Genomic DNA, 57,671 nt, shown 5'->3' with positions numbered 1-57,671 from the left:
AGGAACAGGCCAAGGTGGTGTTATTTTAGAAAAAATAGATGCAGCGACAGCTGAAGTGCTGCAAGGCGCTATTTTCAAACTTGTGAATAAAAAAACACAACAAGTTGTTCAAGAGAATTTAAGAACCAATCAATCTGGACAAATCCGTTTAGCTGGTTTAGAACCTGGTCTATATGAACTGATTGAAACAAGAGCACCAACTGGCTATAAGTTAGATGCAACACCAGTTCCGTTTGAAATTAAAACAGGCCAAACTCAGACGATTCGTCTGAAAAAAGAAAATACACGTTTAGAAAATCAATTAAAAGTAGAAAAAGTAGATGAAAATAATGAGGCGAAACGTTTAGCAGGTGCTGAGTTTTCGTTGTACGACCAAAAAGATAATCTAATAGCAAAAGGTGTCACGAATGAAAACGGCGAGCTGTTATTTTCAAATTTATCACCTGATGGAGAATATTATTTAGTTGAAACGAAGGCGCCTAATGGCTATGAATTAGACGATACTAAACATCCTATTTCATTTGCTGGAAAAACCGACTACACTTTAACATATCGGGTGAAGAATAAGCAACAAGTACAAACTGGCTCCATCAAAATTGTCAAACAAGACAAAGACAGTAAAAAACGTTTAGCAGGCGCAGAATTTCAGTGGAAAGATACAGTGACAGGAAAGACAGGCATAGTAACAGTTGGGACCGATGGAACAGTCACGATTCCCAACTTATCCGTCAATCGCACGTATGAACTTACGGAAACAAAAGCACCCGTAGGCTATGTACTAGACAAAACCGTGCATAAAGTCACTCTAACAACTGCACAAGCCAATAAAGTAGTGACAGTAACTGTTGATAATGTAGCGCAAAAAGGTTCCATCAAAATTGTCAAACAAGACAAAGACAGTAAAAAACGTTTAACAGGCGCAGAATTTCAGTGGAAAGATACAGTGACAGGAAAAACAGGAACAGTGACAGTTGGGACCGATGGAACAGTCACGATTCCCAACTTATCCGTCAATCGCACGTATGAACTTACGGAAACAAAAGCACCCGCAGGCTATGTACTAGACAAAACCGTGCATAAAGTCACTCTAACAACTGCACAAGCCAATAAAATAGTGACAGTAACTGTTGATAATGTAGCGCAAAAAGGCTCCATTAAAATTGTCAAACAAGACAAAGAAAGCAAAAAACGTTTAACAGGCGCAGAATTCCAGTGGAAAGATACAGTGACAGGAAAAACAGGCATAGTAACAGTTGGGACCGATGGAACGGTCACAATTCCCAATTTAGCAGTCAATCGTACGTATGAAATCACAGAAACAAAAGCACCCACAGGTTATGTACTAGACAAAACCGTGCATAAAGTCACTCTAACAACTGCACAAGCTAATAAAGTAGTGACAGTAACTGTTGATAATGTAGCGCAAAAAGGCTCCATCAAAATTGTTAAACAAGACAAAGACAGTAAAAAACGTTTAACAGGCGCAGAATTCCAATGGAAGGATACAGTGACAGGAAAAACAGGAATAGTGACAGTTGGAACCGATGGAACGGTCACAATTCCCAACTTATCCGTCAATCGTACGTATGAACTTACGGAAACAAAAGCACCCGTAGGCTATGTACTAGACAAAATCGTGCATAAAGTCACTCTAACAACTGCACAAGCCAATAAAGTAGTGACAGTAACCATTGATAATATTGCGAAAAAAGGTAGTTTAGCAATAATCAAAGTAGACAAAGATTCAGGAAAACGCCTTGCAGGTGCGGAGTTCAAATGGCGTGATACGGTGACAGGAAAAGTAGGAACAGTCGTAGCCGACAAAAACGGACAAGCCCTGATAACGAATTTACCAGTCAATCGTGTATACGAAATTACAGAAGTTAAAGCACCAAACGGATATATCCTAAATAACAAGACTTACCGAGTTACACTAACGACTAATTATGCTGATAAGATTGGTTATTATACAATTGAAAATGTAGCACTACGTGGCAATTTAAAATTGGTAAAACAAGATGGTTACTCAAAACAACGTTTAGCAGGCGCACAATTTAGATGGCGTGACACAGTGAATGGGAATACAGGCGTAGTAACTGCTAATGCTAATGGTGAAGCAACTTTGTATAATTTTTCCGTCAACCGGATTTATGAAATTACAGAAATCAAAGCACCAAATGGTTATATACTTGACAAAACGGTGCATAGAGTTCTTTTACCCTCGAATTATGCTGGCAAAACCTACACGTTCACCAAAAATAATCAAGCTCAAAAAGGTGCCATCAAAATTATTAAGCAAGATGGATATACAAAACAACGTTTAGCAGGTGCACAATTTAAATTCCGAGATACCACCAACAATCACACAGCGACATTTACAGCGAATAGAAACGGTGAAGTACTGATTACTGGATTAGCAGGTGATCGTGTCTATGAAATCACAGAAATCAAAGCGCCGAATGGCTATATCATAGATAGGCGTGTTCACAAAGTTGATTTACGTGGACAAGGTGGAAAAACTTATACCTTGGTCTTAAATAATACACCACAACAGGGTGCCATCAAAATTGTTAAACAAGATGGATATACAAGACAACGTTTAGCAGGTGCACAATTTAAATTCCGAGATACCACCAATAACTATACTGCGACATTTATAGCGAATAGAAATGGTGAGGTTCTGATTCCAGGACTAGCGGGGAATCGTATCTATGAAATCACAGAAATCAAAGCGCCGAATGGCTATGTCATAGATAGACGTGTTCATAAAGTTGATTTACGTGGACAAGGTGGAAAAACTTATACCTTGGTCTTAAATAACACACCACAACAGGGTGCCATCAAAATTGTTAAGCAAGATGGATATACAAGACAACGTTTAGCAGGTGCACAATTTAAATTCCGAGATACCACCAATAACTATACTGCGACATTTACAGCGAATAGAAATGGTGAGGTTCTGATTCCAGGACTAGCGGGGAATCGTATCTATGAAATCACAGAAATCAAAGCGCCGAATGGCTATATCATAGATAGGCGTGTTCACAAAGTTGATTTACGTGGACAAGGTGGAAAAACTTATACCTTGGTCTTAAATAATACACCGCAACAGGGTGCCATCAAAATTGTTAAGCAAGATACGGATACAAGACAACGTTTAGCAGGAGCGAAATTTAGGTTCCGCGATACCACCAATAATTACACTGCGACATTCACAGCAAATGGTAATGGAGAGGTTCTGATTCCAGGATTATCGTCAAATCGTATTTACGAAATCACTGAGATTCAAGCACCAACTGGTTACTCGTTAGATAGTAGAGTTCATCGGATTGATCTAAGAGGTCAAGGAACAAAGACGCATACGTTAGTGTTAAATAACAAAGCGAATTATGGTGCTATCAAAATTATTAAACAAGACGTTGAAACAAAAGTACGCCTCTCAGGCGCTGTTTTTGAATGGAAAGATACAACTAATGGCTATACACAAAGAGTGACAACCGGGTGGGACGGCACAGTCACGATTAGCGGACTGTCCGTTAATCGCGTGTATGAAATTAGAGAAATTCAGGCACCAGCAGGTTATTCGAGGAACACGACACCAACACGTGTCAGTCTGACGCAAAATCATGCGGGTCAAACAATTGCAATTGTTCGAGAAAATCGCAGAATACCAGTTTATAATCCGCCGCCACCAACATATTGGCCTGAGTATGTGCCGCCAGTCACTAACTATAATCCACCTGTGTACTATAATCCGCCAAGATATTATTATGGGGGATGTGTGATAGTCATCGTGGTGGTGTGTTGGTAAAGAACAAATAGAGAGAAAGGAGTATCTAATGAGCCAATCAGCTTTACCGAAACTTGGGGTAATTTCAACAGGCGCCTTTTTTGTGACTGATTTAATTGGTGTTATTCTAGTTTCAATTGTCACTGCCTACATTTTATACCGTTATTTTTTGAAAAGAGGACAAATTACATGATTTATTTGTATCAGTTATACAAAGTAATTATGTTCATTTTCTTAACCTATTTATTTACAAGTTTATTTCTCAGTTTTCGAACAAGAAAAAAAACAAGAAGAGAAGTCGAAGTAGCAGAAGAATTTTTCTGCTACTTTCTTGTACCGTGTGTAAACGAGGAGAAAGTCATCGGAGAAACATTAAAAAAACTGGTTGCTTTACCAATTAAGAAAAAAATAATTGCGATTGATGATGGATCAACGGACCAAACCAAAGCAATGATGGACAGTATTGCTGGTCCAATCCAAGTTCTGTCTCGTCAATTTCCCAATGCGCAACAAGGCAAAGGCGCCGCTTTGAACCATGCTTTCCAAATTGTATTAGCAGATGCAGAAAAAAAAGACTACTCACGAAATCAAATATTGGTGGGAGTAGTGGATGCAGATGGTTTTTTTAGTGAGAATATTATCAATGAACTAATTGCTGTTTTCGCAGATACAACAGTCTGTGCTGCGCAAACCAGAATCAAAATGAAAGATGTCACAAATTTTATGTTTATTGCACAAGATGTTGAGTTTTTTACGATTAATAATTTTATTCAAAAGGCGCGTCGAGCAACAAAAACCATCGGACTTGGTGGCAACGGTCAGTTTTTTCGGTTATCCATGATTACCGAACACTTAGGCTATCAACCTTGGGGAAATGCTTTGTTGGATGACTATGAGTTAACCATTAAATTAATGCTGAAAGAGTTATCGATTGCTTATATTGACGAGGCCTTTATGGCTCAAGAAGCACTGAGAGATGTGAAACGTTTTATTCGTCAACGAAGTCGTTGGGTTCAAGGAAATTTAGATTGTTTAGCGTATTTACCCAGGGTGATTAAATCAAAGTCATTAACGCTAAGGCAGAAGTGCGGCATCTATTATTTTTTAGCGCAACCCTTTATTAATCTCGTCGCAGGAATGCTCGTTTTTATCTTAACTGGGCTTCAACTGCAACACTTGTATAGGTTAGGTTTTTCGTTATCACTCGTCATTAGTTTTGTTTTGGCCGTCAGTATTTCGTTAGTTTTCGGCATTTTTTTTACAATCAACTATTATCGCGAGTTGAAAAAGTTTCAACTAAAAGTACCTGCAAAACTGGGGCTAATTAGTTTACCTTTTACTATTTCCTACATGTACTTAATTTTATTCGTTAGTGTGGTAATGGCTTATTATCGGTTTATCAAAGGTAATAGCACGTGGATAAAAACGGAACGCAATTGATTTTTTATTGCACTTTCCAGAGTTGCGTGGTATTATTTTTAATAGTTTAATAGCAACATGGTGATGGTGTTCACCACGAACTATTTATTGGACGAATAAATTAATGACGCCTACCAAACGGGAGAAGTGTACCCTTTGGTAGGCTTTTTCTGTACGCTAGGATTGGCGATAAGAAAATTGTAAAGGAGCATGTAAAGTGAAAAAAGAAACAAAGCAACTACTATCAATTGGCGGGTATATGGCAAAATGGTTGCTCATTACCGCAATTATTGGTTTATTTATGGGGGCGTTATCCGCCTTTTTCTTAAAGAGTCTCACCTATGTAACAGATGTTCGTTTAGCAAATCCTTGGTTACTCTTTATCCTCCCCATTAGCGGTGTCGTTTTTACGTATTTCTATACGCGTTTTGGGAAAAATGCTAGCCGAGGAAATAACTTAGTGATTGAACAAGGCAATGGCGGGGAAGAAGATATTCCCTTGCGCTTAATTCCTTTAACGTTGTTTGGCACGATCACTACGCACTTATTTGGTGGTTCTGTTGGTCGTGAAGGGACGGCGGTGCAAATGGGGGGCGCAATCGCAAATGCTGTAGGAAAAGTCTTTAAACTGTCCGCTTTGGAACGACAAGTAATTATTATTAGCGGAATTAGTGCAGGTTTTAGTTCTGTTTTTGGCACACCATTAGCGGGAACGGTTTTCGGATTAGAAGTTTTGGCGATTGGAAAAGTTCGTGCAGAGGCACTTTTCCCAAGTTTTTTTGCAGGCTTATTTGCTAATTTTGTAACTGAAAGTTTTGGTGTAACACATACGCATTATCCGATGGGCAAAATTCCGACTTGGTCAGTTGATCTATTTGTAAAATTATTTTTGGCATCGATTTGTTTTGGCTTGGCAGGTTGGGTTTTTAGTCGTTCCATTGTCTTTTTAAAAAAGACCTACGCAAATTGGTTTGCTAATGTCTACCTTCGTGCGTTTCTTGGGGCGTCCATTGTCGTTCTGTTTGTGCTCGTCTTAAACAACCAACGTTATTTAGGCTTGAGTTTACCTTTACTAGAAGATGCGTTTGCAGGCAATGCGCAGCCTTTTGATTTTGTTGGGAAATTATTCTTTACGGTGTTATCCCTGGGTGCTGGGTTCCAAGGAGGGGAAGTAACGCCATTGTTTGAAATTGGGGCTACGTTAGGTAGTTCTTTGGCCCCTTTGTTACATCTGTCAATTCCTTTTTTAGCAGGTTTAGGATTTATTGGTGTTTTTTCTGGCGCCACGAATACGCCGATTGCTTGCTTCATTATGGGCATTGAACTATTTGGTAGTGAAGCGGCGGTCTATTTTTTCATGGTCTGCTTAATCAGTTTTATGTGTTCAGGAAATAGCGGTATTTATGCTTCGCAACAAAGTTTGTATCGCAAAGGAACAGCAGAATATCCTCTCTTTAACGCATTAAAAAATCGACGTAAATAAGATGTTTTTTTATGAAAATATGCTAAACTAGAGAAGATGAGGTGAAGACATGAAAGACTATCAATATCCATTAGATTTAGATTGGACGACAGAGGAAATGGTGATTGTCACTAATATGTGGACAGCAGTTGAGCAAGCCAACGAAACAGGCTTGCCTGTTGACAAATTTTTAACAACTTATCAACAATTTAAAACGGTCGTTAAAAGTATCGGCGAAGAAAAACGCTTAGGTCGTGAATTTGAAAATGCTTCAGGATATTCGTTATATCGTACGCTTCAACAAGCTAAAAAACAGGGAAGCGGTAAATTAAAGCTGGGGGATGATTAGATGACTGAAACGCAAAAATTTGTTCAAACAATTCAAAGTTGGCTTTTTGAAGCAGCCGATGTGATTCGAATGAACTTGGAATCAGAGTTAACCGTTCAACAGAAAAATGGCCGCACCGATTTAGTGACAAATATGGATGAACAAACCCAAGAATTTTTAATGAATAAAATTCAAACAAATTTTCCCGAAGATCAAATTTTAGGGGAAGAAAAAGGCTACAATACTTTAAAAAGTTTTGCTGGTCGCGTGTGGATCATCGATCCGATTGATGGCACAATGAATTTCGTGATGGAAAGAGAAAATTTTTGTATTATGTTAGCTGTTTATGAAGACGGCATTGGTAAATTAGGTTTTATCTATGATGTGATGCGAGAAGAACTTTATTGGGGTGGCAAAGGGCTTGGCGTTTATCGGAATAATCAATTATTAAAAGCGCCTACTATGAAAGCCTTGGCAGATGGATTATGGGGCATGAATGCTTACATGCATGGAAAAAATATTCATCATGCAACGGAAATCGGACAAGCAAGCATGGGCGTGCGTATTAGCGGTTGTGCAGGTTTGGAAATTATTGCTATGTTAAAAGGCAACCATCATGGCTATTTATCTAATCTAAGTCCTTGGGATTATGCAGCAGGCTTAGTACTTTTGGAAGAATTTGGATTTAAATACTCTGGTATTACAGGAAAACCATTAACTTTTGCTGGCCGTGAATACTTTATTGCAGCAACTCCTGAAACCTATGATGAAGTATTTACCCAGTATTTAAATGAATCGGAATAATCAAAGAAGAGCGTTGCTGAAAGGTAAGGCTCTTCCTCTTTTAAAAGAGAAAAATTTGTAAAAAAATGTCCTTGTTTTCAGAAAAAGCCGAATAATTTCTAAAACTTTCATTATTTTTGCAGGCGAAAGCCTTTTTTTAATGAAAAAAGTTTGCTATAATAAGCAGTCGGCTTTTATGGACTTAAGTAACATAAGCGTATATAGATAAGGAGCAATTAAATTGAAATACAGAGATGATATTCGTAACGTGGCAATTATCGCCCACGTTGACCATGGTAAAACAACCTTAGTAGATGAACTTTTAAAACAATCTGACACTTTAGATGGACACACACAATTACAAGAACGTGCAATGGATTCCAATGCACTTGAAAGTGAACGTGGAATTACTATCTTAGCAAAAAATACAGCCGTAGATTATAACGGTACACGTATCAACATTCTAGATACACCAGGACACGCGGACTTCGGTGGTGAAGTAGAACGTATCATGAAAATGGTAGACGGTGTTGTTTTAGTTGTCGATGCGTATGAAGGAACAATGCCTCAAACACGTTTCGTATTGAAAAAAGCATTAGAACAAAAAGTAACACCAATCGTGGTTGTTAACAAAATTGACAAACCTTCTGCTCGTCCTGAACACGTAGTAGATGAAGTTTTAGAGTTATTCATCGAATTAGGCGCAGACGACGATCAATTAGATTTCCCAGTTGTTTATGCCTCTGCTTTAAACGGAACTTCAAGTGAATCAGATGATCCAGCAGATCAAGAGCCAACAATGGCCCCAATTTTTGATAAAATTATTGAACATGTGCCAGCTCCAGTTGATAATTCAGACGAACCACTTCAATTCCAAGTCTCATTACTAGACTACAACGATTACGTTGGACGTATTGGGATTGGCCGTGTGTTCCGTGGCACAATGAAAGTCGGCGACCAAGTTGCGTTGATGAAATTAGATGGCAGCGTGAAAAATTTCCGTGTAACGAAAATTTTAGGTTTCTTTGGCTTACAACGTGTGGAAATTGATGAAGCAAAAGCGGGCGATTTAATTGCCGTTTCTGGAATGGAAGACATTTTCGTTGGGGAAACAGTTGTAGATGTTCACAATCAAGAAGCTTTACCAATTCTACACATTGATGAGCCAACCTTACAAATGACTTTCTTAGTTAACAATTCTCCATTTGCGGGACGTGAAGGAAAATACATTACCGCTCGTAAAATCGAAGAACGTTTAATGGCTGAATTACAAACAGACGTATCTTTACGTGTTGATCCTATTGGCCCAGATTCTTGGACTGTATCAGGCCGTGGCGAATTGCATTTATCAATTTTAATTGAAAACATGCGTCGTGAAGGCTATGAATTACAAGTTTCTCGTCCAGAAGTTATTGAGCGTGAAATTGACGGGGTTAAATGTGAACCATTTGAACGTGTTCAAATTGACACACCTGAAGAATACATGGGTAGCGTGATTGAATCACTAAGTTTACGTAAAGGCGAAATGCAAGATATGATTAATGCCGGTAACGGACAAATGCGTTTAATCTTCTTAGCACCAGCTCGTGGCTTAATTGGTTATTCAACAGAATTCTTATCAATGACTCGTGGTTATGGTATTATGAACCACACCTTCGATCAATACTTACCAATGATTCAAGGAACGATTGGCGGCCGTCATCAAGGTGCATTAGTTTCAATCGATACTGGTAAGGCAACGACTTACTCAATTATGAGTATTGAAGAACGTGGTACAGTTTTCGTTGAACCAACGACAGAAGTTTACGAAGGAATGATTGTTGGGGAAAACAACCGCGACAACGATTTAACTGTGAACATCACAAAAGCTAAACAAATGACTAACGTTCGTTCGGCAACGAAAGACCAAACATCAGTCATCAAAAAACCGAAAAAATTAACGTTAGAAGAATCATTAGAATTCTTGAATGAAGATGAATACTGTGAAGTAACACCAGAAAGCATCCGTTTAAGAAAACAAATTCTTAACAAAAATGAACGCGAAAAAGCAAGCAAGAAAAAGAAAAAAGCTGAATAATTTTTCGACAAATAAACATTTAAACCAACTATGCTCGTTTTACTACGAAAATAGTTGGTTTTTTTGATGGTAAAAACGAATTAATGCGTATTTTAAGATAAGGATATTTTTTATGTGTGGATAACTACTCGTTATCCACAACAAGCAAATGTCGCTATTTTTGAAAGCTTTTGATAGCAAGCTTTCACAATTTTTCATTCTTTTTGATGTTTCACGTTAACTGGTGTTTCACGATTGTGTCTTGGTTTAACACACCTTGTTCCTGTTAGATTAGCGTGTTAAAATGACTTGTAGAACAAAGATTGGAGCGCAATAAATGAGTGCATTACAAGAATTATTAAAAGATACATTTGGCTATGATGATTTTCGGCCAGGACAAGAAACGATTATTCGTCATGTATTGCGACAAGAAAATGTCTTAGGCATTATGCCAACAGGTGGAGGCAAATCGATTTGTTATCAGTTGCCAGCCTTACTTCTGGATAATTTAACATTGGTGATTTCACCATTAATTTCTTTAATGAAAGATCAAGTAGACGCCCTAAATTTAATGGGGATTCCAGCTACATATATCAATAGTACCATTTCCTATCAAGAAATGAATCATCGTATTCAATTAGCGGTTAACAAAGAAGTCAAGCTATTGTATGTTGCGCCAGAGCGATTAGAATCTTATGATTTTCAACAGATGCTGACACATGTACCAATTGATTTATTGGCAGTAGATGAGGCACACTGTATTTCACAATGGGGGCATGATTTTCGTCCAAGCTATTTGCGTTTAGCAGAGATTATTGATCAATTTCAACAGCAACCAACTGTGATTGCACTAACAGCTACAGCAACGCCACAAGTAGCGGAGGATATTGTCAAGCAATTAAGAATTCCATCAGAAAATGAAATCAAAACAGGGTTCGCTCGAGAAAACTTATCTTTTCAAGTCGTGAAAGATCAAAACAGAGACGTTTTTCTTTTGGAATATTTAAAGATGAATACTGGGCAATCAGGTATTATCTATGCAAGCACGCGGAAGGAAGTTGAACGAATTTATCATTTATTAGAAAGTAAAAAAATTGCAGCTGGGATGTATCATGGGGGCATGAGTGAACAGTTACGTAGTGAAAATCAAGAAGCGTTCTTGTATGATCAAGTGCAAGTGATGGTAGCAACAAATGCCTTTGGTATGGGGATTAATAAGAGTAATGTTCGTTTTGTCATTCACGCACAAGTACCAGGAAATATTGAATCTTATTACCAAGAAGCGGGCCGAGCTGGTCGTGACGGTCTACCTAGTGATGCTGTGTTAATGTTTGCTCCACAAGACTTGCAAATTCAACAATACTTTATTGAACAATCTGAAATGACCATTGATTATAAGCAGAAAGAGTACTTGAAATTACGGGAAATGTCACAATATGCGAATGAACAAATGTGTTTACAAAAATATATTTTACGCTATTTTGGTGAAGAAGGGACGGACTGCGGTCGCTGCTCGAATTGTCTGGATAATCGAGAATTAGTCGATATTACGGTCGATGCCCAAAAAGTCTTGTCTTGTGTAAAACGTATGGGAGAACGTTTCGGTAAGGGCTTAGTTGGTAAAGTCTTGACTGGTTCAAAAGATCAAAAAATTGATCAATGGCATTTTGATCGTTTGCCAACATACGGACTAATGAAAGGTCGCACCCAAAAAGAAGTCACACAGCTGATTGATTATTTGACAGCAGAACGTTATTTAATTCCTTCTGATGGGCAATTTCCGTTGTTATCAGTCTCGACAGAAGGTGTTCAGGTGCTTTTAGGAGAACGGAAAGTCTTCCGAAAAGAAGACCAAAAAGTTCGAAAAGTAGCAGTGGATGATGCCTTGTTTGAACGATTGCGCGAATTACGTATGGACATGGCTCAAGAGGCAGGCGTGCCGCCATATGTAGTCTTTTCCGACAGTACACTTAAAGAAATGTGTGAAAAATTACCGCAAACAACGATTCAATTATTGCAAATAAAAGGGGTCGGCCAAAATAAATTAGATAAATATGGCACCGCCTTTTTAGAAGTAATTAAAGAATATCAAGAGATAAAAAAATGATATAGTTTGTTATTTTATTTAAAATTAAAAGCAGAAAATAAGAAAAAAGTCTTTTAATGTATTTGTTGTTGTATTGATAAAATAAGCTTGTTATATAAAGAGATTTCTTACTTAATATATCGCTTGGTTTTAGAAAATTTCTTAAAGGAAATTTTCTGAAATCATCATGTATCTAACTGAGAAGTATGTTATAATTATTTAATTAAGATAGGGAGGTTCTGTACAAATGGACGAAGGAATTTCAAAGAAATTTGCCATTCAATTATTAGAAGACGATGCAGAACGCATTAAAATGCTTATTCGTAATCAAAAAAACAGTTTGTGTATTTCTCAATGTAAAGCATTTGAAGAAGTAGTGGATACACAAATGTATGGTTTTTCAAGACAAGTGACCTATGCGACCCGTTTGGGGATTTTAACTAATGATGAAGGACATCGCTTACTAAGTGATTTAGAACGCGAATTGAATCAATTATATACAGATGTTTATGAAGAAACACAAGAAAAAAACGAGATTGGCAAGGAGGGTTAAGCTTTGCCAAACAAAGTAAAAAAACGGCATTTGCTAGACTATAGTATTTTTATTCCATATTTAATTTTAAGTATCGTGGGATTGATTATGGTATATAGTTCCACATCCGCATTACAAGTAATGAAAGGTTTTTCACCTACGTCATTCGTTATTAACCAGGTTGCCTTTTGGGTAGTAGGGTTAGTTGCAATGTTTTTTATTTATAAGATGAAAACATCCGTTTTCCAGAATCGAAGTTTTATCATGTTTGCCATTGCAGTAATTACGGTTATGGTTTTAGCCGTTCGGATTCCTGGTATCGGGAAAGAAATTAACGGCGCGCGTGGTTGGATTGAGATTGGTGGATTTTCGATGCAACCAGCTGAGTATTTAAAAATTATGGTTGTCTGGTATCTGTCTTATATTTTAGCACGACGACAAAAGACAATTAATGGAGGCATGGATCAATTTAAACAAGCTGCCGGGCGCCCGTTGATGCTCGTTTTTGTATTAATTGCGCTAGTTGCAATCCAGCCTGACTTTGGGAATGCGGCCATTCTAACATTGATTACCATCGTGATGGTTTTAGCAAGTGGGATTAATTATATGTATACCTACTTGGTCGGTGGCTTAGGCATTTTAGGTAGTATCACGGCTATTCAGTTATTAATTATGTCTAAAGGAAAAATTTTCCCAGCGCGTTACCAATATATTTATAATCGTTTTGCTGTTTTTAAAAATCCATTTTTAGATGAACGGAACTTAGGCCATCAGTTAGCTAATTCTTATTATGCAATCAGTAATGGCGGCTGGTTTGGCAAAGGTCTAGGAAATAGTGTTCAGAAAAAAGGCTTTTTACCTGAAGCACATACGGATTTTATCTTTGCGATTACTTTAGAAGAGTTAGGCATTATCGGCGGTCTAGCGATTTTAGGATTGTTGATGTTTATGATTGCGCGAATTATTTTAGTCGGTGTACGCTCGAAGAAACCTTTTAATTCACTAATGTGTATTGGAATTGGTACAATGTTATTAATTCAAGTCTTTATTAATGTTGGTGGGATTACTGGGATTATTCCATTAACAGGAATTACTTTCCCGTTCTTGAGTCAAGGCGGGAATAGTTTGCTGATTATTTCGATTGCTGTGGCCTTTGTCCTGAATATCAGTGCAGATGAAACACGTCAGAAATTAGAAAATGAGTACTATTTATCTTTAGAACAGAACCAATAAATTTGAAGGAAATTGATGGTAGGAGTGACGTTATGAAAAAGGTATTAGTTGCCAATCGTGGCGAAATTGCGATTCGAATTTTTAGAGCTTGTACAGAATTAGATATCCGTACAGTAGCGATTTATGCTGCAGAAGATGAGTATTCTGTTCATCGTTTCAAAGCTGATGAAGCGTATTTAGTTGGTAAAGGGAAAAAACCAATTGAAGCCTATTTAGACATTGAAAACATTATCCAAATTGCCAAAAAATCGGGAGCAGATGCCATTCATCCTGGTTATGGCTTTTTATCTGAGAACTTACGCTTCGCCGAACGTTGTGAAGAAGAAGGAATCATTTTTGTTGGACCTAAAACACATCATTTAGATATTTTTGGCGATAAAATTAAAGCGAAAGAAGCAGCTGTAGCTGCGGGGATTGCTTCGATTCCAGGCTCAGATGGGCCAGTAGCAACGGTGGAAGAGGTCGTAGCCTTTGGTGAAACGCATGGCTTTCCTATCATGATTAAAGCTGCTTTAGGTGGCGGCGGTCGCGGGATGCGCGTTGCCCACGATGCCAAAGAAGCACGAGAAGGTTACGAAAGAGCAAAAAGTGAAGCGAAAGCAGCCTTTGGTTCTGACGAGGTTTATGTTGAAAAGTATATTTCTAATCCTAAACATATCGAAGTACAAATTTTAGGCGATCATCATGGGAATGTCTTGCATTTATTTGAACGTGATTGTTCCGTTCAACGACGCCACCAAAAAGTGGTAGAAGTCGCACCATGTGTATCAATGAATGAAGAACAACGAGCAGCCATTTGTTCGGCTGCTGTACAGTTAATGGCGCATGTCGGCTACGTGAATGCGGGAACGGTTGAGTTTTTAGTAGAAGGGGATCAGTTTTATTTTATTGAAGTGAATCCTCGTGTTCAGGTAGAACATACTATCACAGAAATGATTACAGATATTGATATTGTGATCTCTCAATTACAAATTGCGCAAGGGCTTGATTTGCATAAAGATATGCATTTGCCAAAACAAAACGAATTGACATTAAAAGGCGCGGCTATTCAATGTCGGATTACGACTGAAGATCCCTTGAACCAATTTATGCCAGATACAGGGAAAATTGATACGTATCGTTCACCAGGTGGGTTTGGTGTGCGTTTAGATGTAGGGAATGCTTATTCTGGCTACGCTGTGACGCCCTACTTTGATTCTTTATTGGTTAAAGTCTGTACGCATGGTTTCTCTTTTGAACAGGCAATCAGTAAAATGCAACGCTGCTTAAAAGAATTTCGGATTCGTGGCGTGAAAACAAATATTCCGTTTTTACAAAATGTTGTGAGCTATCCAGCGTTTCAATCTGGCGAAGCCAAAACAACCTTTATTGATAATACACCTGAATTATTTGAATTTCCTCGTATGCGCGATCGTGGCAATAAAACGATGAAATACATTGGAGAAGTAACGGTCAATGGGTTCCCTGGCATTGAACGAACGGAGAAAAAATATTTTGAAGCCCCGCGCGTGCCGACAGATATTGAAGTTCCAGAAAAAGTGATCACAGCTAAAAATATTCTAGACGCTCAAGGAGCAACCGCCGTCATTGATTGGGTTAAGAATCAAGAAAGTGTGTTAATGACAGATACCACGTTCCGTGATGCGCACCAAAGTTTATTAGCTACTCGTGTGAGAACACAAGATTTTAAAGCAATTGCTGGTCTAACTGATGCAGCCCTGCCTGAGCTGTTTTCTAGTGAAATGTGGGGTGGCGCTACGTTCGATGTTGCCTATCGCTTCTTAACCGAAGACCCATGGCAACGTTTAAGAAAAATTCGTCAGTTGATGCCAAACACACTTTTACAAATGCTGTTCAGAGGATCTAATGCGGTAGGCTATCAAAATTATCCTGATAATGTTATTGAAGAATTTATTAAAGAATCCGCTCGCCAAGGAGTCGATGTTTTCCGAATTTTTGATAGCTTAAACTGGATTCCTCAAATGGAAAAAAGTATTCAAGTCGTTCGGGATACCGGAAAAATTGCGGAAGCAGCAATTTGTTATACTGGGGACATCAATGATCCAGCCCGAGCAAAATATAATGTTCAATATTACCTTGATATGGCTAAAGAATTGGAAAATTTAGGGGCACAAATCATTGCGATTAAAGATATGGCTGGCTTATTGAAACCACAAGCTGCTTATCGTTTAATTAGTGAATTAAAGGCAGCCACGGATTTACCAATTCATCTCCATACCCACGATACTAGTGGCAATGGGATCATCACTTATTCAGCAGCTACTAAAGCAGGCGTTGATATTGTTGACGTCGCAATGAGTGCGATGAGTGGCGCAACTAGCCAGCCAAGTATGAACAGTCTATATTATGCTTTAGTCAATGGTGAACGGACGCCAACTATTAACATTGATAATGCACAGAAAATCAATCATTATTGGGAAGATGTGCGCATGTATTATCAACCATTTGAAAATGGGTTAAATGCACCGCAAACAGAAGTCTATATGCATGAAATGCCTGGTGGTCAATACTCTAATCTACAGCAGCAAGCAAAAGCGGTAGGCTTAGGGCACCGTTGGGATGAAATCAAAAAAATGTATCACACAGTGAATTTGATGTTTGGTGATATTGTAAAAGTGACGCCATCTTCAAAAGTCGTGGGAGACATGGCACTCTTCATGGTTCAAAATCATCTGACAGAACAAGATGTTTATGCGCGTGGCGAAGAACTAAGTTTTCCTGAATCAGTTGTGACTTTTTTCCAAGGTGATTTAGGTCAACCAGTTGGTGGGTTCCCGAAAGAGCTCCAACGAATTATTCTAAAAGGTCGACCAGCCTTCACAGAGCGGCCAGGTGACTTAGCAGCACCTGTTGATTTTGCGAAAGTACAAGAAGAATTAGCCGAAAAAATTGGGTATCAACCTAAATTGGAAGAAGTTTTAAGTTATTTAATGTATCCACAAGTATTTTTAGAGTATCGTCAAAAATACGAAACCTTTGGAGATATAACCTTATTAGATACGCCAACATTCTTTAATGGTATTCGTCAAGGAGAGACATTGGAAGTTCAAATTGAACGAGGAAAAACGTTAATTATTCGTTTAGATGAAATTGGCGAACCTGATATTGACGGAAACCGTGTCTTGTTCTTCAATTTGAATGGGCAACGTCGTGAGGTTTTAGTTAAAGATGCCTCCATTAAGTCTGCTGTTCAAGTAAAACAAAAGGCGGAACCAACTAATAAAGAACAAATCGGCGCAACGATGTCTGGTTCTGTTCTACAAGTATTGGTCAAACGTGGCGATAAAGTAGAAAAAGGTCAGCCGTTGCTGATTACAGAAGCCATGAAAATGGAAACGACTATCGAAGCACGTTTTGCGGGCACGGTAGATCACATTTATGTTGAAGAAGGCGAAGCAATCAGCTCAGGTGATTTGTTATTAGAAGTGAAAGAAAAATAAGATGAGAGGGGAAAAAATGAAGCGATTTTGGGCCTTTACTGCTGTTTTTTTAACAGTTCTACTCATCGGATATTTAGAGCCAGTTTTTTTCCCTGCTGAAAAACCAACCGAAACAGCTCAAAGTGGGCGCTTATCCAGCGCTCACACTGCTGTTCCTCATGAAGAATTGCCAGCTTCTGGCTACGCAGCATACATAGGGAAAGATGTGGAAACCTTTATCCGCCAGTTTGGCAATCCTAAAGAAAAAATTAAAACAGGTCGTACGTATGAATTATGGACGTTCGGTTTGACGATGAATGATTACTTAGAAGTCAACGTTCGAGAAAATAAAGTCATCGCAATTAAGGCCTTTAACAATGACAAAATGATAGAACCGTTTAAGATAGATATGAAGCTTGCTGACTTGTCTGATTTAATGACGATTTATTCTAATTTTGCATTTAATTTTCATCATGAAGCTTACGATGTCGAGCTGATGGAAGAAGATATGAACTATCGACCATTGGTTGCTTTTGATAATGGCAGTTTTGCAGTGTTATTTTTTAATCAGCGGACAGGTGGTTTAATGGCAGTTAATTATGTCAATAAAGAAACGTTGCTTACGGAAATGCCGTATCAATTAAATGAAGGTTCTCCTTTGCCAGTTGATATAACGCAGTCAATGACCTTCGATCCTGTTCAAAGTAACCAAGCGATTTATGTCATGAATCTGGTTAAACAGCAAGAAAAGCAAGCTGCTTTTTCAGTTTCCACACAAAGTCAAAAAGATGCCCAAACATTGTATCAAACGCTGGCTAACCATACATCAACAATTTTGTCGGCAAATCGACAAGCGGAATTGTTACAAACAAGAGAGGAACATACGGCTATTCATCCCTTTCAGTTGACTAAGGATGAATTTTCTTTATTAGTTAAAACGAGCAAACTTTCGTTGAGAGAACCGACAGGTATTTTCCAAGAACCTGTTTATGATAGTACCTTTACTATTTTGTCATGGTTTTCGGACCCGCAATATGATAGCTATTTTGCTGAGTCAGAAACGACAGAATTGGGCGTTGCCTTTTCCAATGAAGGTGTGTTAGTCTTATTAGAGAAACGACCAGAAAATAGGCAAATCACGGAGAGTAGTGAAAAGTTATGATTGTGACAGAACATTTATTTGCAATTGAAGATCAAACAGAATGCTTAATTTCAGCACTTTTAGAAAGTGATGCTGTTCAAAACTATAAAGAAACAAAAAATGCTATGTATGCTTCGGCGGAAGTTGCTCAGTTGCAAAAAGCATTTTTAGAAGCTAAGTCAGCTTTTGAGCGAGTAGAGGCTTATGGAATTCATGCACCCGATTTTCGGGAGAAACAACGAGCCCTACGTAAAGCAAAGCGGGCGCTTGATTTAAATGAAATCGTTGCAAATTATCGTTTTGCTGAGACAAACGTTCAAACGTTGCTAGATACAATTGGTTTAAAGATTGCGCAACTAATTTCTGAAGATATTAAAGTAGATGCTGGAAATCCTTTCTTTGAACGAGGAAAGAAACATTCAGGTTGTGGAGGAAGCTGCCATGCAAGCTAAAGAAGAAAAAGAATTTACGCTTCAAGAGCGTCGTTGCCTAATTGTTTGGGTATACACATTAAAACCGTTAAAACAGTTACGCCGATATGGACTGATTCACTATGTTTCACGAAAAATGAAATATGTGGTGATTTACATGAATGAAGAAAATATTGAAAGTAACATGGAAAAAATTAATCAGTTACATTTTGTTCGTAGTGTCGATAAATCGTATCGACCAGATGTCGAAATGAATTTTGCTGAAAAAATTGGTACCAAAGCGGCTTATCAAGAACAAGAAGACGATGGCTATGTAGTAGAGGAATTATCTACAGAGATTCGCTTAGCAGAGAATGTCTAATGCAAAAGAGTGAGAAATGTTATGAGAAATTTCAAACATTTTTCACTCTTTTTGTTATAATGAATTATAAAAGAATGATTGATAAAGGAGTCGAAACAATGCGTGTTATTTCTGGAGAATATGGTGGCCGGCGCTTGAAAGCGTTAGATGGCGACAATACTAGGCCCACAACAGATAAAGTAAAAGAATCTATTTTTAATATGATTGGTCCATATTTCGATGGTGGAATGGCGCTGGATTTATATTCAGGAAGTGGCGGGTTAGCGATTGAAGCCGTTTCTCGTGGAATGGACAAAAGTATTTGTATTGAAAAGAATTTTGCTGCACTAAAAGTAATTAAAGAAAATATTGCGATTACAAAAGAACCAGAAAAATTTGAAGTTAGAAAAATGGATGCTAATCGTGCCTTAGAACAGTTTTATGAAGAGAAGCTACAATTTGATTTGGTCTTATTGGATCCGCCCTATGCCAAACAAGAAATTGTTTCACAATTAGAAAAGATGTTAGAACGGCAGTTATTAACAAACGAAGCCGTTATCGTTTGTGAAACAGATAAAACTGTCAAGTTACCAGAAACGATTGGTACACTAGAAAAAACAAGAGAAACCGTTTACGGAATCACTCAAGTAACGATTTATCGTCAGGAGGCGTAGGATGCGTAAAATTGCTCTATTTCCCGGAAGTTTTGATCCGATGACAAATGGTCATTTAAATTTGATTGAACGCAGTGCGAAGTTATTTGACGAAGTCATTATTGGCGTTTTTATAAATACAAGTAAGCAAACATTATTTATGCCAGAAGAGAAAAAATATTTAATTGAAGAAGCAACTAAAGAAATGCCAAATGTGCGTGTTATCATGCAAGAAACCCAGTTAACTGTGGAAAGTGCAAAATCATTAGGGGCTAATTTTTTGATTCGTGGTATTAGAAACGTCAAAGACTACGAGTACGAGAAAGACATTGCTAAAATGAATCAACATCTGGCGCCAGAAATTGAAACGGTTTTTCTATTAGCAGAAGAACCATATGCACATGTAAGCTCCAGTTTACTAAAAGAAGTTTTACGTTTTGGGGGCGATGTGTCTGACTATCTTCCTCCCAATATTTATCATGCGTTAAAACAAAAGAAGAATGACTGGAGCTAAAATAATGAATAAAAAAACAGAAAAATTTTCGTTTAAATCACTCATTCCAATGGTATTGGCATTGCTGCTAATTGGTTTGTTTATCGTCCCAATTCCTTATTATATTGAAGGACCAGGAACGACAGAAAATTTAAAAGAGTTTGTAACTGTTGATGGGAAAAAAGATACGCAGTCCGGTGCTTTTTATTTAACAACGGTGGGCATTCGTTCGGCCACTATTTTTTCTGCCATAAAAGCAAACTTTTCGGATTTTCAAGAAGTCATGTCCAAAAAAGAATTAATGGGGGATAGTAGTAATAGCGAATATAATCGAATTCAACAATATTATATGGATTCCTCAAAAAACGCTGCAATTGAGCAAGCCTTAAAATTAGCGAAGGTTCCATATGAGATGAAATTTAAGGGCGTCTATGTGTTAGCGATGGAAGACAACTCAAGTTTTAAAGGAAAAATTGAAGTTGGCGATACCGTGACAGGCGTGGATGGTAAATCTTTTAAAAGCAGTGAAGAATTAATGAATTACATTAAAGCACAAAAAGTGAATCAAAAAGTCACAGTTCAATTTATTCAAGATGGCAAAGCAAAAGAAGCGACCGGCAAATTAATTGAATTGCCAACAGATAAAAAAGCGGGGATTGGTATTGGTTTGACTGACCATACAGAAATTGATTCTTCTATCCCAGTATCTATTGAAGCGGGTGATATTGGTGGGCCATCGGCTGGTTTAATGTTTACTTTGCAGACCTATGAACAATTAAGTCATAAAGATTTACGTAAAGGTCATGAAATTGCTGGAACAGGTACGATGAACAGTCAAGGAATCGTTGGTAGAATCGGAGGCATTGACAAAAAAGTTGTAACTGCCAGTGAGAACGGCGCAGAAATTTTCTTTGCACCTGATGATGAAATAACTTCAGAAATGAAAAAAGTTGAGCCAAAAATCAAATCGAATTATCAAGAAGCACAAGAAGCTGCGAAAAAAATTGGGACAAAAATGAAAATTGTCCCAGTAAAAACGGTTCAAGATGCCTTGAACTATCTAGAGAAATTAAAATAAAAGTACGCCTGGACCAAAAATTACTAGTGATTTTTGGTCCAGGTGCATTTTTTTGTTAAAAAATGCGTAATTATATTTTGAAGGGAGGACAAACGATGGATTGGTTGAAACAGTTACCTAAAAAGTGGCTATTGCTAGGTAGTGGCGCGTCTATAGTTATTTTGATAACTCTATTAGTGGGCATTTATTTGATGGTTAATAAGGAGCCACGAGTAGACACCACAATGTGGGAGGAGACAAGTCTGACCACTATGGCAGAGGTCGCCACAGATGCCACAAAAGAAAGGGCAGAAACAATGATCTATGTTGATATTAAAGGCGCAGTGAAAGTACCAGGAATCTATCAACTAAAAAATCAGCAGCGGATTTGGGATGCTTTAGCTTTAGCTGGAGGCGTGAGCGAGGAAGCTGATACTGCCCAGGTCAATTACGCTCAAAAAGTAAAAGATCAAATGATTATTTACGTGCCCAAAAAAGGAGAAGCAGTGGCACAGTCATTAGAAACGCTGCAGGAATCGGCACCTGCTCAGCAAAATCAGGAGGAAAAAATCAACCTTAATACGGCAACAGAAGCAGAGCTACAAACGATTTCAGGAATCGGTGCGAAAAAAGCACAAGAGATTATTCGTTTTCGTGACGAACAAGGACCGTTTAAAACCGTCGAGGAACTGAAAAATGTTCCAGGTATTGGAGAGAAAACAGTAGAACGTTTAAAAGACATGTTGACAGTGACTGGCTAACTTTTAACAGAAAATTCCTGAGAATTCTTGACTATGGGATGCGGATAACATACTATTTGTAATAAGATTAAATGATTTGGCAAATCGAACACAGGAGTCATTAAAAATAAAGGAGGTTTATTATGGAACGAATTCCATGGGACCAATATTTTATGGGACAAAGCGTCTTATTATCATTAAGAAGTACTTGCACACGGTTAACTGTCGGAGCAACCATTGTTCGCGACAAACGAATTATTGCAGGGGGTTACAATGGTTCAGTTAGTGGCGGAACGCATTGTATTGATGAAGGATGCTATGTTGTTGATAATCATTGCGTTCGAACAATCCACGCAGAAATGAATGCAATTTTACAATGTGCGAAGTTTGGCGTCCCTACAGAAGGGGCAGAAATTTATGTGACACATTTCCCTTGCCTGCAATGTACAAAGATGATTTTACAAGCAGGGATTAAAAAGATTTATTATTTAAAGGATTACCGTAATGATGCGTACGCCCTAAATTTAATTGAACAAGTAGGAGCCACGGTTGAAAAAGTGACTTTAGTACCAAAATATTTTGCCGAATTACAATGGGGAGAAGAATTTGCCACACTTGAGGACAATCCTTCCTCAGCTGAGGAATAATTGGTTCTTCATAGCTCTGCTGACTAGTTGTGGGCTGTGGTGTCTTTTCGCACCTAGTTTATTAGGAGCTCTTCTTCTTTCTATCACTGTTATCCGTATTGTCTGTACAAAAAGTTTTCCTGTTATATTGGGAGGTTTTTTGTGCAGTTTTTTAATAGTAGGAGGCGTATTGATTTTCCAGTGGTTAAAGCCAGTCTCTTTGTTGCCTAAAGAAGTCCGCTTGTCAGGACAGCTAATGATATTACCAGATGAAATACAAGTAGATGGCGATCAAGTGAAATTTCCTGCCAATTGGATCGTAAAAGGCAAAAGGCAGAAAGTACTGGCATTTTACCAATTAAAAAGTGTGAAAGAAAAACAGCAATGGCAACAACTAACCACAACCATTCAGGCAACCGCTGTAGGTATTTTAGACTCGCCCCAAGGTCAAACCAACAAAAATGGCTTCAATTATCAACTATTTTTAAAGAATCAAGGAATCGAAGCTATTTTATTCATTGAGGAGATAGGACAACCGCGTCCTTTTTTTTCTTGGCGGTTTAAAGAAATCATTAGCGGCTGGCGGAAGTGGGCGATGGTACATATTCAGAAAAATTTTGCTGAGACTAGTGCAATGTATATGAATGCGTTGCTCTTAGGTTTTCGTAATGAAGAATTTGCTGAAATAAGCGATAAATTTTCAGCATTAGGCATTTTGCATCTTTTTAGTTTGTCAGGGATGCATGTTTCTTTTTTCCTTCGTTTATTTCGCTTGCTAATGCTAAGAATTGCTCGCCGAACGCAAGAAAGTTATTTTTTGTGGCAATGCGGTTTTTCACTGATATATGCTGGTTTAACAGGATTCTCAGTCAGTGTCATGCGGGCGCTTTTACAAACAAACCTCAATACGTTCAATCGACGGTTTAATTGGCAGGTACCGGCCCTCGATTGTTGGAGTTTAACTCTCTTAGTGCACTTGATTGTTCAGCCAACCCTCTTTTTTTCAGTCGGCGGTCAATTTAGCTACTTACTTTCCTTTGTTCTGCTGTTTTTAGAGCAAACATTGGTTGGTTATTCTTCGCCTTTCATTAAAAATTGTTTAGGCTCTTTCCTATTGGCTGTGGCTTCCTTACCTATTTTAGTCCAATCATTTTATGAATGGCCCTTGTTAGGAAGTTTCTTAACATTTCTCTTGTTATCAATTTTTGAACGGTTCTTGTTACCGCTTTTGACGTTGAGCTTTTTTCTAGTGATTATTATGCCAGCACGCTATTTAGCAGCCTTGCTCGAACCGCTATTTTTAACAATGAATGGCTTATTTGAGTGGGTGCTAGTTCACTTAAATCCGAAGCTGACCATCAGCTATTTAAATTCTTGGATACAAATTAGTTTGTTATTACTAATCGGACTTTCAATGATTTATTTAGCAGACAAGTCTAAAAAAATTTTTTTCTCAATCGGACTACTAATTGTTTTGATAAATAGTAAATACCTTTCGCCAATTGGCATTGTTGCAATGATCGATGTAGGCCAAGGGGATAGTTTGTTTATCCAAGCGCCTTTTCACAGAAAAAATACACTGATCGATACAGGTGGTCGGTTGTCTTTTGACAAAGAAGCTTGGCGGCAACGGAAAAATAGTCGATCAGGAGCGGAATATTCAGTGATTCCTTTTCTCAAAAGTCAAGGAGTCAAACGTTTAGATGAAGTGATCATCACACACGCACATGAAGACCATTTTGGCGATTTATTAGCCATTGCGCAGAAGGTTCCAATTTCTGTTCTTTATTTTCCTAAAGGAGCAGCTGAAGCCAATTTTTCGTTTCGCCAAGTCTTGAAACAACTCCAAAAAAGCGGGACAGACTGTCGGCCGATTTTAGCGCCCAAGCGAATTAATGGGCCCGTTTCTTTTCAAATTTTATCACCAAATAAGAGCAGTATTGGGGGCAATAATGACTCGATAGTGTTTTCCACACAATTAGGCGGACGGCATTTTTTATTTACTGGTGACTTGGAAGCCGAAGGAGAAGAACAAGTGTTGGCTCGCTATCCCCAGTTGAAAATCGACATCTTGAAAGTCGGTCATCATGGTAGTAAAACGTCGTCTACTAAAAGATTTATCAAACAGCTTAATCCGCGAGAAGCATTGATTTCGGCTGGACTGAATAATCGTTTTAAACATCCTCATCAGGAGACATTAGCGACGCTGGAGGAGCAAAAAATAAATTATTATCGGACCGATCTTCAAGGAATGATTTATTATCAATGGTTACCCTGGCAAGGGCTTTCTAAAGCCAAATTTGTTAAAGAACAAGACTAGTATTTCCAGAAGTAACATGATAGGATAAACAAGAGAAACGAGAAAAGGAGCGAGCCAATGGAGTTACAAAAAGCTTTGAAAGAAGTGCGAGAGCAAAAAATCGCTCCAGTTTATTTATTAATAGGAACAGAACTTTATTTAACTGAATTATTTAAAACAACATTGATGAAAGAATTGTTGACGGAAGAGGATGATCAATTTAACTTTTTCTCATTTGATATGGAGGAAACACCTTTAAGTGCAGCGATTGCTGAAGCGGAAACAATTCCGTTTTTTGGTGATTATCGCCTTGTCTTTGTGGAAAATCCTTACTTTTTAACTGCCGAAAGAAAAACAAACGGTGTGGAACATGATGTCAATCTTTTATTGAATTATTTGGAAAGTCCATCACCAACAACTGTTCTTGTTTTTATGGCCTCATATGAAAAATTAGATGAACGCAAAAAAATTACCAAAGCATTGAAAAAAAATGCCACAGTAGTTGACGTCAATCCAATGGATGAAAAGGCTATTCGTCAGTACATTTCTCAAACGATTGAGAGCGAAGGGTACACTATTCGCTCCGATGCTTTTGATTTATTACTTCAATTGACAGACTTGAACTTATCAAAAATTATGGGAGAATTACAGAAGCTGTATTTATATGCCCTTGAAACGAAGACAATTACACGAGGTGCGGTTCAAGAATTAGTCCCTAAGTCTTTGGAACATAATGTTTTTGATTTAACCAACGAAGTACTTTCTGGAAACAGTGAAAAAGCTGTTCAATTGTATGAAGATTTACTTTTACAAGGAGAAGAAACCATTAAGTTAAATGCAATCTTACTGAATCAGATTCGCCTTTTTCTACAAACAAAAATTTTGGCTAAGATGGGCTATCAACAAGCGAATATTGCTGATACATTAAAGGTTCATCCTTATCGAGTCAAGTTAGCGTTACAACAAGTCCGACGATTTGAATTGTCTCGATTAGAAAGACTTTATGATGAATTAGTTGAAAATGATTACCGCATGAAAACGGGCCAAATGGATAAAGAATTACTATTCCAATTATTTATTTTAAAATTGACTGCACAAGCAAAATAAGAAAGTACCAGAGACAATCGTCATACAACGATTGCCTCTGGTACTTTCTTATTATTTAGCTCCTAATAGTTCTTCTTTTCCGTGAACAAGCTGTGTCAACATGGCACAGAAAGGTGTTGCTACGTTGTATTTTTGTCCTTTGCGCCAAACAGCACCATTAATGTAATCAATTTCTGTGAGACGATGATTTTTAATTAAATCTTGATACATAGATGGATAGTGCAAGCCAATACCGTTTGGATCATAAGTTTGAGCAATATGTGTATAGACTTCTGCTTGATCTAAATGAATGGCTTCTTTTTCTGCGACTGCTGCAAATTCACTGATTAATGTTTTAACAAGGGATTCACTAACAGGTAGTGCACCAAATTCGGCAATATTACAATCAAGGATTGTACACAAACCATTTAGCGTGCCATTGACACAGGCTTTCCGCCAAATAGAGTAGCGAACATTGCTACTATAGCTTGGATTTAACCCAGCTTTTTGGAAGACATCAACGACTTCTAAAGCAAATTCTTTACCAGAAGGATCAATATTTTCTAATTCAATTTCGCCATCACCTAAAAGTTTAACACGTCCCGGTCCTTCTAAACCAGCTGTCCACATGGTAATGCCAACCAAGATGTTTTCTTTTGGCACATATTTTTCTAGTACATCTTCATGACCTAAGCCATTTAATAAACATAGTACATACGTTTTTTCAGTAATCATTGGTTGAATCGCTTTAAACATTGCATCTAATTGTTGTGCTTTGGTTAAAGCAATAATTAAATCTACTTGTTCATTTTGATGGTCAATTTCTTCTGGTGAGAAGATTGGTAGTTTTGCGACAACTTCTTCTCCATTAAAATCAGCGATTAAACCATGTTCACGAATGGCTTCAATGTGCGCGGGCCATTGATCGATTAAAGTTACATCATTTCCGCCTTGATGCAACATAATTCCTAAACGGCTGCCCATAGCGCCGGCACCAGCAATTGCAATTTTCATGTGTATCCATCTCCTTAAAAGTTCTTTAACCGTTATTATTATACAGCAACTTTCCTAAAAATGAATAAATGGGACTTGCAAATTTGTTATTTTTTAAATGTTTCCTAAAAAGTAAGGATTGCATCAAATGGTAAAGTAAGCTAAAGTAAAGCGTGGAAAAGTTTATAAATGAAAGTAGAGGAATCGTTAATGACGAAAGAAAAATTTTGTCGAGAATCACGAGTGATTCAAACACATCGTGTATTTCCCTTTGATTTAAATCCCTTTGGTGCACTATTTGGTGGGAAATTAATGTCTTTAATTGATGACGCCGCATCCATTTCCGTTTCACGACATTGTCGGAGAGGGGCAGTTACAGCATCTTTAGATAACTTGAATTTTTTAAAACCTTTAAAAGAAAATCACTCAGTGTGTGTTGAAACGTTTGTTTCTGGCGTGCATCATAAATCGATGGAAGTATTTGTTAAAGTTGTAGGAGAAGATTTAACAACTGGAGAGCGTTATTTAGCGGCGACTTGTTTTACAACTTTTGTAGCCATTCCGTCTCATATGAATCCCGAAAGTGACTTCCAATTAGCGGCAGTCGTCCCAGAAACTGCAGAAGAAAAGTTGATTTGTTCCAATTATGAAACGAGACGACAACAACGTTTAGCTTTGCGAGAAGAGACTAAATTATTTAGTCAACATCTCACAACAGATTTACCGTGGATTGATTCACCTTTATAAAAAAATGTCCGAGTCTTTGTGAAAACAGACTTGGACATTTTTTGATGAAAAAAGAAGCTAACATGAATGCTAACTTCTATCTCACATTATTTAGCTAATTTGCTTAAACGAATTTTATCGCGGTTAGCTTTGTTTTTATGGATTAAACCTTTAGTTGCAGCCATATCAACAGCTTTAACAGCTTCGTTGTATAAAGCATCGACGTTATCAGCTCCAGCAGCTACAGCTTCTTCAAATTTCTTGATTGCTGTACGCATTGCGTTTGTTTGAGATGAATTTTTCGCATTCGCGTTAGCACTTGTACGTACGCGTTTGATTGCAGATTCGATATTTGGCATTTGTTTCACCTCCGATGATTTAGGTTTTACACTGGTCAGCCAATGTAATTCAACAGTAATCATTATACCTAATCCATTGTTCCATTGCAATAAAAGACGACAAGTTTTTTTCCTTAACAGACAATTTCAAGAAAAAAATAAGAAAATTTGCCAGAGCCTTAAGAAAAAAGCATACATTTTTTTTAAAACATGCTATGATAAAATAGATAAATGAAAAATGGTGGTGTCTTTGTGAGTATTGCATTATTGGTAACGATTACTTTGGTAATGGGTGTAATTTTTGTTAACGGTTGGACGGATGCGCCGAACGCAATTGCAACCGCTGTCTCGACTCGGGTGTTAAAACCGAATGTCGCAATTTGGATGGCTGTTGTGATGAACTTTTTAGGTGCATTAGTCATGACCTTTTTTAATGCCCAAGTAGCTGAAACGATTAGCAACATTGTTAGTTTTGACGCAAATGGAAACGCTTCACAGGTGGCTTTGGCTGCTTCGCTTTTTTCAATTGTGGTTTGGGCAGTTGCTGCGTGGTATTTTGGTATTCCCACAAGTGAAAGCCATGCGTTAATTGCCGGCTTGACTGGTTCGGCAATGGCATTAGGTGGTTTGGGTGCAGTCAATGGCTCGGAATGGATCAAAGTGCTTGTTGGTCTAGTTGTTTCTACCGTTATGGGCTTTGGCGGCGGATATTTGATTGCCAAACTTGTTGTGAAAGCTTTCTCGGCTGTGCCTAGAAGAAAAGCCAACAAATTTTTTACAGTTGGGCAAGCCTTTGGTGCAGGAGCTAATGCTTTTTTACATGGTGCGCAAGATGGGCAAAAATTTATGGGCGTGTTCATGTTAGTGCTTTTTTATAATAATTTAGTCGAAAAAACAGGTGGCGGTTTTGTGATTCCGTTATGGGTTATGGTTCTGTGTTCCATTACAATGGGCATCGGAACTTCTGTGGGCGGCATGAGAATCATTAAATCAGTCGGGATGGATATGGTAAAACTCGAACGCTATCAAGGCTTCACTGCAGATTTAAGCACGGCTATTTGTTTATTTTTAGCATCGGCTTTTGGGATTCCAGTTTCAACTACTCATACAAAAACAACAGCGATTATGGGAGTAGGTGCTTCTAAGCGAATCTCAAGTGTTGACTGGCGTATCGTGAAAGAAATGCTGATAGCATGGATTTTAACTTTCCCAGGATGTGGGCTGATCGCTTATGTGATGTCAAAATTATTTATTGCAATTTTTTAAGGAGAGAAAAACATGGCACGTAAAAAACAATTTGATTATTTTGGAGAATTAAACCAGTTAGCAACAAATGCTTATGAAGCGGCAAAGGTTTTGCAAGAAATTGTAGACAATTATTCATTAGAAAACTTAGTAAAAAAATCAGAAGTGATTCATCAATTGGAAAAAGAGAATGATGAAATTGTTCGCAAAATTTTAAATGAACTCTATATTTCCTTTATTACGCCGATTGATCGAGAAGATATTGTCGATATTACGGATCACTTAGATAACATTATTGATAGCATTAATAGTTTGTCTTATTTACTTGATCATTTAGTTGTCGAAGAAATGATTACGCCCGCGCTAGAATTAACTGCTTATATTGTTAAAGCGACAGAAGGCGTTAAATCAGCAACGAAGGAATTTGCAAAATTTAAGAATTCTAAAACGTTAGTTTCATTGATTGATGAAGTGAATACGATTGAATCTCAAGGCGATAAATTATACAGTAGCGCCATGAAAGATTTGATGACTAACGAAAAAGATTTATTAAAAGTTATCAAGTGGAAAGATGTTTATGATCAGCTTGAGCGCACGATTAATGATTGTGAATCAGCTGTTAATATTATTGTCGGAATTGTCATCAAAAATACGTAAAGAAAAGAGGGGGGAGCTGTTGGTTAAAGTAATTATTGATGCTGATGATTTTGGGATGTCAGAAGCGATTAATCATGGCATTATCAAAAGTTATGTCGATGGTTTAACGACGTCGACACTTTTGATGCCCAATTTACCAACAGCAGAACACGCCGTTGCGTTAGCAAAAAATTATCCAGGCTTATTTGTAGGTCAGCATACGAATTTTTTATTAGGGAAACCTTGTGCGGACCCATGTATGATTCCTTCCCTGGTAGATGAACAAGGCAATTTTCATCGCTCTTCTTATTATCGTCAACAAAAGCAAGTAACCTTCGTATATGAAGAAGTACGACTTGAAACGATTGCGCAATTGACGCGCTTTAAGGAACTAACTGGACATTATCCTGAACATTTTGATTGCCATTCGATTGGTGATGAAGTGGTTGATCAAGTATTTTTAGAATTAGCAGAAGAGTACGGACTTCATACAACCCTGAAATATAGTGGGGAAAAAGAATATCCACCGCAACAAGGTTATTTTCAGGTGACACATTTGTTAGAGTCTGGCGCGTTATCTTATATTCACGAAGGCGTATCAGTGGAGAATTTTTTAAAAGATGACTTTGGTTTATTACGGATGCCGGAATCGGCAATTGCTGAGATGCATTTTGATGTTGGGTATTTGGATCAATTTGTTTTAGACAATTCTTCATATACCACTTTACGCTGCAAAGAATTAGCAACGATTTGTGATCCTCGTGTTCGTCAGTGGTTTGAAGAACAGGGGATTGAGCGAATAACGTTTGGCGATTTAAAAAAATAAAACCGTTACTTTCACTAGTGAAAGCAACGGTTTTATTTTTATGAGAATAACCAGTAGCCAATTAAAATCGCACCTAAAATTACACGATACCAACCGAAAACTGTAAAATCGTTTTTCTTCAAGTAATTCAATAAGAATTTAATCGCAATGATGGAAACAACAAAGGCAACAATAGAGCCAGTTAATAAAATAATGATTTCTTCTGATCCAAACGTATTTCCTTTGGCCAAGAATTTAAAGATTTTTAAAAAACTTGCTCCAAACATTACTGGAATTCCTAAGAAAAATGAAAACTCTGTTGCAACAAAACGTGAGGCCCCAATTAAGATTGCCCCTAAAATGGTCGCTCCTGAACGTGAAGTTCCTGGAATTAATGCCAGTACTTGGAAAGCACCAACGATTAAAGCGGCTTTATAAGTGAAGTCTTTTAGATTAGTACACTTCGGTGCAACATTTTTATTTCGTTTTTCAATGATAATAAAAGCAATCCCATAAACAATTAACATAATCGATACTGTTAAAAAGTTATAAAAATGTGCATCTAAATAATCATCAAATTTTAGACCAATAACTGCCGCTGGTAAACAAGCGACTAAGACTTTAGACCAAAGAATCCAAGTATCTTTTTTCTCTTCGCCATTTTTCTTTGGTGAGAAAGGATTCAATTTGTGGAAGTATAAAATAACAACCGCCATAATTGCTCCCAATTGGATAACGACGTTGAACATTTCCATAAAATCTTTACTTAGATCGAGTTTAATAAACTCATCCACTAAAATTAAATGTCCGGTACTACTAATTGGAAGCCACTCGGTAATTCCTTCGATAATACCAAGAATAATTGCTTTCCATAGGTTAGCAAAAAGCATGTCACCATTCCTTTCTGAAATAAATGCAAAACACATCAAGTATAAGTATACCCGCTGACAAAGTAAATGCCAATGCAAATTCTTATTTTAAAATAAATTTTAGAATTATACAAAGGTGCCACTTGTAATTCATGAAACTTTTTTCTATACTAGTGATACTTTAAAAAATGGGGGAAGAGAAATGTTTGGATTTTTGAAGAAAAAGAATGAAGTTGTCGAAAATAATACAATGTATGCCGTTGCCAATGGAACCGTTATCCCAATTAGTGAAGTGAATGATCCTGTTTTTTCACAAAAAATGATGGGAGATGGCTACGCAGTAGTTCCAGAAAATGGTGAAATTTATGCACCTATTGAAGGAGAAGTTTTAAGCGTTTTCCAAACAAAACATGCCATTGGTTTAAAAATGACAAACGGTCTTGAAATTTTATTACACATGGGTATCGATACGGTAGAGTTAAACGGGGCACCGTTCACTATTAAAGTGAAAGAAGGCGACCAAGTGACTGCAGATACGGTGGTCGCAATTGCTGATTTAGAAGCAATTAAAGTAGCTGGTAAAGGAACTGAAATGGTTGTCATTATTACCAACATGGATAAAGTAGCACAATTTTCGTTAGAGAAAACTGGCGTGGTTACAGCTGGTACACCAGTTGGCTCTGCCACAGCCAATTAATGCATTAGACGAGGTCGGGACAGAACCGTTTAGCTCCGAGAAATAAGAAGAAATTTCCGAAAATTGATCTTTGATTTTTGGAGAATTTCGGCTTATTTCCGAAGGAGTTGGTTCTGTTCCCGCCGTTTATCAGTTTTTGAGCGTGGAGCAAAAATCCAAAGTGATTTTTGTTCCACGCTCGTTTTTTTTGAACATAAATAAAATTTTATTTTGGAATTAAAAAATATTTAGAAAAATAGTTGAAATTTTATTTCAAACGAGTTATAATGAAAGCGTATTAGAGAGGAGCTAAAAAGATGTATGGTATTTCAGTTTTTCTTGGTGAAGAGATTACAAACGATACAATTATTTATATCAAAAAGATGAAAGCGCTTGGATTTGATGGTATTTTCACTTCTTTACACATTCCAGAAGATGATACTTCCCTTTACCGCCAACGCTTGACTGATTTAGGGGCAATTGCTAAGGCAGAAAAAATGAAAATTATGGTAGATATTTCAGGTGAAGCGTTAAAAAGAGCGGGTTTTTCTTTCGATGAATTAGAGCCTTTAATCGAGTTGGGCGTAACTGGCCTTCGGATGGACTATGGCATTACGATAGAACAAATGGCTCATGCTTCACATAAGATTGATATAGGATTGAATGCTAGTACCATTACACTGGAAGAAGTGGCTGAGTTAAAGGCTCACCAAGCGGACTTTTCTCGCTTAGAAGCTTGGCATAATTATTATCCAAGACCTGAAACCGGCATTGGAACAACATTTTTTAATGAAAAGAACCGCTGGCTTAAAGAATTAGGCTTACAAGTTTTTACTTTTGTGCCAGGAGATGGGCAAACAAGAGGCCCAATTTTTGCTGGTTTACCAACATTAGAAAAACATCGGGGGCAAAATCCTTTCGCCGCTTCCGTTGGTTTGATGGCTGATCCTTATGTCGATGCTGTTTATATTGGTGATCCCACAATTAGTGAGCGAACCATGGCTCAATTTGGTTATTATCACCAAACCAATCAATTTCTGTTAGAAGTAGCACCTAGCGAGAGCCGCTATTTGAAGCGAATACTTGGGACTCATACCAATCGTTTAGATGCTGCAAGAGATGTTTTGCGAAGTGAATTATCAAGAACGAGTGAAATGTTCAGAAAAGATGAAATTGCAACGATTGAGTCAGAGCAGACTGAAGCACGTCCAGTGGGAACCGTAACGATTGATAATGAAAAATATGGTCGCTATATGGGAGAAATTCAAGTCACACTGGTGGACTTGCCGAAAGATGAAAAAGTCAATACGATTACACGAATTATTGAAAAAGATCAAACGATATTGCCGTTAATCAAGGCAGGCAATCAATTTACGCTAGTCACGGAAGGAACGATAGAGAATGAATTTAGAAAACTTAACAACTGAACGTAGAAATGAAAATACAATGGGCTTAGATGAGATGAGTGTCAAAGAAGCTTTACAAAAAATGAATCAAGAAGACCAAAAAGTTGCAATTGCAGTGGGTCAAGAATTAGCAGCCATTGAACCAGTGGTAGAAGCCATCATCAAAAGCTTCAATCAAGGCGGCCGCTTGATCTACATGGGCGCTGGTACGAGTGGTCGGTTAGGTGTCTTAGATGCAGCCGAATGTGTACCAACTTTTGGCGTCGAGCCAGAGATGGTTCAAGGCCTCATCGCTGGTGGTCAAAAAGCAATGACTGTCGCAGTAGAAGGTGCTGAAGATTCAAAAGAACTAGGTCGTCAAGATTTAGTTGATCTAAAATTATCAGCAAATGACATTGTTGTTGGGATTGCAGCCAGCGGTCGGACGCCTTATGTAATTGGCGGTTTAGAATATGCTACAACGGTGGGAGCAGCTACCGCAACTGTGGCATGTAATAAAAATGCCGAAATTAGTAAATATGCACAAATGCCGATTGAAGTAGATGCAGGGCCTGAATTTTTAACAGGTTCGACTCGCTTGAAATCTGGGACAGCTCAAAAATTAATTTTAAATATGTTATCAACTATTTCCATGATTGGTATTGGAAAAGTCTACAATAACTTAATGGTTGATGTAAAACCAACCAATGAAAAATTAGTAGAGCGTTCCAAACGGATTATTATGGAAGCAACGGGTTGTAGTTATGAAGTTGCCGAACTAAAATTTGTAGAAGCAGAAGAAAATGTGAAGTTAGCAATTGTAATGATTTTAACTGATAGTACTAAAGAAGAAGCAACACAAAAATTAATTGACGGGAATCAATTTATCAAGAATACATTAAATTAAGGAATTAGGAGGGTGTTTTAACATGGCAGAAGAAAGAATTAAACGCATTGCTGATGGGATTTATAAAGAAGTTGGTGGTCAAGAAAACGTGGACAAAGTCATTCATTGTATGACTCGTGTTCGTATGGATATCCGCGATTATGACAAAGTGGATATTGAAGGATTGAAAAAAATTGATGGCGTTATGGGCGTCGTAGAAGATGATACGTTACAAGTAGTTGTTGGTCCAGGGACTGTTAACAAGGTTGCACAAGAAATGGTAGATCAAGCAGGTGTCAAATTGGGAGAACCATTTAATCATGGCACCACAACTGATGCTTCAGCAGGCAAATCTGGAAAAGATTTAGTAGAAGAAAAAGCCGCTCAAATGAAAGCACAACAAAAAGCGAAACAAAATAACACTTCACCATTTAAAAAAGTGTTAAAAGCCATTTCTAGTATCTTTGTTCCGATGATTCCTGCCTTTGTTGGGGCTGGTATTATTGGCGGGATTGCAGCTGTTATGTCTAACTTAGTTGTTGCTGGTGATATTTCAGCTTCATGGCAACAATATATTGATGTCTTAAATATCATTAAAAATGGGATTTTTGCTTATTTAGCTCTTTACACTGGGATTAACAGTGCCAGCGTTTTTGGTGCAACGCCAGCGTTGGGTGGTGTTATTGGGGCAGTCACAATGTTAACAGGAATGAATCCAGATGCACCAATCAGTAATATTTTCACTGGGGGAACATTATCTGCAGGACAAGGCGGAATTATCGGTGTTATTTTTGCCGTATGGTTATTATCATTGTTAGAAAAACAATTGCATAAAATTGTCCCAGAATCAATTGATATTATCGTAACGCCAACCATTTCACTTTTAGTGATTGGCTTAGCAACTATTTTCTTAATCATGCCTGTAGCCGGAGCTATTTCTAATGGCTTAGTTGGTATTATCAATGTTGTCTTAGAAAAAGGTGGCATGGTTGCTGGCTTTACTCTTGGTTTAACCTTCTTGCCAATGGTAATGTTTGGTTTACATCAAATTTTGACGCCAATCCACATTGAAATGATTAATCAAACAGGGATGACTTTGTTATTACCAATTCTGGCCATGGCTGGTGCGGGACAAGTCGGTGCAGCTTTAGCATTATGGATTCGTTGTAAATCAGATAAAAAATTAGTTGAAATGATTAAAGGTGCCTTGCCAGTTGGAATTTTAGGTATTGGTGAACCATTAATCTACGGAGTTACTTTACCATTAGGACGTCCATTCATTACTGCTTGTATCGGCGGTGGTATTGGTGGTGCAGTAATCGGTGCCTTCGGTAATGTTGGTGCGATTGCTATTGGACCAAGTGGGGTGGCTTTAATTCCATTAATTGCCAACAACCAATGGCTTGCTTATGTATTAGGGTTATTGGCCGCTTACGCAGGTGGGTTTGTAGCAACGTTATTCTTTGGGATTCCTAAAGATATGCAAACAACTAAATAATAAATAGAAAAAGGAGAACTTGGCTTCTCCCTTTTTCTTTGTTAAAATTTAATTGCGTAGGAAATGGTGTATCAGGAGGGATGTTTATGCAACAAAATATTGTTTTATCTATCCAAGATCGTCTACAACAATTACCAAAATCAGAACGAAAAATCGCAGAATATATTTTAAAAAATACAGAAACAGTTATTTCAATGAATGCGCAAGAGCTAGCGAAACAAGCAGGATCAAGTCCAGCGGCAATTATTCGCTTTTGTCATTCTATGGATGTGAATGGCTTCACAGAGTTGAAACTTTTATTATCTGCAAATCTTGGCCAAATGAAGCAGCAAATGTACACTGAAGTTACTAAAGGGGAATCAACAGCTGATATTAAACAAAAGTTACAGGCGCGCTTTGTTCATGTGGTTGAGCGAAGCGGTCAGACATTAGAGGATGTCGCAGTGAATGAAGCCGTTGATTTGTTGGAAAAAACAGAAGTAATTTTTGTCTATGGGTTGGGCGCCTCTTCGTTGGTTGCTCAAGATATTTATCAAAAGTTTACGCGATTAGGCCGAACGGTATTTACAACATTGGATCATCATTTATTTGCTTCTATGTTAGGCTCTACAGAAAAGCCTAGTGTTTTTATTGTTATTTCTAATTCTGGAACGAATAAAGAAGCAAGTACTTTAGCTGATTTAGCGAAGCAGCAAGGGATTCCTATTGTTAGTATCACACAAGATGAAAAATCAGTGATTGGTGAAAAAAGTGATATCGTCCTTCAAACCTCTAGTGGGGAAGACGTGCCATTGAGAAGTGCGGCTACTGTTTCCTTGGTGGCACAATTGTATGTAGTCGATGTTTTATTTTTTGGTTATGCAGCAAAAAACTATAAGGAAACCTTAGAAAAAATTCAAATCTCAAGAAAGAATGTAGAACGTTTAAAAGAATAAACAAAAAGAGAAGGCTATCTGTCATTTTGACAGATAGCCTTCTCTTTTTTTACAATAAACGGCGCTTTTCAGCGATCTTTTTTCCCTTTTCAATATAAGAAATATCATTAATTCCTTGAATGGTAAATGTTCCTTTTTCGTAAGTTAAGGTCGTCACGCTACCATTCTCCAGCGCCATCTGCATAGGCAAACTTGCATCAATTAAGGAAAGTAAAAAGGAAATTGTTAGTCCATGGGAAACCACCATGACTTTGCCGCCACCATTTTTTTCTCGATGATGAGCGATATCTTCGAAACCAGACCAAACACGATCACGGATAACTTCATAAGGCTCCGCCCAGTCAGCGGTATCGGCTTCAATAATAGCATTTGCTAGGTCACGATAGGTAATCTTCGTGGTCATCATGTCCTCATAACTTTTAAAAGCTAAAATGCGTGGCACCACACCCCAAAGTTCACCATCATAGCCACCTTCTAAAGAACCAAAACACCACTCACGAATCCGTTTATCGGTTAGGTAAGGAATCTTTTGGTGGTTTTGATGTTCTTGTAAAATAATCTGAGCGGTTTGCATGGCACGACCACTATCACTACTATAGGCTTCCTTAAAGTCTATGTCCCTAAGACCTAAGCCTAAATGATAAATGCCTTCTTCTCCTTGTTTGGTTAAGGGGGTATCTGACCAGCCTTGGGTACGGCCAATCGTATTAAACATCGTTTTTCCGTGACGAATAATATAAAGTGTCGTTGCTTCAGTCATTGCTACTCCTCCTAAGTTTCTTTAAATAGTGAATAAATCTCTAATTAAAAAATGGGTTTGTGGCTTTTTCATGTTGAATGGTCGTGGCATCACCATGGCCTGGATAAACAGGAAATTCTTCTGGTAAAGTGAATAGATAGGTCGTAATGCTGTGTAATAATTGTTGCATATCACCAGTGTGTAAATCAGTACGACCAATACTACCTTTAAACAATGCATCCCCAACAACAACAAAATCATCAAAGACAAAGCTGACGCTACCAATTGAATGACCAGGTGTTGGGACTACGGAAAATTTCATGCCGCCAATTTCATAATCGGTTAGTTTAAATTCATGTTCGGCGGGTTGAACAATAATATTTGCTATATCATCATGTCTGCCTAATCCTGAAAGATTCAAAATAGGATTGGAAAGCCACGCTTGTTCTAATGGACTAACATAAACAGGGATTTGATAATGATGGCGCAATTCTTCTACCGCACCAATATGATCATAGTGAGTATGTGTTAATAAAATAGCGGCTGGTTTCTTCCCTAAACGGGTAATTTCTTGAATTAGTTTTGCTCCTTCTGCACCTGGATCAATAATTAATAATGCTTCTTCATTATAAACAAGATAACAGTTTTCTTGAATAACACCTGTTCTAATTTGTTCGATCTGTATCATCTCAGGACCTCCTAAAGTTCTAACGATTCTCTTCAAGTATACCGAAGAATCTTAAGAATAGAAAGTTTTCTTGTTTATCCAAAGAAAAAATAAATCATTCTTAGAATGTTCGGTTTTTGCTTGTTTTAACACGTATTTTTTTAAAAAAAATCACATTTTTATAGTTATTAAGCGAAAGTTTATGTATAATCTTCATGTGATAGTAAGGAGGAGTATTAAATGTTTCATTTTGTAATAAAAGGAACAGGTTTTTCTAGTAAAAATTTGCAAGAGATTAAAGTTTATGAAGAGACACTTTTTTGTATAGATGAGGCCGGAGTAATTCAGGAAATAATTGAACCAGATGCTGAAGCGTATGAAACTGTGCTAGCAGAACAAAAAGAGGCACAACGTTTTCAAGAATTGCCCCAAGATTCTTATCTTTTACCCGGCTTTGTTGATTTACATGTCCATGCACCTCAGTGGGCACAATCAGGGACCGCCTTGGATATTCCATTGTATGAATGGCTGAATACGTACACGTTTCCTTTGGAGTCCAAATTTGCAGATTTAACATTTGCCCAACAAGTCTATGATGAACTGGTAACCCAATTGTTAGCTAATGGGACAACAACAGCCCTTTATTTTGCGACCATTCATTATGAAGCTAGCCGTCGTTTGGCAGAGATTTGTGCGGAAAAAGGGCAGCGTGGCTTAATTGGTAAAGTTGTAATGGATGATCTTAATGAGAATCCTGAGTACTATCGTGATCAAACAACGCAACAAGCATTAGAAGAAACGGAACGGTTTATTCAAGAAATTCAAACATTAGCGCAGCAAACAAAACAAGGCGTGTATCCCGTTGTAACTCCACGTTTCATTCCAAGTTGTACAGAGGAAGCACTTAAAGGATTAGGAGAATTAGCAGCGAAATATCAAGTCCATGTTCAAAGTCATTGTAGTGAGAGTGATTGGGAACATCAATTTGTTCAAGAACGTTTTGGAAAAAATGATGCCCAAGCATTGAATGATTTTGGTTTATTGACAGAAAAAGCAGTGATGGCACATGCAGGCTTTTTAGAAGAAGCAGATATGAATTTATTCCATGAAACAGGGACGGCTGTGGCACACTGCCCAATCTCTAATGCTTATTTTGGCAATGCAGTAACACCGATTGCAAAATTAGTACATCAACATCAAGTAGAAGTTGGTTTAGGTAGTGATCTTTCAGGTGGTTTTTCACCAAGTCTTTTTGACAATTTAAAGCAAGCGGTGATTTCTTCTAGAATGTTAGAAGATGGCGTCGATGCTACAAAAAAACCAGAAGTACGAGGTGTTAAAACAGCACGGATTACAGTAAATGAAGCGTTTTATTTAGCTACTGCTGGTGGTGGTCAAGCGCTAAGTTTGCCAATTGGAAAATTAGAAAAAGGGTATGCTTGGGATGTTCAAATTATTAATACAAGCTTGTCACAAGCACGAATCCCTAAAAATCCAGGGGAATCATTGCTTGATATTTTCCAAAAAATCTTATATTTAGCACGACCAGAAAATATTCGAGAAGTCTGGGTACAAGGTGAAAAAGTACATGATAAAAATTTAATGTCAGCAACTAAAGGAGCATAAAAAATGAGTGAAAAGAAACAAAGTAATCTTCATTTAACAGTGGGGCCAGAAGATTCAGTATCTTTTGGGCAGGCCACTATGTTAGGGATTCAGCATGTCTTAGCAATGGACGTGTACGTCGTACCTGTGATCATTGCTTCAATTATTGGGATTAGCACAGCACAAACGTCTTCTTTAATCCAAGCAACATTCATAGCAGCAGGACTTGCCACGATTATTCAATCTCATTTTTGTATGAGATTACCAGTTGCGCAAGGCCCTTCATTTATTCCGATCGGGGCAATTGCAGGAATTTATTTTGCCAATAACCAACAAGGAAATGGCTGGGGCGCAGTTTTAGGTGCTAGTTTAGTGGGGGCAATTGTTGTTATTATATTAGGATTTACTGGTATTTTTAATCGTTTAATCACTAAATTTGTTCCACCAATTGTGGGAGGAACAATTATTTTTGTGGTGGGGCTTTCGTTAATGCCAGTCGCTTTATCGGATAATATTTACCACGCAAAAGGGGAATTAGGACAAAATATTTTATTAGCATTTATAGCAGCGGGTACGTTGATTTTCTTTGCACTCTTAGGTTCTGCTTTGAAAAAAGGGCGGATTTTCCGCGTTTCTTCTGTCATTTTGGCATTATTATTTGGGAGCATCGCGGCACAATTATTAGGGGTACTTGATTTATCAGCCGTTAGTGAAGCGGCTTGGTTTAGTTTGCCTCAGTTACCATTAGTTAACTTTTCTTTCCAATTTGATTGGTCAGCCATTGCCACGATGTTAGTTATTTATCTGGTTTTAATGGCGGAAACAACAGGCACTTGGTTTGCTGTGAGTCATGTTGTTGCTGAACCTTTGACCGAAGAAAAAATTAATCGCGGCGTAATTGGTGAAGGCTTAGGTTGCTTAGTTTCTTCATTCATTGGCGGCACGCCAGTGACTAGTTACTCTACAAATGCTGGGATTATTTCAATCACTGGAGTTGCTAGTCGCAAGGTTTTTGTGGCTGCAGGTGCGTGGTTTGTCTTATTTGGCTTATCTGGAAAACTTTCCACCTTGATTTCGGCCATTCCGGCACCAGTTATCGGCGGCGTTTTTGTGGTTGTTTGCGGCATCATTTCTGTAAGTGGAATGAAAGTCATGAGTGATGTAACAATTCATGAAAAAGAGATGTATGTAATTGCCGTTCCGATTATTATGACATTAGCGTTGACATTGTTACCAAAAGAGTTTTTGGAAACTTTACCACAATTTTTACAATATTTATTTAGTTCACCCGTGGCAACTGCCTCAATTGTTGCTATTTTATTGCAGGCAATTTTACCAAACGTTCAAGAAGGGTAAAAAGATTAATTTTCGTTAAAACGCCTTTGACAAGTGGCGGTAAATAGTGTAAATTAACAATGGTGTTTGTAAACACGAACGTTAAATGACCGAATGTTCGGTTTTTACGTTATTTTTGTAAATAACTAGGAGGCAGTAAGTATGAAAGTTTTTGATTATGAAGATGTCCAATTAATTCCCAATAAATGTATCGTGAATAGTCGTTCTGAATGTGATACTACAGTAACTTTAGGAAAACATTCGTTTAAAATGCCTGTCGTTCCAGCGAACATGCAAACAATTATTGATGAAACGATTGCGGAAACCCTTGCTGAAAATGGTTATTTTTATATCATGCATCGGTTTGATGAAGAGGCGCGAGTGCCATTTATTAAAAAAATGCAAAAAAAAGGCTTGATCACGTCAATTAGTGTGGGTGTGAAAGAAGGGGAATACGCTTTTGTTGAAACGTTAGCCCGAGAAGGTTTAGTTCCTGACTACGTGACAATTGATATCGCCCATGGTCATTCAAATGCGGTGATTAATATGATTCAACACTTGAAAAAATCTTTACCAGAAACGTTCGTTATTGCGGGCAATGTTGGAACACCAGAAGCCGTTCGCGAATTAGAAAACGCTGGAGCTGATGCCACCAAAGTGGGGATTGGCCCAGGAAAAGTTTGTATTACTAAAATTAAGACTGGCTTTGGAACAGGTGGCTGGCAGCTAGCGGCTTTACGTTGGTGTGCCAAAGCTGCTCGGAAACCAATTATTGCAGATGGTGGAATTCGGACCCATGGAGACATTGCAAAATCTGTGCGTTTTGGGGCAACTATGGTCATGATTGGTTCACTATTTGCGGGACATGAAGAATCACCAGGTGAAACAAAAGTGGAAGATGGCGTTGTTTACAAAGAATACTTTGGTAGCGCCTCTGAATTCCAAAAAGGCGAAAAGAAAAACGTTGAAGGGAAAAAAATCTGGTTACGCCATAAAGGGAAGTTGGCAGATACTTTAGTCGAAATGCAACAAGATTTACAATCTTCCATTTCATACGCGGGAGGTCGCGATTTAGAAGCGATTCGTAAAGTTGATTATGTGATTGTAAAAAATTCTATTTTTAATGGTGATACCATTTAACATTCAACTATAGACTGAAAAGAAGACAGCACGTAGTGCAGAAATTAAAATGATTTCTGCATTACGTGCTTTTTTTTACTTTACCTATCGTAGTAATCGTGTTAAGATAATTACAACGACAGACGTAGTACGATAGTTGAAGTACTTGAGGGAGGAATTTATGTGATTGGTAGTGATGCAATTCGAGGATACAACGATACCTTTATTCTCTCAATCTTACAATCCGGCGCTTCATATGGTTATGCGATTTCTAAACGCATTCGTGAAATTTCTAAAGAACAATATTCGATTAAAGAAACGACACTTTATTCTGCTTTTACACGTTTAGAGAAAAATGGCTACATTGAATCATTTCCAGGAGAAGTAACGCATGGCAAAAAGCGGACCTATTATCAAATAACCCATGCAGGAGAGTGTTATTTAGAGGAAAAGTTACTAGAATGGGAAGTAACAAAAGACGTCGTCGAAGCATTTGTAAAGGAGATGGGAAAATGAAAATTATAGAAGAATTTATTGATAGCTTATTTTCAGGCGTTGTTGAAACACCTGAAACAAAACAATTAAAGGCGGACTTATTAGCAAATGCTGAGGATCGTTATGAAGATTTGCTCAGCCAAGGAAAATCGGAAAATGAAGCAATTGGTACAATTATTTCTGAATTTGGTACTATCGATGAATTAATGGAAGAATTGAATTTAGAAAATAAACAAGTGGATGAAACAAACGATTCAATGAACGGTTTGCCAGAAATTTCAGTGGAGGAAGGACTTGACTATTTAGCTGTCCAACGTAAAGGTGCGATTCAAATTGGCCTTGGTGTTGTTGCAATCATGGTGGGTGTTGGCTTGCTGGTTGGTATGCGTGGTGTTCTTTCTAACGGTCTCGGTTTAGTTGGTCTTTTCATAGGTGTGGCAATTGGCGTTCCATTATTTATTGTTGCTGGTAATCGGTTTGTTGCAATGGACAAACAACTGGGGCAACGATTGATTCCGATTAAGTTAAAAAAAGAAGTTGCACAAAGAGAACAAAGTTTTCAACGATCATTTATTTTTTGTATGGCAGCGGGCGTAGTTTTTTGTATTTTGGGTTTAATCCCAGTTGTTGTCTTTAGTAGTGGCCTTCATCTGATGATGCGCCGTTCCATGCATCAAATGATGGGCGGACAATATTATAATGGAACGATGGGAATTAGTTGGCTCTTCTTTTTAGTATCGATTGGCGTCTTCTTGTTTATATTTGGTGGAGTAATTAAAGGAAGTTTTAATAAATTGTTGAATGAAACTTATTTTTATTCAGAACATGTTGGTCATCCTGATTTTGCCCCTCAACAAACAAAAACAGAGGAAGGACCTGTGGGAAATCCTGTCGGTGCAATTATTGCATCCGTTTATTGGCCCTTAGTTGTTGCACTCTATCTATTTATTAGTTTTGTTTTAGGGGATTGGCGGTTTAGTTGGTTAATCTTTATGTTCGCAGGAATCTTTTATAACACCATCCAAGCATTTTTACACAAACATTGAGACAAACCTGTTAATAGTAAAACAGAAAAGTGGGACATTCGTCAAAACGGCTGTCCCACTTTTCTTGTATTTTCGATTGACAAAAGCATTAAACTGGATTACTTTTAACTCATCCAATTGTTGAGGTGATTGCTATGTGGCAACTTAAAAAAGAACAAAATGTTCCCATTTATCGCAGTATTATGGAAATGATTGTTCAAAAGATTCAAACAGGCGAATTATTACCAGGCGAAAAAATTCCTTCGGAACGTAAACTGGCAGAATACTTGTCTGTCAATCGTTCAACCGTTGTTCATGCATTAGATGAACTGGTGGACTTAGGCTGGATTGTGCGAAAAAGAGGGAGTGGAACGATTGTCAACGAAGGGAAATGGGGGGTAATGATGACACCACGAACGGATTGGCATCGTTATTTAGAACAAAATGTGTTCAAACAAGTTCATCCCTTGGTGACAGAGATTGAGTTACGTGCTAAACAAAATTTGCCGACTGACTTAGATATGTATACAGGCGAGTTGCCGTTAGACTTAATTCCCAGTTTCGATTTTCCAGCATTAAATTGGAAACAATTTTTAAAAGAGGAAGCACAAGATGAATTAGGTTATTTGCCGTTAAGAAAAGAAATCCAAGCCATTACAGCAACGGAATATCAGCTTCATTTACCAAGTGAAAGTTTATTGCTCACTTCAGGTGCACAACAAGCACTTTTTTTAGTTTTGCAAGTTTTATTGAGACAAGGAGATAGTGTTGCCGTAGAAGATCCATCTTTCTTCTATGCCTTACCAATTTTCCAAGCTGCTGGTGTGCGCTTATTTGGTGTGCCCATGACAGAGGAAGGGATTGATCTTGAAGCGCTAGAACAAACAATTCGACAACATCGCATCAAAATGGTTATGGTTAATCCTTCCTTTCAAAATCCCACTGGGACAGTAATGCCTTTAAGAAAAAGAGAACAGCTTGTGAAAGTCTGTCAAACGTATCAAGTTCCTATTTTAGAAGATGATGTTTTTGGGCAGCTAAGTTTTATCCCAAAAACAGAAATTCCTCCTTTAAAAAAATTAGATCCAGATAATGTCTTGTATATCGGTTCGTTGTCAAAAATTTTAGGTTCGACCACGAAAATTGGTTGGTTAAGTGCGCCCGCCTCTGTGACGAAACAAATTGCAGAAGCCAGAAAAATGATGGATGTTTCGTTGAGTATTTTTCCCCAGATGCTCGCTAAAATGGCGATTGAAGATCCTTCTTTTTCTGAAAAAATTACGTTATTAAATAAACAAGTGGAACAACGAGCAACAGCTGTATATCAAGTATTTAAATCGTTGCCAGAATGGGAAGTTTCGCCAGTAAAAGGCGGCTTTTATTTATGGGCACATTGGCGTCAAGGGGCACTTAAGCCAGAAGAGTGGCAAGTGTTTTTACGAGAAGGTGTTTTGGTAGCACCAAGTGTCGCTTTTAGTGAAAAACGTGGAAGTATTCGCTTGAACTGTTCCCGAATTTCACCAGAAGAAATGCCTCTTTTTTGTGAGCGAATGGTACGGATTACACGACAGCTTTCTGAAAATAGACAAACAAAAATAGAACAGTAAGTAAGATTTTTCTTATAAAAATCATTTGCTGAGAGAAAACGCTACAACTTCCCTTTTCTAAACGAATATCCAATGCTATACTTAAAAAGTAAAAACAAAAAAACAAATGAGGTGTTTTCCATGTCTTGGGAACAAGTTTACCAACAATGGTTAAATGAAGAAAATATTCCAGAAAATTTAAAAAATGAATTAAAGGACTTAAATACAGACCCTGAAAAATGTGAAGATGCATTTTACGCACCATTAGAATTTGGGACTGCCGGGATGCGCGGAATTTTAGGCGCCGGTATTAATCGGATGAATATCTTTACGGTTCGTCAAGCAACAGAAGGACTTGCACGTTTTATGGATACGCAAGATCCTGAAACAAAACGTCGCGGTGTAGCCATTGCCTATGATTCACGTCATATGTCTCCAGAATTTGCAATGGAAGCAGCTAAAACATTAGCTAAACATGATATTCCTTCTTTTGTGTTTGAAAGCTTACGACCAACACCAGAATTATCTTTTGCGGTTCGTTACTTTAAAGCTTTTGCGGGAATCATGATTACAGCTTCTCACAATCCAGCTGCCTATAATGGCTACAAAGTCTATGGTGAAGACGGTGGTCAAATGCCGCCAGCTGATGCAGATGCATTAACTAAATATGTTCGTAGTATCGAAAATCCTTTGAAAATTGATGTCTTATCAGATGAAGAAGTTGCCCACAGCGGTTTAATTAACATTGTTGGTGAAGAAGTCGATAACGCGTATTTGAAAGAAATTAAAACAGTTACGATTAATCAAGAATTAATTAACGAAATGGGTAAAGAATTAAAATTAGTTTACACTCCCTTACATGGAACTGGGAAAATGTTAGGAGAAAAAGCATTAAAACAAGCCGGTTTTGAAAAATTTGTTTTAGTACCTGAGCAAGCTGTTGCTGATCCTGACTTTACTACAGTTAAGTCACCAAACCCTGAAGAACATTCAGCTTTCGAATACGCGATTCGTTTAGGGGAAAAAGAAGGCGCTGATTTATTGATTGCAACAGATCCAGATGCTGATCGTTTAGGTGCCGCTGTGCGGATGCCAAACGGAGACTACCAAGTATTAACAGGAAATCAATTAGGTTCAATTATGATTCATTATATTTTAGAAGCCCATCAACAAGCAGGCACGTTGCCTCAAAATGCTGCGGTTCTAAAATCAATCGTTTCTAGTGAACTTGCTACAGCGATTGCTGAGAAATATAATACGAAGATGTTTAATGTTTTAACAGGTTTCAAATTTATTGCTGAAAAAATTCAACAATACGAAGAAGACCACAGTCAAACGTTTATGTTTGGTTTTGAAGAAAGTTATGGTTACTTAGTGAAACCTTTTGTTCGTGATAAAGATGCAATTCAAGCGTTAGTTTTATTAGCAGAAGTAGCGGCTTTCTATAAAAAACAAGGAAAAACATTATACGATGGCTTACAAGATATCTTTGAAGAATTTGGTTACTTTGAAGAAAAAACTATTTCCGTAACAATGAGCGGAATTGAAGGCAGCGGTAAAATCAAAGCTTTAATGGCAAAATGTCGTGAACAAGCGCCAACTGAGTTTGCCGGGATTCAAGTTGCTCAAACGGAAGATTTTAAAGAATTAACACGCACTTTTGCAGATGGTCAAACAGAACAATTACAAACGCCTCCTTCTGATGTGCTGAAATATCATTTAGAAGATGGCAGTTGGATTGCTATCCGACCATCAGGAACAGAACCAAAAATTAAATTCTATCTAGCGACAAAAGCAACAAGTAGTTCAGAAGCTTCTGAAAAAATTGCTGCGTTTGAAGCAGTCGTTAATGAATTAACAAAATAAAATAAACAAAACAGGCTGTACGGAAAAAAGTACGAATGTTAGTGTTTGTGTCAAAAGCTAATTGACTTTTGACACAAACACTTTATTTAACTAAGGAGGGAATGCTATGAAAATTGGCTTTATCGGTGCTGGCAGTATGGGCGGTGCCATGATTAAAGGGTTACTGAAAGCTGAGGCAGTCAAGAAGGAACATTTATATGTGAAAGGCGGCTCAAGTGGAACAGCAGAAGCACTTCAAAAAGAGTGGGGCTTTCAACTTGTCACAGATTATGCGCTTTTTCAAGAGTGTAAAGTTATTTTTATTGCGACAGGAGCAAAGGTCGTGTTACCTGTCCTTCAGGAATTAGCTCCTCATTTTTCCAACGAAAGTCTATTGATTTCTGTTGCAACAGGTCATACCATACAAGAAGCACAAATGGCTCTTGGCAATAAAGAAGCCAAAGTTGTTCATGCCATTCCTAATACACCAGTTAGCGTGAATCAAGGCGTGATTGGCGTAGCCTTGGCACCAACAATTGAAGGCCAAACGAAGGACCTGGTAATGGAACTTCTTGCTAGTTTAGGGTTAGTCAAAGAAATTCGTGAAGCGCAACTGGAAACTTTTGGCACTGTGGCTGGTTGCAGTCCAGCTTTTGTTGATATCTTTATGGAAGCATTGGGAGATGCAGCAGTCTTAGAAGGGCTACCAAGGGACTTATCTTATGAAATTGTCGCTCAAATGATAAAAGGAACGGCGACCTTAGCCTTAGACACGAAAAAACATCCAGGAGCATTGAAAGATGAAGTGACTTCTCCAGGAGGAAGTACGATTCGCGGTGTCGTAGCTCTAGAAAAAAATGGCTTCCGTTATGCCGTGATGGATGCAGTTCAGCAAGCCAACCACGAATAGATGAAGAAAGTTGGAAAATCGACAAGTTTGTCATTTTTCCAACTTTCTTTGTGCCATATTTTTCGTAGGAAAGAACAATCGCAGTTCTTATTTTAAAAAACTCTGTGTTATAATGAGTGCAAAGTGAGGCGACTATAATGAAACAAATGGAAGAAATCAAACAAGTAAGTCAATTATATAAAGTATTAAGTGATCCAACACGTTTAAGAATTTTGCTACTTTTAAAAGAAGGCGAACATAACGTAACGGCGATTAGTGAACAATTGGGAATGGAACAGTCCGCCGTTTCTCATCAACTAAAATTATTAAGAGATAGCCGGGTTGTCAAGGCACGTCGCGAAGGAAAAACGATTTTTTATACATTGGATGATCATCATGTAATAGATATTTTAAATCAGACCTTTGAGCATATTGAACATCGATAAAAAGTAGGAAAAAATAGCGTAACTAGAATAGCGCTGTTGATGGAGGTAAAAATGAAGGATACCTTAAAGATCGGGTTACTAGGATTAGGGACTGTAGGCACTGGCGTTTTAACTCTCTTGAAAGAACATCAAGAGAAAATTTCACAAGTGACAGGAATGAATGTAGTCATTGAAAAAGCATTTGTTCGAAATCTTGAAACGAAACAAGCGCAAGCGGAAGAATACGGTCTGTCTTTAACAACTTCAATTGATGATATTTTAGAAGATAAAGAGATTCAAATCGTTGTGGAATTAATGGGAACCATTGAACCAGCCAAAACGTATATCATGAAAGCTTTAGAAAAGGGCAAACATATTGTGACTGCCAATAAAGATTTACTGGCGCAACATGGGAGTGAATTAGTAGCGTTAGCCCAAAAACATCATTGTGATTTATATTATGAAGCAAGTGTTGCTGGCGGGATTCCTATTTTAAGAACAATTGCTAATAGCTTAGCGGCAGACAATATTCAACAAGTTTTAGGGATTGTGAATGGTACGACGAATTATATGCTTACGCAAATGGTTTCTGCTGATAAAAGTTATGAAGAAGCTTTAGCAGAAGCGCAAGCGTTGGGATTTGCTGAAGCGGATCCGACAAATGATGTCGATGGAATCGATGCAGCCTATAAAATGGTTATTTTAAGTCAATTTGCTTTTGGGATGAATGTTTCATTACCACAAGTTGATATTCGTGGAATTCGCGGATTGTCTTTAGATGATGTCGCCATGGCTAAACAACTGGGGTATGAAATCAAATTGATTGGCTCTGCTGAACAAAATGAGAATAGTATCTCGGTGGAAGTGGCGCCTATGCTAGTCAATCAAAAGCATCCTATTGCATCTGTTCGGAATGAGTACAATGCAGTATTTATAAAAAGTGCAGGCGTGGGCGAATCAATGTATTACGGTCCAGGAGCTGGCGCTAAACCGACAGCAACCAGTGTTGTCAGTGATTTAATTACGATTGCTAAAAACATTCGCTTGGCAACGACTGGCCATATGTTCAATTCGTATCAACATAAAACCCAATTGACGAGTTCCGAAAATGTATTTGGACAGTACTATTTTTCATTAGATGTTCCAGATACGCCAGGACAATTTTTGCAGTTGACGCAATTAATGACTAAAGCAGAAGTCAGCTTTGATCAATTAGTTCAACAGAAATCAGATGGACAGCGAGCAAGAATTGTTGCCATTACACACCAGATATCAAAAGCACAAATGCAACAAGTTGTGACAGCTATTCAAAATACGGAAGCCTTTCAGTTATTAAATGTAATGAAGGTTATAGGAGATGAGTAAACATGTATGAAGGTTTGTTAAAACAGTATCAAACGTATTTGCCCGTAACAGAAAAAACACCAATGATTTCTTTAGCCGAAGGAAATACGCCACTGATTCCTTTACCTAATTTATCCAAAGAATTAGGTATTCAATTATATGGAAAATACGAAGGCTTAAATCCCACCGGCTCATTCAAAGATCGCGGGATGGTGATGGCTGTAGCAAAAGCGGTAGAAGAAGGTGCCAAAGCGATTGTTTGTGCTTCTACAGGAAATACTAGTGCCGCCGCTGCTGCGTATGCCACAAGAGCAGGCATTAAAGCGTATGTAGTGATTCCAGAAGGGAAAATCGCACTGGGAAAATTGGCGCAAGCTATTATGTATGGGGCGGACATTATTTCGATTCCAGGTAACTTTGATGAAGCATTAAAAGCGGTGCGAGAGATTGCGAAAACTGAGGCAGTTGCGCTAGTTAATTCAGTGAATCCTTATCGCTTAGAAGGGCAAAAGACAGCAGCTTTTGAAGTTTGTGAACAATTAGGTCAAGCGCCCGATGTCTTAGCGATTCCAGTTGGAAATGCCGGCAATATTTCCGCTTACTGGAAAGGCTTTAAAGAATGGCATGAAAAACAAGGAACAACTTTACCAAGAATGCATGGTTTTGAAGCAGAAGGTGCCGCAGCGATCGTGAAAGGCCAAGTGATTGAGCAACCTGAAACCGTGGCAACAGCGATCCGGATTGGAAATCCTGCTAGTTGGCAATTAGCAGAACAGGCACGCGATGAATCCGGTGGTTTCATTGATGCCGTGACAGATCAAGAAATTTTAACGGCTTACCGAAAAATTGCTGCTCAAGATGGGGTTTTCATTGAACCTGGTTCGGCTGCCTCATTAGCTGGAGTTATTCAACATGTTAAAAGCGGTAAAATCAAAGCAGGTGAAACCGTCGTGGCAGTCTTTACTGGTAACGGACTGAAAGATCCTGATACAGCAATGGAGACAGAAGTAACTATTTCAAAAATGAGTGACGTGGAAGAAATGCGTCTGCACTTACGAAAAGGAGTCGCAACACTATGAAAATAAGAGTACCTGCCACTAGTGCCAACTTAGGACCTGGCTTTGATTCATGTGGCATTGCATTATCCGCTTATTTAACAATCAACGTTTTAGGTGAAAGTGAATTTTGGGAAATTCAACATACTTTGGGAGAAGAGATTCCTACTAATGAAGAGAATTTATTAATTCAAACGGCATTGAAAATTGCACCAGAATTAACACCAAAAGTTATTCGGATGGTTTCTGACATTCCCCTTGCAAGAGGACTAGGCAGTAGCTCAAGTGTGATTGTAGCAGGCATTGAATTAGCTAACCGACTAGCACATTTAAATTTGTCCCCTAAAGAAAAAGTTCGTTTGGCCACAGAGATGGAAGGTCATCCGGATAATGTTGCCCCTGCTATTTTAGGAGATTTCGTGGTGGCTAGCCATGTAGAAAACCAAGTCTACCATGTCAAACATCACTTTCCAATGTGTGATGTCATTGCATTTATTCCAGAGGAACCGTTATTTACCGAAAAAAGTCGCGCTGTTTTGCCCGAAAAATTGGCTTATAAAGAAGCAGTTGCGGCCAGCTCAATTGCCAATGTTATGATTGCCGCAATTTTAAACGGGGATTTACCTTTAGCAGGCAAAATGATGGAACAAGATAAATGGCACGAAATGTATCGTCGTTCATTGGTTCCTCACTTAAAAGAAATTCGTCGTTTAACTCAGCAAAGAGGTGCTTATGGCTCTTTCTTAAGCGGTGCTGGTCCAACTGTGCTAATCTTGTCGCCAGAAGAACGAACCAACGAAATTGTTCAAAGTTTGGAGAAATTATCTACCAAAGCGAGCATCCAAATTTTCAATATTGATCAAGAAGGCGTTCAAGTCTTTTAAAAAAAACGAGAAAAAATCACTAGTGATTTTTTCTCGTTTTTTTTAATCCTCGGATGTTTCCGTGGAATAATAACTATGATCTTCTAAGTTCAAAGCATTAAGAATCATTGAGGCAGTTTCTTCAATTGAAAGAGAAGCGACATCAATAACGATACAACCTAATTTTTGATAAAGATCATTAGCAAAAGCCAGTTCTCGACGAATTTTTTCAATATCTGAATAAGAAGTATTTTCAGGCAATCCATATGCGCGCATTCGTTCTTTACGAATCCCGTTTAAAACATTGGGATCGTTGGTTAAGCCAACAATTTTTTTAGGGTCCATTTCGAATAATTGTTTCGGTAAATGTGCTTCAGGAATTAGTGGCAAATTAGCAACTTTTAAGTTCTTGTTGGCTAAAAAGAGACTTAGCGGTGTTTTAGAAGTTCGGGAAACGCCAAGAAGTAACACATCCGCTTCTAAAAAGCCTCGTGGGTCCTTGCCATCGTCATATTTGACAGCAAATTCCATTGCTTCAATTCGTTTAAAATAATTTTCATTCAGATGATGTAAGGCACCTGGTTCCCGCATGGGTGCGACACCTGTTAATCGTTCGATTTCCGCAACTGGTGGTGTCAAAATGTCAAAATGGAACAATTGATGCTCATTGAAAAATTGATTAGCAATCGCCACGAGATGATCATTAATAATAGTATGAAGCACCATGGCTTCTGCTTTTTTGGCATCTTCTAACGCTTGCACCAGTTTATCTTCGTCTTTAACGAATGTTCGTCTAATCAAAGTAAAATCAACAGTGGGGTACTGGGCCATTGAAGCAGCCGCCAATTTTGAAGCGGTCTCGCCAGCAGAATCTGAGATGACAAAAATCGTCACACATTTTTTTTCTTCAGAAATAGTCATAGAGGGTAAGTCCTTTCTTGCATTTTTAATAATTTTATTATACCATAAGTCCAGAATCTATTTCGTAATGATTCTGATTTAGGTTGGTGAGGGAGGAAATGGCGATGGCACCAGTAAAAACCAATATTGAACAAGCCTTAGAAACCATGAAAGCCAGTGGATTAAAATATACTAAAAAACGAGAATTACTGATGAGCTATTTGATTAAGCGAAATCGGTATGTTTCTGCACGTGAAGTGTATGAATTTATGAATGAAACCTTTAAAGGAGTCAGTTATGATACGGTTTATCGTAACTTGCATGACTTTGAGCGCTTAGAATTGCTGGAAAAAACAGAATTAAATGGCGAGCAAAAGTTTCGCTTCCGTTGTTGCCAAGAGGTGGAACATCATCATCACTTTATTTGTACGGTTTGTGGCAAAACGGAAGAAATTCACATGTGTCCGATGAATTTTTTTGAAGAACAGTTAAAAGGTTGTTCAATTGAAGGACATCGCTTTGAAATACTTGGTCGTTGTGCCGATTGTTGCGAAAAATAGCGAATAAGACGAAAAATCAAACAAAAATTTCGTATTTTATCAGTAGAGTGGTTGACGGTTATTTATGCTTTAGCTATAATATAACAAGGACAGTATTTTAATTTGTGGGTTTTTCCCACAAATAAGAAAAACGGTTACTTTTTAAGCTCGGAGGGAGGGAATAACATGTCAAAAACAGTCGTTCGTAAAAACGAATCTCTTGATGATGCTCTTCGTCGCTTCAAACGTTCCGTTTCAAAAGCGGGTACTTTACAAGAATCACGTAAACGTGAATTCTACGAAAAACCAAGTGTAAAGCGTAAGAAAAAATCTGAAGCAGCTAGAAAACGTAAAAAATTCTAGTTTTGAATGAATTGGAGTTGGTGGTATGTCATTGCTAACCACATTGAATGACGACATTAAAACAGCGATGAAAACTAAAGACAAAGAAACTTTAGCCGTACTTCGTATGTTAAAGACTGCCATTCAAAATGATCAGATTAAAGCGGGCCGTGAATTGAACGGAGAAGAAGAACTCACTGTATTGTCTCGTGAGATGAAACAGAGAAAAGATTCTTTATCAGAGTTTGAAAAGGCGGGACGCGACGATCTTGTTGAAAAAGTAAAAGTTGAAATAGCAATTGTTGAAAAATATATGCCTCAACAACTAACGGAGGAAGAAATTCGTCAACTAGTTCAAGAGGTAATGACGCAAACTGGCGCCACTTCACCAAAAGATTTTGGTAAAGTGATGGGCGCTATGATGCCGAAAGTCAAAGGCAAAGCCGATGGCAACCAAGTTAACGCAATTGTGAAAGAATTATTACAAGAAAACTAAGAGCGTTATCGAAACTAGGACAGGATACTGTCCTAGTTTTTTTATACAAAGAGAAAACCGGTAGCTTTTTACGGTTTTCTCTTTTTTGACTTTCAAAGTCAAATCAGGTACGACTTCTTTTTAAACAGATAAGAATGTGGTATCATTGTAAAGGACTATATAATAAAGGAGATGGACGTTTTTTGACAGATAATCAGTCAAAATCTTTGGAATTAATACTTACTGATTCTGATGATGCACACATGCTTTTAGGAACACATGATAAACATATCAAATTTTTAGAAGAGAATACCCACGTAACGATTAATAGTCGTGGCGAAGTTATTCAGTTAATTGGCGAATCATCAGAGGTAGAGTTAGTCGCTTCCGTGTTAAGAGCGCTACAAACATTAATTCAACGAGGCATCAAAGTGCATACGCCAGATGTCGTTTCTGCTTTAAAAATGGCCAAAGCTGGAAATTTAGAGGCGTTTATTGCCATGTATGAAGAAGAAATTATGAAGGACCATCATGGTCGGGCCATCCGAATTAAGAATGTTGGTCAAAAAAAATATATCGATGCAGTTAAAACTCATGACGTCATTTTCGGGGTGGGACCTGCGGGGACAGGAAAAACCTTTTTAGCCGTGGTGATGGCAGTAGCAGCTTTAAAAAAAGGCGAAGTACAAAAAATTATTTTAACTCGTCCAGCGGTGGAAGCTGGCGAAAGCTTGGGCTTTTTACCAGGTGACTTAAAAGAAAAAGTCGATCCTTATTTACGTCCAGTTTACGATGCCTTGTATCAAATTTTTGGTATGGATCATACAAATCGTTTAATGGAACGCGGCGTTATTGAAATTGCCCCGCTTGCTTATATGCGTGGTCGTACATTGGATGATGCTTTTGTCATTCTAGATGAAGCACAAAATACCACGGTTGCCCAAATGAAAATGTTTTTAACTCGTTTAGGGTTTAGTTCAAAAATGATTGTTAATGGAGATACTAGTCAGATTGACTTGCCACGTGGTGTAACAAGTGGTTTAGTTAATGCCGAGCGTACGTTAAAAGACATTGAAAAAATTGCCTTTGTAAATTTTGAAGCCAGTGACGTTGTGCGTCATCCGGTTGTAGCACAAATTATTCAAGCCTATGAAAAAGAACAACAAAAGCATTCCTAAGCAGTTAGGGAAGGAGTGAAAGTACCTTTTGAAAAAAGTACTTACAAAGTTAGGGGATCGTTTAGGTAAAGCCTATTTACCTATTTTATTAGCCGTTTTTTCTCTTCTTTTATTTATGATTATGTTTGGCAGTGTCCATCAGAAAAGAGTAGAAATTAAAGAAGGTCAACTGGCCGAGAAAACCATTCGTGCAAATAAAAATATCGAGAATACCTACGAAACAGAACAAAGAAAAAAATTGGCAGCAGAAGCTGTCACACCCGAATATATTTATCAAGAAGATACGGCATCTGTCCAACATAATCGTATTGATAAATTATTTAAATTGATTGATTCTGCGAATGAAAAAGTAGACAAAGAGTACAGCAATAAGCAAGCGAAGGCCAAAAAGGAAGAAACGATTCCTGCGCCGACCGTGGAAGAACGAGTAGCTAGCTTAAAATCATTGTTTGAATCTTTACCGCAAGATGAAGTTACGTTTTATCAAAGTTTTCCTAATGTTTTTTATCAAACAATCTTTACATTAACCTCTGAGCAATTAGATAAGGTTCGTTCAGAAAGTTTGATGTTGGTGGATGACGCAATGCAAAATCACGTTCGAGAATCTGATTTGGATAAAATTCGCCAAGAAGCTAACGGTAAAATTCAATACTTAGACATTACGAGTACCATGCAACAAGTCATTCGTTACATTGTTAACCAAGGGATTGTGGTAAACGATATTGCCAATGAAAAACGAACAGAAGAGCTACGCCAAAAAGCGATGAATGCTGTTCAACCCGCAATGATTTATCAAGGCGAAATTATTGTTCGTGAAGGTACTCAAATTGATGCAAAAGCGGTCGAAAAACTTGAGTTACTAGGAATGACTAGTCAAAATACGTCTATTTTTCCGATGGTGGCATTAGCATTAGCTATTTTACTTCAAGTTGAAGTGTTGATTTTCTTTACAAAACAAGTGACTGAGCCTTCGCGACAACGCTCGTTTATTATCTTTTACACGGGTGCTATGCTAATCAGTGTTATTTTAATGAAATTCTTCCAGATTTTCCAAACAGAGCAGTTGATGTATATTCCCTTGTTCTATCCAGCAGCCTTTGCGCCGCTGATTCTAAATCATTTTGTGAATCGTCGTTCAGGGATAATCGCTGCCATTTTCCAAGTCGTTTTTGCGTTATTTATCTTTTATAATTCTATTGGCACAAACTCGTTGACGGTTATTCTGATTATGTACTTATTCTCAGGATTTCTAGCAACAGTTGTTAAACGGAAACGGATGAGTGAGCAAGTTTTCCCAGCTTTAATGTGGGTAGTGGTCTTTCCTGTTTTCATGGCGGTTGTCTTAATGATTTATCAAGGGATGAGTTTAACAGATGGTAAAACGTGGACAGCTTTAATTTGTGCAAGTGCAGGAACGGTACTTTCATTTTTAGCAACAATGGGCTTGCATCCATATATCGAATTATTAGTGACCGATGATAGTATGATTGTCTTGAATGAATTAAGTAATCCGAACCATCCGTTGTTAAAACAACTGTTAGAAGAAGCGCCAGGTACCTATCATCATAGCATGATGGTGGCTAGTTTGAGCGCTAACGCTGTTGCTGAGATTGGCGGGCGGTCGCTATTAACACGAGTTGCTTGTTATTACCATGACATTGGCAAAATTAAACACGCCAATTTCTTTGTGGAAAACTTACCTGCTGGTGCAGAAAATCCACATAACTTTTTATTACCAGAAGATAGTAAACAAATTATTTTTGGCCACGTAATTGATGGCGCCAAAATTTTAGAAGAGTACAATATGCCGCAAATGGTGATTGACATTTGTCGTCAACATCATGGCACAACATTGATGAAATTTTTCTATGTGAAAGCAAAAGAACGCAATCCTGAAATTAAAGAATCCGACTTCCGTTATCCTGGACCACGTCCACAAACACGAGAAGCAGGGATTGTGAGTATTGCTGATACTTGTGAGGCTGCTGTGCGGGCGATGGATCATCCGACCAACGAAAAAATTCAAGCCTTTGTGCATAATGTGATTCAAGACAGAATTTCAGATGGCCAATTAGATGAATGCGGGTTAACGATGAAAGAGATTCGCATCATTGAAAAATCATTAATTAATGGATTATGCAGTACCTTCCATTCACGGATTAAGTATCCAAAAATGAAAGCTGAAGCAGAAGAAATGAAAGATGAACAAGAAAAGAGAGATGACTAATGGATATTACTTTCATTGATGAAACCGAGAA

General features: G+C 37.9%; 54 protein-coding genes and 1 riboswitch (2 of these 55 cut by a window edge). Of the genes, 48 read left to right on the top strand and 6 right to left on the bottom strand.

Features of this window, described 5'->3' with window-relative positions:
* The 21 genes from IGL07_RS09935 to holA form a co-directional block, all read left to right on the top strand.
* Nucleotides 1-3,811, top strand: the 3' portion of a protein-coding gene (locus IGL07_RS09935) for a SpaA isopeptide-forming pilin-related protein (protein WP_075575407.1). The gene continues 1,004 nt to the left of window position 1, outside the view; the window shows 3,811 of its 4,815 coding nt (coding positions 1,005-4,815); the start codon falls outside the window, past its left edge; it ends in the stop codon at nt 3,809-3,811.
* A 28-nt stretch (nt 3,812-3,839) separates the two neighbouring features.
* Complete coding sequence (locus IGL07_RS09930; protein WP_002376693.1) at nt 3,840-3,983, top strand: hypothetical protein; 144 nt, start codon at nt 3,840-3,842, stop codon at nt 3,981-3,983.
* Nucleotides 3,980-5,230, top strand: a complete 1,251-nt coding sequence (locus tag IGL07_RS09925; RefSeq protein ID WP_010817515.1) for a glycosyltransferase family 2 protein — start codon at nt 3,980-3,982, stop codon at nt 5,228-5,230. The genes IGL07_RS09930 and IGL07_RS09925 overlap by 4 nt, the downstream gene beginning before the upstream one ends.
* Nucleotides 5,231-5,280: 50 nt before the next feature.
* Nucleotides 5,281-5,350, top strand: a riboswitch (Fluoride riboswitch).
* Nucleotides 5,351-5,426: 76 nt separating this feature from the next.
* Complete coding sequence (locus IGL07_RS09920; protein ID WP_002384204.1) at nt 5,427-6,692, top strand: voltage-gated chloride channel family protein; 1,266 nt, start codon at nt 5,427-5,429, stop codon at nt 6,690-6,692.
* Nucleotides 6,693-6,741: 49 nt separating this feature from the next.
* Complete coding sequence (locus tag IGL07_RS09915) at nt 6,742-7,020, top strand: UPF0223 family protein (protein ID WP_002356679.1); 279 nt, start codon at nt 6,742-6,744, stop codon at nt 7,018-7,020.
* A complete protein-coding gene (locus IGL07_RS09910; protein ID WP_010712689.1) occupies nt 7,021-7,803 on the top strand; it encodes an inositol monophosphatase family protein in 783 nt (260 codons plus the stop codon).
* 220 nt (nt 7,804-8,023) lie between these two features.
* Complete coding sequence (gene typA, locus IGL07_RS09905; RefSeq protein ID WP_002356682.1) at nt 8,024-9,859, top strand: translational GTPase TypA; 1,836 nt, start codon at nt 8,024-8,026, stop codon at nt 9,857-9,859.
* Between the two features lie 316 nt (nt 9,860-10,175).
* Nucleotides 10,176-11,945 (top strand): DNA helicase RecQ, encoded by a 1,770-nt coding sequence (gene recQ / locus IGL07_RS09900; RefSeq protein WP_438747352.1) that lies wholly within the window; start codon nt 10,176-10,178, stop codon nt 11,943-11,945.
* Nucleotides 11,946-12,171: 226 nt separating this feature from the next.
* Nucleotides 12,172-12,477: a YlaN family protein gene (locus IGL07_RS09895; RefSeq protein WP_002356684.1), complete on the top strand. Its 306-nt coding sequence runs from the start codon at nt 12,172-12,174 to the stop codon at nt 12,475-12,477.
* Between the two features lie 3 nt (nt 12,478-12,480).
* Nucleotides 12,481-13,689: an FtsW/RodA/SpoVE family cell cycle protein gene (locus IGL07_RS09890; protein WP_002356686.1), complete on the top strand. Its 1,209-nt coding sequence runs from the start codon at nt 12,481-12,483 to the stop codon at nt 13,687-13,689.
* A gap of 32 nt (nt 13,690-13,721) precedes the next feature.
* Nucleotides 13,722-17,150: a pyruvate carboxylase gene (locus IGL07_RS09885; RefSeq protein WP_002372200.1), complete on the top strand. Its 3,429-nt coding sequence runs from the start codon at nt 13,722-13,724 to the stop codon at nt 17,148-17,150.
* 16 nt (nt 17,151-17,166) lie between these two features.
* On the top strand, nt 17,167-18,291 hold the full coding sequence (locus IGL07_RS09880; protein ID WP_010712686.1) for a CAP-associated domain-containing protein: 1,125 nt from the start codon (nt 17,167-17,169) through the stop codon (nt 18,289-18,291).
* The gene (locus IGL07_RS09875; RefSeq protein ID WP_010817513.1) at nt 18,288-18,722 is read left to right on the top strand and encodes a YlbF family regulator; all 435 of its coding nucleotides are present in this window, start codon (nt 18,288-18,290) and stop codon (nt 18,720-18,722) included. The genes IGL07_RS09880 and IGL07_RS09875 overlap by 4 nt, the downstream gene beginning before the upstream one ends.
* The gene (locus tag IGL07_RS09870; RefSeq protein WP_002359714.1) at nt 18,712-19,062 is read left to right on the top strand and encodes a YlbG family protein; all 351 of its coding nucleotides are present in this window, start codon (nt 18,712-18,714) and stop codon (nt 19,060-19,062) included. The genes IGL07_RS09875 and IGL07_RS09870 overlap by 11 nt, the downstream gene beginning before the upstream one ends.
* Nucleotides 19,063-19,121: 59 nt before the next feature.
* Nucleotides 19,122-19,715, top strand: coding sequence for a 16S rRNA (guanine(966)-N(2))-methyltransferase RsmD (gene rsmD / locus IGL07_RS09865; RefSeq protein WP_002414371.1), 594 nt, complete (start codon nt 19,122-19,124; stop codon nt 19,713-19,715).
* Nucleotide 19,716: 1 nt separating this feature from the next.
* Nucleotides 19,717-20,208 carry a pantetheine-phosphate adenylyltransferase gene (gene coaD / locus IGL07_RS09860; protein WP_010817512.1) on the top strand — a complete coding sequence of 164 codons (492 nt, stop codon included), beginning with the start codon at nt 19,717-19,719 and terminating at the stop codon, nt 20,206-20,208.
* Nucleotides 20,195-21,265, top strand: coding sequence for a SepM family pheromone-processing serine protease (locus tag IGL07_RS09855; protein WP_002382735.1), 1,071 nt, complete (start codon nt 20,195-20,197; stop codon nt 21,263-21,265). Before coaD ends, IGL07_RS09855 begins: the two co-directional genes overlap by 14 nt.
* A gap of 62 nt (nt 21,266-21,327) precedes the next feature.
* A complete protein-coding gene (locus IGL07_RS09850; protein WP_002376704.1) occupies nt 21,328-22,005 on the top strand; it encodes a helix-hairpin-helix domain-containing protein in 678 nt (225 codons plus the stop codon).
* Between the two features lie 122 nt (nt 22,006-22,127).
* Nucleotides 22,128-22,631: a ComE operon protein 2 gene (locus tag IGL07_RS09845; protein WP_002356697.1), complete on the top strand. Its 504-nt coding sequence runs from the start codon at nt 22,128-22,130 to the stop codon at nt 22,629-22,631.
* 34 nt (nt 22,632-22,665) lie between these two features.
* Nucleotides 22,666-24,930 (top strand): DNA internalization-related competence protein ComEC/Rec2, encoded by a 2,265-nt coding sequence (locus IGL07_RS09840; protein ID WP_195526181.1) that lies wholly within the window; start codon nt 22,666-22,668, stop codon nt 24,928-24,930.
* Between the two features lie 57 nt (nt 24,931-24,987).
* Nucleotides 24,988-26,016 carry a DNA polymerase III subunit delta gene (gene holA / locus IGL07_RS09835; protein WP_002362655.1) on the top strand — a complete coding sequence of 343 codons (1,029 nt, stop codon included), beginning with the start codon at nt 24,988-24,990 and terminating at the stop codon, nt 26,014-26,016.
* 51 nt (nt 26,017-26,067) lie between these two features.
* Here holA and IGL07_RS09830 read toward each other — a convergent pair whose 3' ends face one another.
* The gene (locus IGL07_RS09830; RefSeq protein WP_010817509.1) at nt 26,068-27,009 is read right to left on the bottom strand and encodes a ketopantoate reductase family protein; all 942 of its coding nucleotides are present in this window, start codon (nt 27,007-27,009) and stop codon (nt 26,068-26,070) included.
* Between the two features lie 168 nt (nt 27,010-27,177).
* On the opposite strand from IGL07_RS09830, the gene IGL07_RS09825 reads away from it, so the two are divergent.
* Entirely contained in the window at nt 27,178-27,735 is a 558-nt protein-coding gene (locus tag IGL07_RS09825) for an acyl-CoA thioesterase (protein WP_002382741.1), read from the top strand.
* Nucleotides 27,736-27,821: 86 nt separating this feature from the next.
* Here the strand turns inward: IGL07_RS09825 and rpsT are convergent, their stop codons facing one another.
* On the bottom strand, nt 27,822-28,073 hold the full coding sequence (gene rpsT / locus IGL07_RS09820; protein WP_002356703.1) for a 30S ribosomal protein S20: 252 nt from the start codon (nt 28,071-28,073) through the stop codon (nt 27,822-27,824).
* A 210-nt stretch (nt 28,074-28,283) separates the two neighbouring features.
* Here rpsT and IGL07_RS09815 point away from each other — a divergent pair, with 210 nt between their 5' ends.
* The 3 genes from IGL07_RS09815 to IGL07_RS09805 are packed head-to-tail and all read left to right on the top strand — an operon-like array spanning nt 28,284 to nt 30,759.
* Nucleotides 28,284-29,318: an inorganic phosphate transporter gene (locus IGL07_RS09815; RefSeq protein WP_002356704.1), complete on the top strand. Its 1,035-nt coding sequence runs from the start codon at nt 28,284-28,286 to the stop codon at nt 29,316-29,318.
* Nucleotides 29,319-29,330: 12 nt separating this feature from the next.
* The gene (locus IGL07_RS09810) at nt 29,331-29,954 is read left to right on the top strand and encodes a DUF47 domain-containing protein (protein ID WP_002378551.1); all 624 of its coding nucleotides are present in this window, start codon (nt 29,331-29,333) and stop codon (nt 29,952-29,954) included.
* 19 nt (nt 29,955-29,973) lie between these two features.
* Nucleotides 29,974-30,759 carry a ChbG/HpnK family deacetylase gene (locus IGL07_RS09805; RefSeq protein ID WP_002372196.1) on the top strand — a complete coding sequence of 262 codons (786 nt, stop codon included), beginning with the start codon at nt 29,974-29,976 and terminating at the stop codon, nt 30,757-30,759.
* A 38-nt stretch (nt 30,760-30,797) separates the two neighbouring features.
* Here IGL07_RS09805 and IGL07_RS09800 read toward each other — a convergent pair whose 3' ends face one another.
* Nucleotides 30,798-31,628 carry an undecaprenyl-diphosphate phosphatase gene (locus IGL07_RS09800; RefSeq protein ID WP_002356708.1) on the bottom strand — a complete coding sequence of 277 codons (831 nt, stop codon included), beginning with the start codon at nt 31,626-31,628 and terminating at the stop codon, nt 30,798-30,800.
* Nucleotides 31,629-31,743: 115 nt separating this feature from the next.
* Between IGL07_RS09800 and IGL07_RS09795 the strand changes: the two genes are divergently transcribed.
* The 5 genes from IGL07_RS09795 to IGL07_RS09775 all read left to right on the top strand — a co-directional run bounded on the left by IGL07_RS09795 (nt 31,744) and on the right by IGL07_RS09775 (nt 36,987).
* A complete protein-coding gene (locus IGL07_RS09795; protein ID WP_025189571.1) occupies nt 31,744-32,304 on the top strand; it encodes a PTS sugar transporter subunit IIA in 561 nt (186 codons plus the stop codon).
* Nucleotides 32,305-32,600: 296 nt separating this feature from the next.
* Nucleotides 32,601-33,710, top strand: a complete 1,110-nt coding sequence (locus IGL07_RS09790) for a DUF871 domain-containing protein (RefSeq protein WP_010817507.1) — start codon at nt 32,601-32,603, stop codon at nt 33,708-33,710.
* On the top strand, nt 33,685-34,575 hold the full coding sequence (murQ, locus tag IGL07_RS09785; protein WP_002381571.1) for an N-acetylmuramic acid 6-phosphate etherase: 891 nt from the start codon (nt 33,685-33,687) through the stop codon (nt 34,573-34,575). The genes IGL07_RS09790 and murQ overlap by 26 nt, the downstream gene beginning before the upstream one ends.
* A 22-nt stretch (nt 34,576-34,597) precedes the next feature.
* Nucleotides 34,598-36,052, top strand: a complete 1,455-nt coding sequence (locus tag IGL07_RS09780; protein WP_002362674.1) for a PTS transporter subunit EIIC — start codon at nt 34,598-34,600, stop codon at nt 36,050-36,052.
* A gap of 86 nt (nt 36,053-36,138) precedes the next feature.
* Nucleotides 36,139-36,987, top strand: coding sequence for a MurR/RpiR family transcriptional regulator (locus IGL07_RS09775; protein ID WP_438747347.1), 849 nt, complete (start codon nt 36,139-36,141; stop codon nt 36,985-36,987).
* Between the two features lie 49 nt (nt 36,988-37,036).
* Here the strand turns inward: IGL07_RS09775 and IGL07_RS09770 are convergent, their stop codons facing one another.
* Both IGL07_RS09770 and IGL07_RS09765 read right to left on the bottom strand, forming a co-directional pair.
* Nucleotides 37,037-37,747 (bottom strand): histidine phosphatase family protein, encoded by a 711-nt coding sequence (locus IGL07_RS09770; RefSeq protein ID WP_438747345.1) that lies wholly within the window; start codon nt 37,745-37,747, stop codon nt 37,037-37,039.
* Nucleotides 37,748-37,787: 40 nt separating this feature from the next.
* Nucleotides 37,788-38,414, bottom strand: a complete 627-nt coding sequence (locus IGL07_RS09765; RefSeq protein WP_002356716.1) for an MBL fold metallo-hydrolase — start codon at nt 38,412-38,414, stop codon at nt 37,788-37,790.
* Nucleotides 38,415-38,633: 219 nt separating this feature from the next.
* Here IGL07_RS09765 and guaD point away from each other — a divergent pair, with 219 nt between their 5' ends.
* From guaD to thrB, 12 genes are all read left to right on the top strand, one after another.
* Nucleotides 38,634-40,019, top strand: coding sequence for a guanine deaminase (gene guaD / locus IGL07_RS09760; RefSeq protein WP_002380594.1), 1,386 nt, complete (start codon nt 38,634-38,636; stop codon nt 40,017-40,019).
* Nucleotides 40,020-40,022: 3 nt separating this feature from the next.
* Nucleotides 40,023-41,354: a nucleobase:cation symporter-2 family protein gene (locus IGL07_RS09755; RefSeq protein ID WP_002400852.1), complete on the top strand. Its 1,332-nt coding sequence runs from the start codon at nt 40,023-40,025 to the stop codon at nt 41,352-41,354.
* Between the two features lie 141 nt (nt 41,355-41,495).
* A complete protein-coding gene (gene guaC / locus IGL07_RS09750; RefSeq protein WP_010817506.1) occupies nt 41,496-42,473 on the top strand; it encodes a GMP reductase in 978 nt (325 codons plus the stop codon).
* A gap of 162 nt (nt 42,474-42,635) precedes the next feature.
* Complete coding sequence (locus tag IGL07_RS09745) at nt 42,636-42,968, top strand: PadR family transcriptional regulator (protein ID WP_002367058.1); 333 nt, start codon at nt 42,636-42,638, stop codon at nt 42,966-42,968.
* The gene (locus IGL07_RS09740; protein ID WP_010712673.1) at nt 42,965-43,993 is read left to right on the top strand and encodes a permease prefix domain 1-containing protein; all 1,029 of its coding nucleotides are present in this window, start codon (nt 42,965-42,967) and stop codon (nt 43,991-43,993) included. Before IGL07_RS09745 ends, IGL07_RS09740 begins: the two co-directional genes overlap by 4 nt.
* Before the next feature lie 134 nt (nt 43,994-44,127).
* Nucleotides 44,128-45,579, top strand: coding sequence for a PLP-dependent aminotransferase family protein (locus IGL07_RS09735; protein ID WP_002376719.1), 1,452 nt, complete (start codon nt 44,128-44,130; stop codon nt 45,577-45,579).
* Between the two features lie 120 nt (nt 45,580-45,699).
* Nucleotides 45,700-47,424: a phospho-sugar mutase gene (locus tag IGL07_RS09730; RefSeq protein ID WP_002356727.1), complete on the top strand. Its 1,725-nt coding sequence runs from the start codon at nt 45,700-45,702 to the stop codon at nt 47,422-47,424.
* A 106-nt stretch (nt 47,425-47,530) separates the two neighbouring features.
* Nucleotides 47,531-48,313 carry a pyrroline-5-carboxylate reductase gene (gene proC, locus IGL07_RS09725; RefSeq protein WP_010817505.1) on the top strand — a complete coding sequence of 261 codons (783 nt, stop codon included), beginning with the start codon at nt 47,531-47,533 and terminating at the stop codon, nt 48,311-48,313.
* 116 nt (nt 48,314-48,429) lie between these two features.
* Nucleotides 48,430-48,738 (top strand): ArsR/SmtB family transcription factor, encoded by a 309-nt coding sequence (locus IGL07_RS09720; protein WP_002356730.1) that lies wholly within the window; start codon nt 48,430-48,432, stop codon nt 48,736-48,738.
* Between the two features lie 51 nt (nt 48,739-48,789).
* On the top strand, nt 48,790-50,082 hold the full coding sequence (locus IGL07_RS09715) for a homoserine dehydrogenase (protein WP_002356731.1): 1,293 nt from the start codon (nt 48,790-48,792) through the stop codon (nt 50,080-50,082).
* Nucleotides 50,083-50,084: 2 nt separating this feature from the next.
* On the top strand, nt 50,085-51,140 hold the full coding sequence (gene thrC, locus IGL07_RS09710) for a threonine synthase (RefSeq protein ID WP_010817504.1): 1,056 nt from the start codon (nt 50,085-50,087) through the stop codon (nt 51,138-51,140).
* Nucleotides 51,137-52,000: a homoserine kinase gene (gene thrB / locus IGL07_RS09705; protein WP_002376729.1), complete on the top strand. Its 864-nt coding sequence runs from the start codon at nt 51,137-51,139 to the stop codon at nt 51,998-52,000. The genes thrC and thrB overlap by 4 nt, the downstream gene beginning before the upstream one ends.
* 42 nt (nt 52,001-52,042) lie before the next feature.
* Here the strand turns inward: thrB and IGL07_RS09700 are convergent, their stop codons facing one another.
* Nucleotides 52,043-52,900, bottom strand: a complete 858-nt coding sequence (locus IGL07_RS09700) for a pyruvate, water dikinase regulatory protein (RefSeq protein ID WP_002382760.1) — start codon at nt 52,898-52,900, stop codon at nt 52,043-52,045.
* A gap of 98 nt (nt 52,901-52,998) precedes the next feature.
* Here IGL07_RS09700 and IGL07_RS09695 point away from each other — a divergent pair, with 98 nt between their 5' ends.
* From IGL07_RS09695 to ybeY, 6 genes are all read left to right on the top strand, one after another.
* Nucleotides 52,999-53,439 (top strand): Fur family transcriptional regulator, encoded by a 441-nt coding sequence (locus IGL07_RS09695; RefSeq protein WP_002387080.1) that lies wholly within the window; start codon nt 52,999-53,001, stop codon nt 53,437-53,439.
* Nucleotides 53,440-53,604: 165 nt separating this feature from the next.
* Entirely contained in the window at nt 53,605-53,781 is a 177-nt protein-coding gene (gene rpsU / locus IGL07_RS09690; protein WP_002356740.1) for a 30S ribosomal protein S21, read from the top strand.
* A gap of 25 nt (nt 53,782-53,806) precedes the next feature.
* Nucleotides 53,807-54,256, top strand: coding sequence for a GatB/YqeY domain-containing protein (locus IGL07_RS09685; protein WP_010817503.1), 450 nt, complete (start codon nt 53,807-53,809; stop codon nt 54,254-54,256).
* Nucleotides 54,257-54,498: 242 nt separating this feature from the next.
* On the top strand, nt 54,499-55,413 hold the full coding sequence (locus IGL07_RS09680) for a PhoH family protein (RefSeq protein WP_369810298.1): 915 nt from the start codon (nt 54,499-54,501) through the stop codon (nt 55,411-55,413).
* A 28-nt stretch (nt 55,414-55,441) separates the two neighbouring features.
* The gene (locus IGL07_RS09675; protein ID WP_002356744.1) at nt 55,442-57,640 is read left to right on the top strand and encodes an HD family phosphohydrolase; all 2,199 of its coding nucleotides are present in this window, start codon (nt 55,442-55,444) and stop codon (nt 57,638-57,640) included.
* Nucleotides 57,640-57,671 carry the 5' end (the start) of an rRNA maturation RNase YbeY gene (gene ybeY / locus IGL07_RS09670; RefSeq protein WP_002356745.1) on the top strand. 448 nt of this gene lie beyond the right edge of the window, so 32 of the gene's 480 nt are visible here — the first part of the coding sequence; it begins with the start codon at nt 57,640-57,642; the stop codon falls past the right edge of the window. The genes IGL07_RS09675 and ybeY overlap by 1 nt, the downstream gene beginning before the upstream one ends.

Source organism: Enterococcus sp. DIV1368f (genome assembly GCF_051712245.1).
GTDB lineage: Bacteria > Bacillota > Bacilli > Lactobacillales > Enterococcaceae > Enterococcus > Enterococcus faecalis.
This window is presented reverse-complemented; position numbering and strand designations above follow the sequence as displayed.

What these genes read in the sequence shown, in the direction of transcription:
- IGL07_RS09930 (WP_002376693.1), top strand. Translation starts at nt 3,840, where the DNA reads ATGAGCCAATCAGCTTTACCGAAACTTGGGGTAATTTCAACAGGCGCC.
- IGL07_RS09925 (WP_010817515.1), top strand. Translation starts at nt 3,980, where the DNA reads ATGATTTATTTGTATCAGTTATACAAAGTAATTATGTTCATTTTCTTA.
- IGL07_RS09915 (WP_002356679.1), top strand. Translation starts at nt 6,742, where the DNA reads ATGAAAGACTATCAATATCCATTAGATTTAGATTGGACGACAGAGGAA.
- IGL07_RS09910 (WP_010712689.1), top strand. Translation starts at nt 7,021, where the DNA reads ATGACTGAAACGCAAAAATTTGTTCAAACAATTCAAAGTTGGCTTTTT.
- recQ (WP_438747352.1), top strand. Translation starts at nt 10,176, where the DNA reads ATGAGTGCATTACAAGAATTATTAAAAGATACATTTGGCTATGATGAT.
- IGL07_RS09895 (WP_002356684.1), top strand. Translation starts at nt 12,172, where the DNA reads ATGGACGAAGGAATTTCAAAGAAATTTGCCATTCAATTATTAGAAGAC.
- IGL07_RS09885 (WP_002372200.1), top strand. Translation starts at nt 13,722, where the DNA reads ATGAAAAAGGTATTAGTTGCCAATCGTGGCGAAATTGCGATTCGAATT.
- IGL07_RS09880 (WP_010712686.1), top strand. Translation starts at nt 17,167, where the DNA reads ATGAAGCGATTTTGGGCCTTTACTGCTGTTTTTTTAACAGTTCTACTC.
- IGL07_RS09875 (WP_010817513.1), top strand. Translation starts at nt 18,288, where the DNA reads ATGATTGTGACAGAACATTTATTTGCAATTGAAGATCAAACAGAATGC.
- IGL07_RS09870 (WP_002359714.1), top strand. Translation starts at nt 18,712, where the DNA reads ATGCAAGCTAAAGAAGAAAAAGAATTTACGCTTCAAGAGCGTCGTTGC.
- rsmD (WP_002414371.1), top strand. Translation starts at nt 19,122, where the DNA reads ATGAATTATAAAAGAATGATTGATAAAGGAGTCGAAACAATGCGTGTT.
- coaD (WP_010817512.1), top strand. Translation starts at nt 19,717, where the DNA reads ATGCGTAAAATTGCTCTATTTCCCGGAAGTTTTGATCCGATGACAAAT.
- IGL07_RS09855 (WP_002382735.1), top strand. Translation starts at nt 20,195, where the DNA reads ATGACTGGAGCTAAAATAATGAATAAAAAAACAGAAAAATTTTCGTTT.
- IGL07_RS09850 (WP_002376704.1), top strand. Translation starts at nt 21,328, where the DNA reads ATGCGTAATTATATTTTGAAGGGAGGACAAACGATGGATTGGTTGAAA.
- IGL07_RS09845 (WP_002356697.1), top strand. Translation starts at nt 22,128, where the DNA reads ATGGAACGAATTCCATGGGACCAATATTTTATGGGACAAAGCGTCTTA.
- holA (WP_002362655.1), top strand. Translation starts at nt 24,988, where the DNA reads ATGGAGTTACAAAAAGCTTTGAAAGAAGTGCGAGAGCAAAAAATCGCT.
- IGL07_RS09830 (WP_010817509.1), bottom strand. Translation starts at nt 27,009, where the DNA reads ATGAAAATTGCAATTGCTGGTGCCGGCGCTATGGGCAGCCGTTTAGGA.
- IGL07_RS09825 (WP_002382741.1), top strand. Translation starts at nt 27,178, where the DNA reads ATGAAAGTAGAGGAATCGTTAATGACGAAAGAAAAATTTTGTCGAGAA.
- rpsT (WP_002356703.1), bottom strand. Translation starts at nt 28,073, where the DNA reads ATGCCAAATATCGAATCTGCAATCAAACGCGTACGTACAAGTGCTAAC.
- IGL07_RS09815 (WP_002356704.1), top strand. Translation starts at nt 28,284, where the DNA reads ATGAAAAATGGTGGTGTCTTTGTGAGTATTGCATTATTGGTAACGATT.
- IGL07_RS09810 (WP_002378551.1), top strand. Translation starts at nt 29,331, where the DNA reads ATGGCACGTAAAAAACAATTTGATTATTTTGGAGAATTAAACCAGTTA.
- IGL07_RS09800 (WP_002356708.1), bottom strand. Translation starts at nt 31,628, where the DNA reads ATGCTTTTTGCTAACCTATGGAAAGCAATTATTCTTGGTATTATCGAA.
- IGL07_RS09790 (WP_010817507.1), top strand. Translation starts at nt 32,601, where the DNA reads ATGTATGGTATTTCAGTTTTTCTTGGTGAAGAGATTACAAACGATACA.
- murQ (WP_002381571.1), top strand. Translation starts at nt 33,685, where the DNA reads ATGAATTTAGAAAACTTAACAACTGAACGTAGAAATGAAAATACAATG.
- IGL07_RS09780 (WP_002362674.1), top strand. Translation starts at nt 34,598, where the DNA reads ATGGCAGAAGAAAGAATTAAACGCATTGCTGATGGGATTTATAAAGAA.
- IGL07_RS09775 (WP_438747347.1), top strand. Translation starts at nt 36,139, where the DNA reads ATGCAACAAAATATTGTTTTATCTATCCAAGATCGTCTACAACAATTA.
- IGL07_RS09770 (WP_438747345.1), bottom strand. Translation starts at nt 37,747, where the DNA reads ATGACTGAAGCAACGACACTTTATATTATTCGTCACGGAAAAACGATG.
- IGL07_RS09765 (WP_002356716.1), bottom strand. Translation starts at nt 38,414, where the DNA reads ATGATACAGATCGAACAAATTAGAACAGGTGTTATTCAAGAAAACTGT.
- guaD (WP_002380594.1), top strand. Translation starts at nt 38,634, where the DNA reads ATGTTTCATTTTGTAATAAAAGGAACAGGTTTTTCTAGTAAAAATTTG.
- IGL07_RS09755 (WP_002400852.1), top strand. Translation starts at nt 40,023, where the DNA reads ATGAGTGAAAAGAAACAAAGTAATCTTCATTTAACAGTGGGGCCAGAA.
- guaC (WP_010817506.1), top strand. Translation starts at nt 41,496, where the DNA reads ATGAAAGTTTTTGATTATGAAGATGTCCAATTAATTCCCAATAAATGT.
- IGL07_RS09740 (WP_010712673.1), top strand. Translation starts at nt 42,965, where the DNA reads ATGAAAATTATAGAAGAATTTATTGATAGCTTATTTTCAGGCGTTGTT.
- IGL07_RS09735 (WP_002376719.1), top strand. Translation starts at nt 44,128, where the DNA reads ATGTGGCAACTTAAAAAAGAACAAAATGTTCCCATTTATCGCAGTATT.
- IGL07_RS09730 (WP_002356727.1), top strand. Translation starts at nt 45,700, where the DNA reads ATGTCTTGGGAACAAGTTTACCAACAATGGTTAAATGAAGAAAATATT.
- proC (WP_010817505.1), top strand. Translation starts at nt 47,531, where the DNA reads ATGAAAATTGGCTTTATCGGTGCTGGCAGTATGGGCGGTGCCATGATT.
- IGL07_RS09715 (WP_002356731.1), top strand. Translation starts at nt 48,790, where the DNA reads ATGAAGGATACCTTAAAGATCGGGTTACTAGGATTAGGGACTGTAGGC.
- thrC (WP_010817504.1), top strand. Translation starts at nt 50,085, where the DNA reads ATGTATGAAGGTTTGTTAAAACAGTATCAAACGTATTTGCCCGTAACA.
- thrB (WP_002376729.1), top strand. Translation starts at nt 51,137, where the DNA reads ATGAAAATAAGAGTACCTGCCACTAGTGCCAACTTAGGACCTGGCTTT.
- IGL07_RS09700 (WP_002382760.1), bottom strand. Translation starts at nt 52,900, where the DNA reads ATGACTATTTCTGAAGAAAAAAAATGTGTGACGATTTTTGTCATCTCA.
- IGL07_RS09695 (WP_002387080.1), top strand. Translation starts at nt 52,999, where the DNA reads ATGGCGATGGCACCAGTAAAAACCAATATTGAACAAGCCTTAGAAACC.
- rpsU (WP_002356740.1), top strand. Translation starts at nt 53,605, where the DNA reads ATGTCAAAAACAGTCGTTCGTAAAAACGAATCTCTTGATGATGCTCTT.
- IGL07_RS09685 (WP_010817503.1), top strand. Translation starts at nt 53,807, where the DNA reads ATGTCATTGCTAACCACATTGAATGACGACATTAAAACAGCGATGAAA.
- IGL07_RS09680 (WP_369810298.1), top strand. Translation starts at nt 54,499, where the DNA reads ATGCTTTTAGGAACACATGATAAACATATCAAATTTTTAGAAGAGAAT.